Raw genomic sequence first — 56,466 nt, 5'->3', positions numbered from 1 at the left:
CGGCACCGGACCGATGACGCCCGGGTCCACGTCCAGCTCGAAACGGCGCGCCAGCACGGCCAGGATCAGCACTGCCTCCACCATCGCGAACCGGGTGCCCAGGCAGACCCGGGGGCCGCCACCGAACGGGAACCAGGCGTACTCCGCGATGTCGTCGCCCGTCTCCGGATCCCAGCGCTCGGGGCGGAACTCCTCCGGCTCGGGGAACCATCGCGCGTCGCGTTGGGTCACCCATTGGCTGGTCCACACCCGGGTGCCCTCCGGCATCGGCACACCGCCGATCCGCGCACCCTCCTTCGCTACACCGGTGACCAGCCAGATCGTCGGGTAGAGGCGCAGGGTCTCCTTGACCACGGACTGGGTGTACGTCAGCCGCGCGTAGTCGTCGAACTCCGGCTCCCGGTCACCGAGCACCCGCTCCAGTTCCTCGGTGAGCGCGGTACGCACCCGCGGATTGCGGGACAGCAGATACCAGGCCCACACCAGCGTGGAACTGGTCGTCTCGTGCCCGCCGATGTACAGCGTGACCGTCTCGTCGCGTATCTCCTGGTCGGTGAGGTGTGCGCCCGTCTCGTCGACCGCGGTCAACAGCCGGCTCAGCAGGTCGGGGCGCTCGTCCCCGCCATCGCGATGACGGGCGACGACCCGGCCCACCTCGGCGTCGATGACCGCCGCGGCCTTCTTGATCCTGGCCCGGCCGGGAGTCGGCACCCAGTCCGGCAACAGCGCGCCGATACCGGCGAACTCCTTGCCGATCTCCTGCTGCGCCACATCCATCGCCCGGCCCATCGCCTCCGCGTCGGCCGCCGTGTCGACGCCGAAGATGGTGCGCACGGCGATCCGCTGCGTCAGCGCCGCCATCTCCCGTTTGACGTCGATGCGTTCACCGCCCGACCAGGTGTCCGCCAGCTCCACCGTGCTGCTCGCCATCGTCGCCGCGTACGACCGCACCTGCTTGGGCCGTACGGAGGGCTGCACCAGTGACCGCTTCCGTCGCCAGTCCGTGCCGCGGGCGACAACCACGCCGTTGCCCATCACGGTCCGGAAGGCGATGCCCAGTGCCGGTTGGTCGAAGGAGCGTTCCGTCTCGGTGAGCAGCTCGCCTATGCAGTCCGGATCGGCTATGTACACACAGGAGTTGGGGCCGAATCGCCAGCCCACCATGTCCCCGTGGGAGCGCAGCCGCTCGAAGAAGGCGAGAGGGTTCTTCCCGAACTGCGGCAGGCTCCCGAGGAACGGCAGCCCCTTCGGTCCCGGCACGATCCTGTGGCTCCGCGGCTCGGCATCGACGGCCTGGCCGGTCTCCGTGGACATGAAAGTCTCCGCTCCCTTGTGGCGCACCCGATTCGGTGCGCGGCGACCTGACTTCAGCGGTACCGCCCGCCGTGGAACATGTCATCGGCCTTCTGCGGTACGTGAGTTGTCGAGGGTAGTCGCGCGATGCCGCCCCGGGAGCCGGGGCGGGCGGCAGGGTGGCGGAGAAGGAACTGTCCGCCGCCTCCGGACGGGCCCGGGACCCGGCCCGTCCGGAGGTGCGGTCCTGCGGTGTGCCGGGCCCCTGGTCGGAGCCCGTCCCGCGAGGTGCGCGGTCAGACGCCCGGCGGGACCCGGGACGGGCGGCCGCCGCCGCGGGTGAGGGAGTAGCCGAAGAGCGCTGCGAGCGACCCCAGCACCCCGCCGCCGACCGTCCACAGCCAGCGGTCGGTCCACCAGCCCGAGGCCCAGCCGTCCTCGGGCTCACTGCCGAGCGAGACCTTGGACGTCGTGTCGTCGCCCGCGTCCGTCGAGCCGTCCGAGGCCTGCTCGACGGAGGACACGCCGGGGACCAACGGCTTGGCGAGCGTGCCGTCCACATCGCCGGCACCGCCCTGGTCGGCCGCCGTGATCTCGACCTCGGTCTGCACCGGGAGGCCGAGGTCCGCCGACGGCAGATCGACGACCGTGAGGCGTACGTAGTAGCTGCCCGGCAGCGGGTCGTTGGCCCACGGCTCGGACCAGGCACGGACGGTCCGCAGCACACAGGTCAGCTCGACCGTCGACGCGTCGGCCCCGGCCTTGCCGGTCTGGCGGCCGTACATGCAGGCCTGCCGGCGCCGCAGCCCGTCGTACACATCGACCTGCCAGGTCGACGCGCCGTGCCGGGTGGCGCTCTCGGGCAGGGTGATCTTCGCCTTGACGGTGGCCCGCTGGCCCGCGTCGGCGGGGAACACCCAGTACAGGTAGTCACCCGTGGACGCCCCGGCGGTGGCGCGCTGGTTCTGCTGGACGGCCGTCGCCGTACGGAAGGTGGTGCCGGCCTCGGTGGGGCCGGACCCGTCCCCGGAGGCGCTCGGGCTAGGGCTCGCCGACGGGTCGTCGGCCGCCGCGGCGCCCGCCGAAGTGAGCAGGGCGAGCCCGGCGAGCAGCGCGCCCGCGAGTACACGTGTCGTACGCATCATCAGTTGGTCCTCCAGACGGCGACGCGCCAGCGCGAGATCCAGCCGAAGAGCAGTCCCGCGACCAGTCCGGTGAGGACCAGCACGCCCAGCAGCCACCAGCCGCGGCCGAGACCGAACGCGGCGGCATCGGCGGCGTCGTCCGGGCTGTCCACCAGGTCCACGGTCAGCTCGACCGGCATGCCGGGCGAGGTCTTCACCGAGGCGGGGGCCGAGAAGGAGTTGGCGACCTGGAGGCACACGGTCTCGGCGGCCGGCTTGTCGTCGCTGTCCGAGCCGTCCACCTCGGCCTTCGGGTAGCGCAGGCCGGAGGAGATCGCGTCCGTACGGCCGGTGCCCGACTCCGAGCCCCGCACGATCTCCCGGCCGTGCACGGTCAGCGCCCGCAGCAGCACGCCGTAGTCGTTGTTCACGGCACGGTCGGCGAAGACGCTGACCGAGGCGCGCAGTTCCTGACCGGGCAGCACATCGACGCGGTACCAGCGGTGCTCGCCGAACTTCTCGCGGTCGGTGTACAGGCCGGCCTTGAGCTGCGGTGCGGCGGAGCAGCTGTCCGCGCCCTCGGTCGCCACGGGGGTGACCACGGGCTCGGCGGCCCGGTCGACCAACTGCTTGACGCGGCCGGAGAGTTCATCGGTGTGCTGGACCGCTGTGTAGGTGCCGCCGGTGGCCTCCGCGATACAGGTCAGCTGTTCACGGATCTTCGCGTTGGGCACCAGGCCCAGGGTGTCGATGACGAGGTGGATGCCGCGGGCCGCGATGTCACGTGCCACCTCGCACGGGTCGAGCGGGCCGCAGGTGTCCTCGCCGTCACTGATCAGTACGATCCGGCGGGTGGAGTCTCCGCCCTTGAGGTCGTCGGCGGCGCCCAGCAGGGCCGGGCCGATCGGGGTCCAGCCGGTGGGGGCCAGGGTGGCGACCGCGGTCTTCGCCTCGGTGCGGTCCAGCGGGCCGACCGGGTAGAGCTGCTTGGTGTCCTTGCAGCCGACCTTGCGGTCGTTGCCCGGGTAGTCGGCGCCGAGCGTCCGGATGCCGAGCTCCACCTGCTCGGGCACCGCGTCCAGGACCTCGTTGAACGCCTGCTTGGCGGCTGTCATCCGGGACTGGCCGTCGATGTCACGGGTCCGCATGGAGCCGCTGACGTCGAGCACCAGCTCGACCTTGGGGGAGGCTTTGGCGGGGGCTTCGTCGGCGGCGGCGGGGAGCGCCGAACCGAGCCCGGCGGTCAGGGTGGCGAGCAGGATGCCCACCCCGACCGTCAGCCTTTTTCTTATGATCATCGCCGGATAGTAGTGAAGATCGCTTCGCTTCCCCAAACCGGTCCGGGGGCGGCCGTGGAACCGTCAGAAACCGCCGAGCAGTGGGCCGGAGGCTCGCTCCAGCACCGAACCGACCCGTTCCCAGGTGGCCGAGTCCCGCTGGACGGGCGGCAGTTGGGCGCCCTCGCCGGTGCCCCAGTCCGCGGCGATGGCGACCGGGTCGGCGCCGGTGGCCGCAGCCGCGGCCAGGGCGGCGGCGCCCAGAGCCACCGGCTCGCCGCTGCCGGGCACGATCACGGGACGGCCGGAGAGCCGTCGTACCGTCTCCACCCAGGTCCGCCCCTGCGCACCGCCGCCGATCAGGCGCAGCGGCCGGGCGGCCACCTCGGGGGCGGCCGGGTCGAGGCCGCAGGCCCGCAGCAGTTCGTCGAGGGCGCGCAGTACGGTGACGACGGCGCCCTCGTAGGCGGCGCCGAGGAGTTGCCGGGGCGTGGTGTCGTGCCGGAGACCGGTGAGGAGTCCGGAGGCGGTGGGCAGATCGGGGGTGCGTTCGCCGTCGAGGTAAGGGAGGAGCACCGTCTCGCCGCCGGGGGACGTGTCGTCGCGGTCCAGGCCGAGCAGTGCGGCGACCTTGTCCACGGCGAGCGTGCAGTTGAGGGTGCACGCCAGCGGGAGATACGTACCGTCCGCCGCGGCGAAACCGGAGAGCGCCGGTGACGCGGGCCGGGTCCGGGAGGCTGCGAAGACCGTGCCCGAGGTGCCGAGACTGAGGACGGGGTGGTCGAGGAGTCCGGCGCCACCCAGTCCGAGGCCGACGGCGGCGCTCATGTTGTCCCCGGTGCCCGCGGCCACGGCGATCGTGGCGGGCAGGCCGAGCGCGTCGGCCGCTTCGGCGGTCAGCGAGCCGACGCGGGTCGCGCCGGTCCCGGCCACCTCGGGCAGCAACGCGGCGTCCAGGCCGAGGAGTTCGAGGAGCACGGGGTCGTAGGCGCCGGTCGCGGTGGAGTACCAGCCGGTGCCCGAGGCGTCGCCGGGGTCGGTGGCGGCGGTGCCCGCGAGCCGTTCGGTCAGGAAGTCGTGGGGGAGGCGCACGGCCGCGGTCGCGGCGGCGTTGTCCGGCTCGTACTCCCGCAGCCAGCGCCATTTCGACGCGGTGACGGCGGCCACCGGCACCGATCCGGTCCGCGCGGTCCAGGCGTCCGGGCCGCCGAGCGCCTCGCTGAGCGCGGCGGCCTGTGGGGCGGAGCGGGTGTCGTTCCACAGCATCGCGGGGCGCAGCGGGCGGCCCGACCGGTCGAGGACGACCAGTCCGTGCTGCTGCCCGGCGATCGCGATGCCGGTCACGGCCGAGGCGGCGGCTCCGGACTCCTTCAGCCCGGCGGTGACGGCGGCGCGCAGCGCCTGCCACCACACCTCCGGGTCGCTCTCGCGGGCCCCCGCCGTACCGCTGACGACATGCGGTGCGCGGCCGACGGCGAGCAGCCGGCCGCTCGCGGCGTCGACGAAGGCCGCCTTGGTGGACTGGGTGGAACTGTCCACGCCGATGACGACGGTACGCGGTTGCATGGCGCCCTCATTCCTGTGCTGCATGCGGTGCGGGATTTGATCGTGCGCAGAACAAATTACGTCACCGGGTGCCCGCCCGACAGCGGCCCGTGGCGAGGGGTTACGTGCCGGACGCGGTCCGTGCATCATTAGTCATGTCACTGAACAAATAAGGCCCGGGTGCCTCGATCGGTCCTGGGCCCGACGGCACCGAAGGCGGCCAGACGATGACGGAACGCTTCACGCCCACCCCCGACGACAGGTTCACCTTCGGACTCTGGACGGTGGGCTGGCAGGGGCGCGACCCGTTCGGCGACGCGACCCGCGCGCCGATCGACCCGGCCGACTCCGTGCGGCGGCTCGCGGAGCTGGGCGCGTACGGTGTGACCTTCCACGACGACGATCTGATTCCGTTCGGCTCGACGGACACCGAGCGCGAAGGGATCGTGAAGCGGTTCCGGCAGGCGCTGGACGCGGCCGGCCTTGTCGTCCCCATGGCGACGACGAACCTGTTCACCCACCCGGTGTTCAAGGACGGCGCGTTCACCGCCAACGACCGTGACGTACGCCGCTACGCGCTGCGCAAGACCCTCCGCAACATCGACCTCGCCGTCGAGCTGGGCGCCACCACCTACGTCGCCTGGGGCGGCCGCGAGGGCTCCGAGTCCGGCGCCGCCAAGGACATCCGGGTCGCCCTCGACCGCATGAAGGAAGCCTTCGACCTGCTGGGCGACTACGTCACCGAGCAGGGCTACGACCTGAGGTTCGCCATCGAGCCCAAGCCGAACGAGCCGCGCGGCGACATCCTGCTGCCGACCATCGGCCACGCCCTCGCCTTCATCGAGCGCCTGGAACGACCGGAACTGGTCGGCGTCAACCCGGAGACCGGGCACGAGCAGATGGCCGGGCTGAACTTCCCGCACGGCATCGCGCAGGCGCTGTGGGCGGGCAAGCTCTTCCACATCGATCTGAACGGTCAGTCGGGCATCAAGTACGACCAGGACCTGCGCTTCGGCGCGGGCGATCTGCGCCAGGCGTTCTGGCTCGTCGACCTGTTGGAGACGGCCGGCTACGCGGGCCCGCGGCACTTCGACTTCAAGCCGCCGCGGACCGAGGACCACGACGGTGTCTGGGCATCGGCCGCGGGCTGCATGCGCAACTATCTGATCCTCAAGGAGCGCGCCGCCGCGTTCCGCGCCGACCCCGCCGTGCGGGAGGCGCTGCGCGCGTCCCGGCTCGATCAGCTGGCCCGCCCCACCGCCGAGGACGGAGTGGCGGGGCTGCTGGCCGACCCGTCGGCGTTCGAGGAGTTCGACGTGGACGCGGCGGCGGAACGGGGGATGGCGTTCGAAGCCCTGGACCAGCTGGCGATGGACCACCTGCTCGGGGTCCGCTGAGCCCGGGGCACAGGCCCGCGGGGCCACGGCGCCACGGGCCTGTGCGACGGGGCGGCCGGATGTCCGGCCGCCCCGTACCCGTTCACCCGGCCGAACCGGTCGGGTGGCCCGCGTACGCCACCGGGTCGGCCAGCACCTGGGTCAACACCAGCGCCGCGGCGCCCCGTGCCGCGTCACCCGCGACGGACGAGGCGCGCAGCCGCCCGCCCCCCGGGGACCAGAGACCCGACACCACACGGCCGGTCAGCTCCTCGTCGGCGGACGGCGAGAGCCACGGCATCAGGTTCCGGTAGATCCCGCCGAGCACCACGGCATCCGGGTCGAGCAGATTCACCGCCCCGGACAGCACCCGTCCCAGCATCCGGCCTGCCTCCGCGACGGCGGCCACCGCCCGTTCGTCCCCCGCACGGGCGCGCCGTTCCAGCTCGGCCACGCCGGCACCGCCGCCCGACTCCTCGATCCCGGCGGCCCGCAGGAGCGCCGCCTGTCCCGCGTACCGCTCCAGACAACCGCGCGAGCCGCACCGGCACTCCGGCCCTTCGGCGTCCACCACCACGTGCCCGATCTCGCCGGCGAAGCCGTGCGCCCCGCGCAGTAGTTCACCGTCGATGACCAGGGCCCCGCCGACACCGATCTCGCCCGTGAGGTACAGGAAGCTGCGGACCGCGTCGAGCCCGCCGAACCACAGCTCGGCCAGCGCCGCCAGATTGGCCTCGTTCTCCGCACGCACCGGCAGCGCCGCACCGTCTGGACGCTCGGCGGCGAGCGCGGCGGCGAAGAGTTCATCGGCCGGAACCCGGTTCCAGCCCAGGTTGGGCGCCTGGCGCACCGTACCGCCGGAAACCAGGCCGGGCAGCGCGAGTGCCACCCCGACCGGGAACAGCTCCTGCTCGCGCGCCGACTCCAGGGTGCGCGCGGCGATTCCGGCCGCCCGCGCCAGGACCTCCGCGGGCGGTGCGCCGCGGTTGTCGAGGTGCTCGGTGAGCCGCACCCGTCCGGTGCCCGCCAGGTCGACGACGCACACCGACACGTAGTCGATGTTGATCTCCACGCCGAGCCCGGCGGGCCCGGTGCGGGCTACCTTGAGCGCGGTCCCGGGACGGCCCGCCTGTCCGCTGAAGGTCTTGCCGGACTCGGTGAGGAATCCGGTGCCGAGCAACTGCTCGACGAGCGAGGACACCGCGGCCCGGGTCAGTCCCACCCGTGCGGCGACCGCGGCCCTGGTCGCCCCACCCGCCGCCTCGTCGCGGACGGCGCGCAGCACGAGGCTGAGATTGCTCCGGCGCACGGTGTCCTTGTCGGCCTTGGGCCCCAGCGGTGTGACGTTGCTCTTCATGTCGGAGCTGAGCCTATGCGATCCGGCGTACCGGACTTTCGGCCCGTGCGGGTACCGGGGCCGGTCCGGGAACGGTCCGTTCGCGGGGGAGGCGACCCGCCGCGAACGGACCGTCGGGGATTCCGGGCACGCGGTACTCAGCCCGTCGAACCGCGCTCCTTCAGCATGTCCGCCATGAGCGCGATCTCCGACTGCTGGCCCCGCACCATGCCCGCCGCCAGGTTCCTGATCGCATCCGTGTCCGCGGAGTCGGCCGCGGCCTGAGCCATCTCCGCGCCGGCTCGGTGGTGCGAGGTCATCAGCTTCAGGAACAGCACCTCGGCGTCCTTGCCCTTCGCCGCCCGCAGCGCGTCGAGCTCGGTGTCGGTCGCCATGCCGGGCATCAGCGAACCGTCGCCCCTGGGAGTGAAGGTGTGGCCCATCCACTCCATCGGAGGGGCACTGGACGACTTCGCCCGGCCCCACATCTCCAGCCAGCCGAGCATCATGCCCCGCTGATTGGCCTGCGTGTTGATGATGTCGTACGCGAGCCGGCGCACCGCCTCGTCGGACGTGCGGTCCCGGACGATGAACGACATCTCGACCGCCTGCTGATGGTGGATAGACATGTCGCGGGCGAACCCGACGTCGACCGATGTGTCCGAGGGAGCGGCCGCGGCGGAGGCGGAACCCGCGGTGGAGGCGGAGCCCGCGGTGGAGGCGGAGCCCGCGGACGAGGACGGTCGTACGAGCATGAGTACGACCAGGCCCAGCGCCAGCAGCAGCACCGCACCGCCGGCCAGCATCATCGGACGCGAGGAGCGGACCGCGGACGTCACTGGGCGACCCCACCCGTGCAGGCCGCGCCCGGCTCCGGGGTCTGCGGGCCCTGCACGTACTTGGTGAAGAACTGCCCGACGCGCGCGTCGGCGGCGCCGGTCACCGTCACCTGCTTGCCCCAGGCGCTGAGCATGACCGGGGCGGCCTGGTCCTCGACCGGGCTCATCAGCGAGTAGGGCGTCGACTCGACCCGTTCACGGAGCTTCTCCAGGTCGGCCGGCTTCGCCTTGCTCGTGTACGTGACCCAGACCGCGCCGTGCTCCAGGGAGTGGACGGCGTTCTCCTTCGGTATCGCCTTGGTGTAGATGTCGGCGTTGCAGTTCATCCAGATCGGGTTGTGATCGCCGCCGACCGGCGGGTTCATCGGGTAGGCGACCTTCTTGTCGACGTGGTTCTGGGTGAGCTTGTCCCAGGTCCGCTCGCCCTTCACCGGCGAGGCCTTGGCGTCGACCTCGGCCTTTTCCTTGTCGTCGGCGGCGGACATCAGATAGCCGCCGCCCGCGACGAGCGCGGCGACCACGGCGACGGACGCGGTGATGGTGATGATGCGGCTGCGCCGCTCGCGGGCCCGCTCCTTGCGGCGGGCCTCCTCCAGCTTGGCGCGACGTGCGGAGGCAGAGGTGTTCTGCTGCTTGGCGGATGCCATGGAGAGTCCTTGGGTTCAACAAGACCGATGGAGCTGAGGGCATGCGGAGTCCGTTCCTCGGGTGTCCCGGGGAACGGGGCGTGCCTCTAGATCCGTTGAACCTGCAGCCGGAGATGGTCGACTTCCCGCACGGCGTCGTTGGACGGGCCGCGGATCGTGGCCGCGCCGGTGAGCGGGGCGACCGGAGCGGTGGTGGTCGTACCGGGAAGGGCCGCGGGTGCGCTCTGTGCCGGCAGCACGACCGGGGTCGCGTGCTCGGAGGTTCCGTGGCAGGAACTGCCCATGCCCCGGTCCTCGGGGGCGTCGGCCACCACGATCCGCGCGAGCGCCTGGTGCGTGGGTGTCATGGTCCGGACAGCGGCCGCCGGGTGGGTGCCGGAGCCGTGCGCGGACGGGGCCGTGATCGAACAGCACGAGACCATGGCGAGCAGCACGAACAGCCAGCCGAGCACGGCCGACGCGCAGGTGCCCTGCGTCCGTCGGCGCGTCCGTTCGCTCAGCCCGTTCATCCCGTCATCGTACGCGGTGTGTGAAGTTTCAATGAGGGGTGGATGGGGTGGATGTCATGCATGTGCTCCCTCGCACGGCCTTCCGTGCGAGGGAGCACCCGGGCGTGCGGCATTCGGTGGCTACGGGGGTGCTCGGCGCGGCGGGCCGGACTCTCCGTCCCCTTCCTCAGCCAGATCGAGAACGGCCACTCCCGGCCGAGCATGGGTTCCCTCCAGCGGATCGCCGACGCGCTCGGCACGAGCGCGGTCCAGCTGCTGTCCACGGCCGAGGTGCCCCGGCCCGTCGACGTGGTGCGCCGCACCTCCGCCGCCGTACGGGAGACCGGGGCGGAGGGCGAGGGCGAGGGCCGGATGCGCCCACTGGTCCGGGGCCATCAACGGCTGCACGCCCTGGAGTTCACCGGTGCGCACGACTGGGGGTGGGAGTTCCGGCACCGCAACGACGAGATCCTGTACGTGGCCGACGGCTCGGTGGAGGTCGAGGCGGACGGCAACTTCTACCGTCTCGAACAGGGCGACGCGCTCTACTGCGCGGGCGGCCTCGTCCACCGGTGGCGGCCCATCGAACCGGACACCAGGGTCCTCGTGGTCGGCATCGCCGACCACGTCCAGGCGACCGACGAGCAGGTGGGCTGACGGACCGGTCGGCCGGCCGGACGGCGTGTGCGACCGGTGTGAAATGCGGCCCTGGGGGGTTCCGTCCCCGTGCGATGATGCGCCCATGCCGTACTTGGTGCCGCCCCACCTTCCTCCGGGTCGCCTCGCGGACTCCGCCCAACCGGCTCTTGCCGTCGCCGACGACCTGCTGCTGCGGCCGTGGCGGCAGGAGGACGCACCGACCGTCGTCGCCGCCTTCTCCGATCCGGCGATCCAGCACTGGCATCTGCGCCGGGCCGACACCGAGGACGAGGCGCGCGACTGGATCGAGCAGTGGCGGGACGCCTGGTACAGCGAGACCGCGGCCCATTGGGCCGTCGTACGCCCCGAGGGGGCCGGCGACGGGATCGGGGAAGTGCTCGGCCGGGTCTCGCTCCGCTCCCTGGTGCCGGAGATCGGTCTGGCGGAATGCGCCTACTGGGTGCTGCCGGCCGCCCGCGGACGGGGCGTGGCGCCCCGGGCCGTCTCGGCGCTCGCACACTGGGCCTTCGACGAGATCGGATTCGAGCGGCTCGAACTCGCGCACTCCGTGCTGAACGAGGCGTCCTGCCGGGTGGCGGCCAAGACGGGCTTCGCCCTGGAGGGCACCCGGCGCCACTCCCATCTGCACGCCGACGGCTGGCACGACATGCATCTCCACGCCAGGCTCCGCGGGGACGACGCGAACGGCTGACCGCCACGGCGGCGGCGCCGGCCGTTCGGCTGTCCGACAGGCGCCGCCGCTCAGTCCCGTTCGACGTCCACCTCGGTGAGCCGCGCATACCGCCCGGGGTCGGAGCGACGGATGCGCAGCGCCACCACGACCCCGGCCACGAGAACCACCGGCAGCGGCACCAGCAGCGCCACATTGACCGCACCCGTGCGCCCGGTGAGCAGATCGAAGTGGAGCGTCGCGAGCACCGACAGGACGGCGAGACCCACGAAGGCGATCAGCGGTGCGACCGCGACCCGCCAGACCGACATGCCGCACCGGTCGCGGCGGAAGAAGAAGCAGACGGCGAGCGCGGCCAGCGCCTGCATGATCATGATGCCGAGCACGCCGGTGCTGTTGGTCCACAGGAAGATCTCGGAATACGGATCGGCACCGATCAGCGCACCGCCCCCCACGATCACCAGGCCGAAGGCGGTCTGTACCACGACCGCCGTCACCGGTGAGCCCTGCCGGGGCGAGACCCGGCCCAGACGGCGCGGCAGCAGACCCTCGCGGCCCAGGGCGTAGAGGTAGCGGGCCGCGGCGTTGTGGAAGGCGAGGGTGGCGGCGAACGCGCTGACCACGATCAGTACATGCATGGAGTCGGCGAGCCACGGGCCGACGAACCGGTCGGCCGCGTGGAACGTCAGCTGCGGGCCGTCCGACGACCGGGCCATCGCGACCGACTCGTCCGTGCCGAAGCTCCCCATCAGGATCCACACCCCGACGGCGTAGAACAGCGCCAGGAATCCGATCGCGACAAAGGTGGCGCGGGGCACCGTACGGTCCGGGTCGCGTGCCTCCTCGGCGTAGATCGCGGTCGCCTCGAAGCCCGTGAACGCGCCGATGACCAGGACGAACATCCCCGCCATACCGCCGGAGGAGGCCAGCACGGACGGGTCGAAGGACGTGATGTCCAGGGCGTCGGTACCCCGGGCCGCCAGCACCCCGACGTCCATCACCAGCAGCACCAGGACCTCCAGGACCAGTGCCACCCCCAGCACCTTCGCGCTCAGTGTGACCCGCAGCCAGCCCAGTACGCCGGTGCCCAGCACGCAGAGGGTCGACAGCGGCCACCAGGGCAGCTCCGCACCGGTGAGATCGCTCACGGTCGTCGAGGCGAAGTAGCCGAAGCCGGCCGCGACACCAGGGGCGACGAGGTTGTACGAGAGCGTCGCCAGATAGGCCGTGGCGACGCCGAGCGTGCGGCCGAGGCCCCGGGCGACGTACGCGTAGAAGGCTCCGGCATTGCGTACGTAGCGGCTCATTGCGGTGAACCCGGCGGCGAACAGCACCAGCAGCGCACCGGAGACCAGATAGCCGAGCGGGGTGCCCGGACCGCCGATGCCGATGGCGAACGGCGCGACACCGGCCAGCACGGTCAGTGGCGCGGCCGCGGCCACGACGAAGAAGACCAGATCGAAGGTGCCGATCTGCCCCTTGGCGAGGCTCCCCGCCGGACCGCCGGACGGTGGGGCGGCATTCGGCAGGCCGGGGGAGGAGGGGGAGGGAGAGGCGGGCGGCGGGACGGCCGTCGAGGGTTGTGTCATCGGTGGTTCCTCAGGTGCGAACGGGCGGCTGGACGCCGAAGCCGATGCCTGCTCCAGGCATGGGTCAGCGGAAAAGACCAGTTCAGGGCGCATCGATTGGGCGCGGCGCTCAAGCTATCTGGTATACCGAATACCAAGCAAGGGTCTACGGGAGCTTTCCGGAATCTGCGATGATCGCGGCACGGGAGCCGGAAGAGACCGGCTCCGACGGGCAGGAAGCGAGTCCATGAGCAGCAGCCGAACCGCCGGCCTCACCGCCACCGGCACGATCGGTGCGGCACATCAGTCGCTGCGCGACCAGGTCTATGTGGAATTGCGCGAGAGGATCATCGACGGCCGCTACCCCTCCGGGCACCGCGTCGTCGAACGGGAACTCGCGGACGAGCTGGGGGTGTCCCGCATCCCCGTACGGGAGGCCATCCAGCGACTGGAGACCGAGGGATTCATCGCGGCTCAGGCACGAAAGGGCGCGTTCGTCGCCCCGCTCGGCCCGGTCGAGGCCGCGGACTTCTTCGACATCCGGGAACACCTGGAGGCGCTGGCGGCCTCGCTGGCCGCCCGGCGCGCGGACCGGGACGGCCTGCGCACCCTGGAGCGGCTCCTGGACCGCGCCCGCCGCGCCGCGGACTCCTCCCGCCGGACCCGCGAACTGGGCTCGGTCCATGCCGACTTCCATCAGCAGATCGTCGTCATGTCCGGCAATCCGCTGCTCCAGGGCCTGATGGCGCCGCTGGACGGCCGGCTGCGCCGGCTCTTCAGTCTCACCTCCGAGCCGGGCGACGGTCCCGTGATGTGCGGCGAGCACGAACTGCTCTACGAGGCGATCAGGAGCGGCGACGCGGAGGCGGCGGAACGGATCGCCCGCCGTCATGTGGCCGGAACGCGCGAGACCGCGATGCAGATGCTCGCCGCAGCCGCCACCACCGCTGACACCACCACCGCCGCACCGGCGGATCCAGGTCCCCGGCTCCGGCCCTGACCAGCACGCCCCCCGCGCACGACGTCGCGCACCACCGAAGGAGACCCCGCCCCATGGCGACGCCCGCCCCCGCCCGCCCCCATGTCCTGTTCACCGCCGTCCTTTCCCCCGATGGGCGTACCCGTGACCTGCTGGTCTCCGACGGCCGGATCGCCGCGTACGACCCGGCGGAGCTGCCCGACGGCTGCCTGACCGTGGACGCCGCGGGAGCCCTCGCCCTGCCCTCGCCCGTCGACGCGCACATCCACCCCGACAAGTCGACCTGGGGCGGGCCCTGGCTGAGCCGCGAACCCGCCGGGACGCTCCGTGACCTGATCGAGGGCGATGTACGGGCCAGGACCGCCTTCACGACCCCGGTGGAGGAGCGGGTCGGGGCGCTCATGGACCGGGCCGTCGCCCGTGGCGCCCGCGCCATGCGGGCCCATGTGGATGTCGCCCCCGTCCACGGCCTCTCCGGGGTGCACGGGGTGCGGGCGGCGGCCGATGCCCGCAAGGACCTCCTCGACGTCCAGATCGTCGCCTTCCCCCAGCTCGGCCTGTTGAGCGAGCCCGGCACCGCGGAACTCATGGAGCAGGCCCTGTCCGAGGGCGCCGACATCGTCGGCGGTCTCGACCCGATCGGCATCGACGACGACATGGAGGGCCAGCTGGACTTCGTGTTCGGGCTGGCCGCCCGCAAGGGCGTACCGGTCGACATCCATCTGCACGACGGCGGGCCCGTCGGGCTGCGCCAGGTCACCGAGATCGCCCGGCGTACCGTCGCCGCCGGGATGCAGGGACGCGTCGCCATCGGCCACGCCTTCGCCGTTGCCGAGCTCGGGGGCGACGAACGCGACGCCGTCGCGGCGCGGTTGGCCGACGCCGGTGTCTCCCTGGTCACCTGTGCCCTGGGCGGCGACCCGGTCCTGGATCCCGCACGGCTCACCCCGCACGGCGTGCGGGTCGCCGTCGGCTCGGACGGCGTGCGCGATGCCTGGACGGCGTTCGGTGACGGCGACATGCTCGGCCGGGCCCATCTGCTGGCCTACCGCACGGATGCCCGCACCGATGCCGAACTCGCCGCCTGCTACGAGGCGGTGGCCCAGGGCGGCGCCTCCTTGCTCGGACTGCCCGCCTCCCGGCTGGAGACCGGGGACCCGGCCGACTTCGTCCTGGTGGCCGCCGGTTCGCTGCCCGAGGCCGTCGTGGACCGCCCGATCCCGTCCCTGGTCGTACGCGCCGGCCGGGTCATCGCCCGCGAGGGCCGGCTGATCTGAGGCGCACCGGACCGGTCAGCCGCGGTCGAGCGCGCGATCGGTGAGGGAGCCCGCGCATCCGGTGTACCGGGCGGGGTCGGTCAGTTCGCCCAGGTCGAGACCGGCGAGTTCGGGTTCCTCGTCGAGCACATCGGCGAGGACGTCGGCCAGGTCCGTGGTCTCCGCACGGGCCCGGTGGGCGGCGCCCACCAGCACCTCCCTGGCGCGCGTGCGGCCGATTCGTTCGGCGAACACGGCGGCCAGCCGCTCCGAGACGATCAGCCCGTCGGTGAGCTGGAGGTTCTCCCGCATGGCGTACGGGACGACGCGCAGTGTGCCGGTGAGCTCGGCGGCGCGGTGCGCGGCCCCGCCGACGAGCCGCAGCAGTTCGCGCAGCGGCTCCCACTCGGCGTGCCAGGCCCCGGCCGGACGCTCGTCCTCGGCGGCGAGCGAGCCGTACAGCGTCGCCGCCAGACCGGGGGCGCGACGGGCCGCCGCCGCGATCAGTGTGGCGTGCACCGGATCGGTCTTGTGCGTCATGGCGGACGATTCATCGCCCTGCCCCTCGGTGAGCTCGCCGATCTCGGTGCGGGACAGGTTGAGCACATCGGCCGCCATCTTGCCGAGCGCACCGGCCGTGAAGGCGAGCGCGCCCGCCAGGTCGGCGATCGGGGTACGCAGGGTGTGCCACGGCAACAGAGGTTCGGCGAGACCGAGTTCGCTCGCGAACGCCTGGATCAGGGGCAGCCCCGGATCGATCCCGTCGATGTCCTCGGTGGGCGCGTACGCCTCGAAGGCGGCCAACGTGCCTGCCGCGCCGCCGAGTTGTGCGGGCAGCGATTCCCGTACGGCCGAGAGCCGGTCCCGGGCGTCCAGGATCAGCGCCCGCCACCCTGCCGCCTTGAGTCCGAAAGTGGTCGGTACGGCGTGCTGGGTGAGCGTCCGGCCGGCCATCGGGGTGTTGCGATGCGCGGCGGCGAGCCGTGCCACCGCGTCCGCGGTCCGCGCCAGATCGTCGAGCAGCGGAGCCAGGGTCCGCGCGGCGACGAGCATGGCGGCGGTGTCGAGGATGTCCTGGCTGGTCGCGCCCCGGTGCACGTACGGCCGGACCTCCTGCTCCACCGCGGCGAGGAGGTCCATGACCAGCGGGACGACCGGATCGCCGTCCGCGCGTGCGCGCAGCGCCAGGTCCCGTACGTCGAACCGGCCCGCGTCGGCCGCCGCCGAGGTCACCGCCCGCCCGGCCTCCGCGGGGGCGAGCCCGCAGCCGGACTGGGCACGGGTGAGCGCCGCCTCGGCGTCGAGCATCGCCTGCAGAAAGGCGCTGTCGCCCGTGGTCGTCTCGGCGGGGGAGCCGGCCCACCCGGGGGCGAGCAGTCCGGCATCGCTCTCGTACATCGGCTGAACTCCAGGGGACCATGGGGCCTTTCGTTCGGATCGGACCGGATCCGAACGAAAGACTCTAACCTTCGTTGCCTGCCCGGTGGATGCCGAACACCGCACCCTGCGGGTCCCGTACGACCGCGATCCGCGGCCCGTCCGGAATGTCGGTCGGCGGCATCAGCAGTTCACCACCGGCTCCCTGCGCCGTCGCGGCCGTCGCGTCGACATCCGTCACGGCGAAGTACGGCAGCCAGTTCGGCGGCTCCTCCGGCGGGAACCTGTCGTCCATGATCAGCATCCCGCCGAAGTCCTCACCGGCCACGCCCCACTGCGTGTAGCGCTCCGGTGCGGCGTTCACCGTCCATCCGAAGACCGCGGGATAGAAAGCGAGCGCCGGGTCGGCCTCACGGGTGACGAGTTCGACCCAGCCGAGCGCACCGGGGTCGTTCAGCCGCTCGGCACCGGCGAAGGCGCGCGCCTGCCACAACGAGAACACCGCGCCGGACGGATCGGCGACGACCGCGAACCTGCCCTGGTCGAACACGTCCATCGGGCCCACCAGGAGCGAGCCGCCCGCCGACTTCACCTGCTCGACCGTGGCGTCCGTGTCCTCGGTGGCGAACGAGACCGTCCAGGCCGTCGGCTGACCCGGCTGGTAGATCGGGCTGAGCGCCGCCACTCGCGCGTCGCCGAGGTGCGCCATCGTGTAGCCGCCCGCCTCCTCGCGCGGATCGGTCTCGGAGCGCCAGCCGAAGAGTGCCGCGTAGAACGACTTGGCGGCCGGGATGTCGGGGGTGCTCAACTCGATCCAGCAGGGGCCGCTGGGCACGGGTTCGGTGAGCTTCATTCGGATTCCTCCGTGGGTGCGTGGGGCGCGTGGACGCGTACCTGTGCCTGCGCCTGTCCGTCCTTGCGCACTCGAACGCTATGACCTCGTGCGGGAGGCGGCCATCGGAGGGAAATGTTTTACGAGTGTAATACCTGCTAAAGTATTTGGGTGAGCGATACAACTATCCGGTCCCGGCAGCCCTCCGTCCGCAGACTCCCGCTGGCGGCTCCGCTGCGTCTCGCCCGGCCCTCGGACATGTGGTTCAAACCGGCGCTGAGCGTGGTCGTCGCCACCGCCGTACCGGATCTGGTGCTGCTCGCCGTCGACCGGCTCGACCTCGTGATGTACACGATGGCCGGTTCGCTCTGTGCGCTGTACGGCCACAACCTGCCGTACGCCCGTCGCGCGCGGGCCGTCGCCGGAGTCGTCGTCGCCATGATCATCGGCCTGGCGGCATCCCTGGTCGCGGCCTCTCTCACCGGGTCGACCGCCGTGCTGATCGCGGTGGGGGCGCTGCTCGCGGCGGGGCAGAAGACGCTCTGCGACGCCACCCGCATCGGTCCGCCCGGACCGGTGATCTTCACCTTCGTCACCTCCGCCGCGCTCTTCGCCCCACAGCGTCTCGGCCAGGTGCCGGGTCATCTCGCGCTGACCCTGGGCGCGGGCGTGATCGCCTGGCTGGTCACGGTCGGCCCCGCGCTCTTCCGCCGGGAGGGCCCGGAGCGCCGGGCGACGGCCCGCGCCCTCGACGCGGCCGCGGCGTACCTCGCCGACCCCGGCCACCGCACCCGGCACGCCGCCGCCGCTGCCGTGCACGCGGCCTGGCAGACCCTGCTCGCCGCCGGACGCCCCACTCCCGTACGCCGGGCGCTCGAACGCCTCGTCGTCCACGCCGAAGCCGCCCTCGCCGAAGGCACCCTCGACGCCTCCCCGGCCGTCCCCGCTCCCGCTCCCGACCTCGACCGGCTTCGCGCCTGGGCCCGGCAGACCCGCGCCCGCGGCCCCGTTCCCACTCCGCCGCCCGCCCCCGGCACGTCCGAGGAACTGTTCGGCATCGAGGCCGAACGGGCCGCCCGGCGCGGTGGCAGCCGCCGCGACGCCCGCCGCGCGCTGCTGCGCCGCCTCGCCCCGGGCTCCCCGCTGCTGCCCATCGGCGCCCGCGCGCTCATCGGCTGCGCCCTGGCCGGCTACGTCTCCCAGGCGGCCGGCGTCGGCCGTCCCTACTGGGCGATCGTCACCGCCGCCTCGCTGTACCAGGCAAATGTGACGTTGTCCTGGAACCGGGCCCTCCAGCGCACCCTCGGCAATCTGCTCGGCGTCCTCGTCTTCGCCGCCGTCCTCCCGGTCAGCCGCACCGGACCGCTGGCGCTCATCGGCTTCTGCCTGTTCTTCGGCTTCGCGGCGGAGGCCCTGATCACCCGCAACTACTGGCTCGGCTCCGTCGCCGTCACCCCGATGGCGCTGCTGGTCCTGGAATTCGGCGGCACCCACCCGGCCGGTGAACTCATCGGCGACCGGGTCCTGGACACCGTCATCGGCGCCGGGGTGGGCCTGCTCTCCGCCATGCTGGTGACCAACCGCCGGGCCGCCGGACGCCTGGAGAAGGCACTGGCCGCCACTGATCTGGCCCGCGCCCGCGCCGTACACGCGCTGGCCGTCCCGCAGCCCGCGCCCGCCGCGCTCGACGCCGCCCGCCGCGAACTGACCGGATCGCTCGTCGAGCTGCGCGAGGCGGACGACACCGCGGCGGGCGAATGGTGGCAGCGCGCCCTGCCCCAGGAGCAGGTCCTCGCCGCCGAGCAGGCCGGACACCGTACGCTCGCCGCGACAGCAACACGGCGGGGGTCGATCGCCCGCGCCCCGGAGAACGGAGCGGTGTGACCGACGACATCGTCGCCTCGGTGGTACGGCAGTGGCAGGCCGTCAACCCGGAGCTGGACACCGGACCGATGGAACTCATCGGCCGCATCAACCGCTGCGCGGCCCTGCTCCAGCAGGCGGAGGACGCCCCGCTGCGCGCCGCCGGTCTGACCCGCGCCGAGTTCGACCTGCTCGGTGCCGTACGCCGTACCGACCGTGAACTCACCCCCGGTGAACTGGCCAGGGAGACCTTCTCGTCCGGCGCCGCGGTCACCAAGCGCCTGCGGGTCCTCCAGGAGCGCGGTCTGGTCGACCGCCGCAGCGACGACCGCGACCGCCGCGTCAACCACGTTCGCCTCACCGAGCAGGGCCGCGAGCTGGTGGACATGCTGTTGCCCCGGCAGCTCGCGTACGAACGCACGGTGCTGTCCGGCCTCGACGAGCAGTCCCGTACCCGGCTCAGCGCCCAGCTCAGCGAGCTGCTGGTACAGCTGGAGGGGCGTATCGGCGGCGCCCGGCGCTGAACCGAGGGGAAGGCCCGCGGGGCGGTGCGAGGTCCGTGCCGACGGCGCCGGAAAATACCGCGCGGATGCCGGTACACCGCTGCTAGCGTCCACCGCATGAAGCGCGCTGCCATGACGACGACGCCGGAGAGTGTCCCGGCGCGCTGACAGCTGTGCAGTGAGAAGCCCCGGGCGAGTGCCCCGGGGCTTCGCCTTGCGGTCACCCGCCCGACGACCGCGAGGAGACCGCCATGCACGACCACCGCAAGCTCGGCCGCGAGCTGGGCCTGTTCGACACCGACCCGCTGATCGGCGCGGGACTGCCCTACTGGCTGCCCGACGGCGCCGCCGTGCGCCACACCCTGGAGGAGTACATCCGCACCGCCGAACGGCGGGCCGGCTACCGGCACGTGTACTCGCCGGTGCTCGGCAAGCGGGAGCTGTACGAGATCTCCGGGCACTGGTCGCACTACAGCGACGACATGTTCCCGCCGATGGACCTGGGCGGGGAACAGGTGGTGCTGCGGCCGAGCCTGTGTCCGCACCACGCGGTCATCTACCGTTCCCGCTCGCACAGCTACCGCGAACTGCCGCTGCGCATGGCCGAGCTGGGCGGCATGTACCGCTCCGAGCTCTCCGGAGTGCTCGGCGGACTGACCCGTGTGCGGTCCATCCAGCTGAACGACGCGCACATCTTCTGCACCCCGGACCAGGTGGCCGAGGAGGCGCGGGCCGCTCTGGAGCTGATCGGCGCGGCGTACCGGGCGCTGGGCATCAGCGCTGCCCGCTACCGTCTCTCCCTCCCGGGCGCGGGAGGCAAGTACGTCGACGACCCGGCGATGTGGCAGCGGTCCACCGCTCTGCTGACCGAGGTCCTCGACCGCTCGGGAGTGCCCTACGAGGCGGCCGAGGGAGAAGCCGCGTTCTACGGCCCCAAGATCGATGTGCAGGTCGCCGACGGCGCGGGCCGCGAGTCGACCCTGTCCACCGTGCAGATCGACTTCCATCAGCCGGTCCGGTTCGACCTGCACTACATCGGCGCCGACGGCGCGAAACACCGGCCGGTCATGGTCCACCGCAGCATCATCGGCAGTGTGGAGCGGGCCGTCGCCCATCTGATCGAGGCGCATGGCGGCGCCCTCCCCGCCTGGCTCGCCCCCACCCAGGTGGCGATCCTCCCGATCTCCGGCGCCGAACTGCCGGCCGCCGAGGCGCTCGCCCGGCAATGCGCCGACCTGGGACTGCGGGCCGAGACCGCCGGACCGGAGCGCGGTACCCTGGGCGCCCGCATCCGGGAAGCCCGCCTGGCGCCCTGCCAGGCGGTCATCGGGGCCAGGGAAGCGGCCGAAGGACACGTGGCCCTGCGCCTGCGCGACGGAACCCGGCTGGAGCCGCAGCCCGCGGACGAGGTTCTCGCCCGGATCGCCGCCCTGGTGGACGCGCACAGCATCGAACTCCGGGCGTAGGGACCCCGGCCGGCCCGGAAGTCGGAGCAGGCCGCCGGAGCGGACCACCGTGTTCGGGTGGTCCGCTCCGGCGCGCGCTCCGCCCCGGCTGCACGGCAGGGATCACTCAGACCGTGCCCAACAGCGCGGCGGACACGTGGAGTTCCTCGGCGCGACGGGCGAGCGCCGCGTCGTCGCCGCGGTCGGCGGGTGCCGATGCCATCAGGGCGAGCCGGTCGCGCCAGCTCGATCCCGCCAGCGGTACGGCCACGGTGTTCATGCCCTGGACCGACTCCCCGCGGCTGAGCGCGTATCCGCGGGAGCGGATCTCCTCCAGCTCGGCGAGCAGCGCGGAGCGCGAAGTGACGGTGCTCGGCGTGCTTGCCGCGGGCAGCTCCTCCCGCGGATAGAGGGCGCAGACCTGTTCCGTCGTCATCCGGGAGAGCAGCATCTTGCCGCCCGACGTGGCGTGGGCGGGGTGCGTACCGCCGACCCCCGGCATCACCCGCACCGGATGCGGGGACTCGCGGCCGTCGGTGACGACGATCCGGTCGCCGATCAGCGCCGCACTCTGCACCGTCTCGCCGGTGCGCCGCAGCGCGTCCTCCAGTACCGCTCCCAGCCGTTCGCGGACGGCCGTGCCGAATCCCGCCGGGCGGCCGAGCCGGACCAGCTCCGGACCGGCCGAGTAACCGCGGCCGGAGAAGTCCCGGATCGCGAAGCCGCGTCCCTCCAGGGTGCTGAGCACCCGGTGCGCGGTGGACCGGCCCACGGAGAGCAGCCCGGCGGCCTCGGAGACGGTGAGCGTGTCATGGGTGAGGAAGAGCTGCATCAGCCGGAGCCCGGTGTCCAGCGACTCGATGGTGTAGCCCCGATCGGGCCCCATGGTGTGTCCGTTCCCCTTCGGTTCCGGTGTCAGTTCGGTGACCCGGCCGTCCACCCGCCCATGAGTCATGAATGTGCTCCTTTCGATCCGGTTCGATCACATGTACGTCTATCCCGCGCTGCGGGACAGGATGGAGTGGCAGGCCGGGGGTGAGTCGCTCAACTGCCGCCGCTGCCACCGTACGTGCTCGGCAGGGTGGCCTGGCCGGGCACGTCGGTCGGCTCGGACGCTGTCCCGTTCTCCGGTACGTACGACTCCCTTCCTCGCCGGATCGCACCGGGCGTCACTCCTTGTGTGCGTGTGACGGCGGTGCGTGCAAAAACTCGTGAGTGTATTACCGCTGGAGCGCCCGCGCAGGGGGTTGGGTGAATGTGCCGAAGCACTGATTCGATCTGACTAAGCTCACGCGCAGTGAAGTCGAGTTGATATGAATTCGAGCGCTTGTTCATGACTGTCCTGCAAGCGTGCATACGTCCCGAATCAACCGCCAGAGGTCTTAGATGGTTCGTGTTGAATCACCGCCGATCGACCGGGAAACCCCAGTCGCTCGTGCCGTGTTGCTGCCCGTGCTCCTGATGGGCGGCGCCACCGCCGCCGCGGTGGCACTGGTTTCCGCGGCCGCGCGGATACCAGTCGTGTGGTGCGGCACCGTCGCCACCGTCGTGGCCGTCGCGTTGAGCGTCCAACTCGCCCGCCGGGCGCGCGATCTGCGTGCTCAGCGCGCGGTGTACGAACGGCGTTTCGCCGATCTGGAGCGGCGCATCGCCACCCATGACGACGAGACCGTGCGGATCAGCAAGGAACTCCTGCCGGCCGCCATCCACCGGCTGCGCGTGGGCAACTCGCCCGAGGAAGTGCTCCGCGACGTCGTCGACGCGGACGAGTTGTACCGCGACCTGCCGGACGCCCAACGCACCCTCGTCTACACGGTGCTGAACATCATCGACAACGAAGAGGCGATGCGTGACTCCGCGCAGCGCGCCTTCGTCAACGTCGCCCGGCGCGTCCAGGCGATCGTCCACCGCCAGGCGAGCGAACTGCGCGAGATGGAGGAGCACCACGGGCGCAACCCCGACGTCTTCGACGACCTGCTCCGCATCGACCACGGCACCGCACTGATCGGCCGCCTCGCCGACTCCATCGCGGTGCTCGGCGGCGCCCGGCCCAGCCGCCAGTGGCCCAAGCCCGTACCGCTGTTCAGCGTGTTGCGCGGCGCCATGTCGCGGATCCTGGAATACCCCCGCGTCGATCTGCACTCGATCGCCAAGGTCGCCATCATCGGCACCGCCGTCGAGCCGCTCATCCACGCCTGCGCAGAACTCCTGGACAACGCCACCCGCTACTCGCCCCCGCAGACCCGGGTGCACGTCACCGCCGTCGAGGTGCAGACCGGCATCGCCATCGAGATCGAGGACGGCGGCGTCTCGCTCAGCGAGGAGGCCCGCTCGCGGGCCGAGAACATGCTCGCCAGGGCCCAGGCCGGCTCCAACATGAACGACCTCGGTGAGTCCCCGCGGCTCGGCATGGCCGTCGTCGGCCGGCTCTCGCGGATGTACGACCTCCAGGTCTCGCTGCGGCAGTCCGCGTACGGCGGTGTCCGCGCCGTGCTCATCGTGCCCCGCGCGATGATCACCACCGGACCCGCTCCCGGTATCGCCCACGGCATCGGCGCCACGTCGAGGCCCACCAGCGACATCGACCAGGAGGCGATGAAGCACGTCGTGCCGGCCCGCCGCAAGCCCCGTACCCCCGTGGCCCAGCGACCCGCCACCGGGCCGGTCGCGCCGGTCACCCGGCCGGTCGTTCCTGCGGCCGCCATGGAGGACGACGTCCCCGTGGTGACCGAGTGGACCGCGGGCGGGCTCCCGCAACGCCGCAGTCGCGGCCGGGCGCCCCTGGGCTCGCACAACCTCCCGGCCCAGCCCGTCGACCCCACCGCAGGCCAGCGCAACGGCTACACCAACGGCCACACGAACGGCCACACCAACGGCCACGGTCATGGGCCCGGCGGCTCCGGCGGCAAGGAGCAGCCCCCCGGGCTCTGGCTGGAGGCCTTCACCAACGCGGTCAACGGCGTGCCGCAGGAGCCGAAGACCGACGAAGACTCTGACGATGCGTGGGACAAGGGAGACCTGAAGTGATCCAGCAGCGGGGAAACATGGACTGGATGCTCAAGGAACTGGCCGACGACGTACCGGACATCCACCAGATCGTGGTGCTCTCCGCCGACGGTCTGCGCATCGCCCGGCACGGCGGCGACCCCGACGTCGCCGACCGCCTCGCGGCGGCCTGTGCCGGACTGCAGAGCCTGGCCGCCGCCGTCGCCTCCGAAATCCCGTACAGCGACGGTCTCATGCGACTGGTCGTCATCGAAGTGACCGGTGGCTTCTTCTACCTGATGGCCGCCGGAACGGGCGCGTACCTCGCCGTCCTCGCCGGTGAGACGGTCGATGCGGGACTCGTCGGATCGCGGATGCGCGACATGGTCGTCAGGATCGGTGCCCACCTGACGAGTCCGCCGCGCCACGACGGGCAGGCCGGATGAATTCTCCCCGAAGAGAACGCCGAAAAGCCGATCCGGCACTGAGCGACCCGGAACGGCTGTACGTGATCACCGGCGATCCCGACGGCAGCGAGCGGGCACAGCTAGATCTGGTCACGATGATCGTCGCGCAGGCACAGCCGACGCCGACGGTCCAGCCCGAGCAGGCCGTGATCCTGCGGCTCTGCCAGGCACCGTTATCCGTCGCCGAGATCTCGGCATACCTCGGTCTGCCCTTCAGCGTGGTGACATCGCTCCTCACCGAACTCCTCGCTGCCGGATTCATCGAATCGCGCGCACCCATCGTCCGCGCCACCCTCCCGGACAGGTCCCTTCTCGAAGCGGTGATGCATGGACTTCAGAAGCTCTGACACGATCACCGGCCCCCGGCACGAGGACGTCCTTCCCACCACGGCGACAGCCGCGGTGAAGGTCGTGATCGTCGGCGGGTTCGGGGTCGGCAAGACGACCATGGTCGGTTCCGTCAGCGAGATCCGGCCGCTGACCACCGAGGAGACCATGACCCAGGCCGGTGTCGGCGTGGACGACAACTTCGGGGTGGAGAGCAAGACCGCCACCACCGTCGCCATGGACTTCGGCCGGATCTCCATCAGTGAGGAGCTGATCCTCTATCTGTTCGGCACCCCGGGCCAGGAACGATTCTGGTTCCTGTGGAACGGCCTGTTCGAAGGTGCCCTCGGCGCGGTGGTCCTCATCGACACCCGACGGCTCGAAGTCAGCTTCGACGTCATCGGGAGACTGGAGGAGCGCGGCGTGCCGTTCGTCGTCGCCATCAACACCTTCCCCGACGCCCCGAAACACCCCGTAGAGGCGCTGCGGAGCGCCCTGGACCTCTCCGAAGAGGTCCCGATGATCGACTGCGACGCCCGACTGCGCGGTTCCAGCCGCGACGTGCTGATGACCCTGATGCGTTATCTGCACAGCCTGGCCCTCCCGCTCGCCTGACCGCAGTACCAACCCCCGCGCGCATCCCCCATCGTCCGGTACTTGGAAGCCTGATCCCTGGAGCGATCGTGACAACCCCATTCCACTACGAGCCCGGAGCGGCCCAGGGGCCGGTTCCGCCCCCCGAGTGCCCGGCCCACGGCCTCGGCGTCGGTCCCGGCGGACTGCGCCGGTTCTACGGCCCGGAGGCCGAGCGGGACCCCCACGGGCTCTACGACAAACTGCGCGCCGAACACGGCACCGTGGCCCCCGTGCTGCTGCACGGAGACGTACCCGCCTGGCTGGTCCTCGGGCACAGCGAGAACCTGCATATGACCCGTACGCCCTCGCAGTTCTCCCGCGACTCCCGGCGGTGGCGGGCCCTGCAGGACGGCAGCGTCGCCCCGGACCACCCGCTGGCCCCGATCTTCACCTGGCAGCCGATGTGCGTGTTCGCCGACGGTGCCACCCATGAACGCCTGCGCGGCGCGGTCACCGACAGCATGGGCCGGATCGACACCCGCGGCGTCCGCCGCCACGTCAACCGCTACAGCAACCGGCTCGTCAACGACTTCTGCCAGCAGGGCCGTGTCGACCTGGTCAGCCAGTTCGCCGAGCGGCTGCCGATGATGGTGATGTGCGCGATCATCGGCATGCCCGAGGAGTACAACGACCGGATGGTCCAGGCCGCCCGCGACATGACCCGGGGCACGGCGACCGCCGTCGCGAGCAACGCCTATGTTCTCGACGCGCTGACCCGGCTCGTCCAGCGTCGCCGGCGCGAGCCCGCGGACGACTTCGCCACCTGGCTCGTCGAGCACCCCGCAGGGCTGAACGACCAGGAGGTCAGCGAGCATCTCCGGCTTGTCCTCATCGCCTCCTACGAGGCGACCGCCAACCTGATCGCCAACGTCCTGCGCATGGTGCTCACCGACCCGCGATTCCGGGCCAGGCTCAGCGGTGGTCACATGACGGTGCCCGAGGCGGTCGAGCAGACGCTGTGGGACGAGCCGCCGTTCACCGCGGTCTTCGGCCGCTGGGCGGTCGGTGACACCGAGCTCGGCGGCAAGCAGATCAAGGCGGGCGACGCATTGATCGTCGGCATCGCACCGGCCAACACCGACCCCGTGGTCCGGCCCGATCCGGGCGCCGACATGGCGGGCAACCGCGCCCATCTCGCGTTCAGCGGCGGCCCGCATGAATGCCCCGGGCAGGACATCGGACGAGCCGTCGCGGATGTCGGTGTCGACGCCCTGCTGATGCGGCTGCCCGACCTCGAACTCGCCGTCGAGGAGAGCGAGCTGAGCTGGATCGGGAACATCATGGGCCGGCACCTGGTGGAGCTTCCGGCGGACTTCGCCGCGCGCCCGCCGCAGGACGACAAGGAACCGCCGTCCATGGGGAGGCCCAACCCGCAGAGCCAGGACTGGGAGGTGCAGTCGACGGTCCGGCACACCGCCCCCACACCCGGTCGCGCCCCGGCCGTCGCGCCCACGGGTACGACGGTCACGGCCACTGTCACGGCCGCGGTCAGGGCCGCCGGCGAATCGGGGAACACGGCCTCCGGACCGTCCGCCGTCGGCCGGATCCCGCAGCAGCGCGGCGAATCCGCACCGGTGAGGCTGTGGCGGGTCGTTTCGCGCTGGTGGAGCGGCAGCTGACCCGACACGCCCCTCGGGGCGAAGGCATGACCGGCATCCGGCCCGGCGGCCGCGGCCCCTCGGCCGCCGGGCCGGGCGCCGTCCTCGGGCCCCCGTTCTCGGGTGACGGGCCCGGTGGCGTCCTCGACCGTCAGGTGAGAACTGCCGTACGGAGTCGCTCGACCCCGGTCCGGTCCGGCCCCCGTACCATGCGGAAGCGTGAAGCTGACAATTCTGGGCGGCGGCGGATTCCGGGTTCCTCTCGTGTACGGGGCGCTGCTCGCCGACCACGCCGAAGGCCGCGTATCGGCGGTCACCCTCCACGACACCGACGCGGACCGGCTCACCGCCGTGGCCCGGGTGCTCGGCGAACAGGCCGCCGGCATCCCGGACGCGCCCACCGTCACCGCCACCACCGAACTCGACGAAGCACTGCGCGGCGCCGACTTCGTCTTCTCGGCGATCCGTGTCGGCGGCCTCGAAGGCCGGGCGGCCGACGAACGGGTGGCCCTCGACGAAGGCGTACTCGGCCAGGAGACGGTCGGCGCGGGCGGCATCGCGTACGGCCTGCGCACCGTGCCGGTAGCCGTGGACCTCGCACGGCGCATCGCGCGGCTCGCCCCCGAGGCCTGGGTCATCAACTTCACCAACCCGGCTGGCCTGGTCACCGAGGCCATGTCCCGGCCTCTGGGCGACCGGGTCATCGGCATCTGCGACTCCCCGGTGGGCCTCGGCCGCCGCATCGCCCGGGTACTCGGCGCCGACCCCGACCGGGCCCGGATCGACTACATCGGGCTCAACCATCTTGGCTGGGTCCGCGGACTGCACGTCGACGGCCGGGACGAACTCCCGAGGCTGTTCGCGGACCCGGAGCTCCTCGGCTCCTTCGAGGAGGGCCGGCTCTTCGGCACCGACTGGCTGCGTTCGCTGGGCGCCGTCCCCAACGAATACCTGCACTACTACTACTTCAACCGGGAAGCGGTACGCGCCTACCAGGACGCCGAGCAGACCCGCGGCGCCTTCCTCCGCGAGCAGCAGGAAGGCTTCTACGCCCGGATGAAGGACCCCGCCACCCCCGCCCTGTCCGCCTGGGACCGCACTCGCGCCGAGCGCGAAGCCACCTACATGTCGGAGAACAGAGAGGTCGCCGGGGTCGGCGAGCGGGACGAGAGCGATCTGGAGTCCGGCGGCTACGAGAAGGTGGCGCTCGCCCTCATGCGGGCCGTCGCCCGCAACGAACGGACCTCGCTCATCCTCAACGTCCGCAACCGCACCACGCTTTCGGTGCTCGACGCGGACGCCGTCATCGAGGCGCCGTGCCTGGTCGACGCCAACGGCGCGCATCCCGTCGCCGCCGACCCGCTTCCGTACCACGCCGTAGGGCTGGTCACCGCGGTCAAGGCCGTCGAGCGCGCGGTACTGGACGCTGCGGAGAGCGGCTCCCGCACCGCCGCCGTGAAGGCCTTCGCGCTGCACCCGCTGGTCGACTCGGTGACCGTGGCCCGACGCCTCGTCGACGGGTACACCAAGGTCCATCCCGGCCTCGCCTACCTGAACCGGCCGTAGCGGGACTGGGGTCTTCAGCCTGTTCCGGAAGCTGTTCCGGAAGCCGTCCCGGAAGAGCGGAGTTCGCTGCTGACCAGGAGGTGGAGCTGAGCGTCCAGCCACGCTCCGGAACGGGTGGCGAGGGCCCCCTCGTTCGGCCCGGCCCCGTCGTCCAGTGTCGCGACGAAGGCGCGCAGCAGCGCCGCGGCACGGGTCAGGCCGGTGCGGGACAGCGCGGTCGCCGCTTCGTCGATCCGGGCGCGGGCGGGGACGTTCAGATGACGCAGCCCGCTGTGCGGCACCGCCGACATGGCGGATATCGCCTCGTCCAGCGCCGCCGTCAGCGGATCGGACGGCCGTCGCCCCACCGCTGCCAGCGCCGTGGAGCCGTCACCGGAGGCGAGATCGGGCACGACCGTCCCCGCCGGGGTGAGCACCCCGAGCGGATCGATCCGGACTCCGCCGCCGGACCGGTGCAGCGAACCGCTGATGTGCGTGGCGCCGCTCCCCAGCGCGTCGGCCAGGGCGTCCAGCGCACCCGGGCACTCCGGCCGGTACTCCGACGCCACCAGCGCCCGGGTCCCCGCGGCATCGCGCACAACGGCTTCCAGGCGCTGCTCGGCGGGGTCGTAACCGACGCTCTCCACCTCCGACAGCGCGACGACATGGACCGCCTCCGCCTCGACCCGCGGCCGGATCAGCCGGGGCGGCCTGCCGTCCCAGCCTGCCGTCAGGGCGGCCAGGTCCCGTACGAGCAGCGGTTCGGGAAGCTCCGTCCAGGCGCCGCCGACCGGGGTGATGGTCGTCGTGCCGAGCCGGCCCCGGGCGATCGTCAGCGCGCGGCTCGGAGTGCGCCGGACGCTCTCGCTGACCAGGCTTCCGCCGGCCAGCGAGCCCAGCGGGGTGGCGAGGACACGACGGGTGGCCAGCTGGTGGGCGGAGAGCTCCTTGCCCTCGGGGGCCGTCCAGGTCTTGCGCAGTACGAGGACGGTGCCCGCGCCGGGGTGGGCGAAGTACACCTCGGAGACCAGGGACTGCGCGCTGCCGTGCACCCGGCAGCCGAGCGAGACGAGCCGGACCCGGCGCAGCGGGGTGTCCCCGGCCTCGCGGGTGCCGAGCACGCCGGGGTGTGCGGCGGCCCGCCGCCGGGCGTGCAACTCGGTGAGCAGGGCGGCGACCGACTCCGGGCGGTACTGGGCGTTGCGGTCGGCGTACGCCGTGAGCTGGTCCGTCAACTCGGCGAGCGCGCCCGCGGGCCAGTGCATCGATGCGGCGGTCAGCGCGGCACCGGCACGCGCCAGGGCTCCGCCGTGCACGGGGCCGACATGGGCCACGCCCTCCGCCAGCAGCTCGTCCGCCAGTCCGACGGCCGCGTCCAGCACGGACAGGGCCGTGGCCGGTGCGGTGGCGCGGCCACCGACCTGCACAGGCACGGAACGCTCGTCGGTGCCCGCGGTGTCGGCGGTCCGGAACGCCCACACCGCGAGCGCCACCATCTCGCCGCGCAGTGCGGCGGTCGCGTCCGTCAACGCGTACGCGATCTCGTCGGGTACCGGGAAACGCACCGTGCAGGTGGGGAGCTCGACCCGGGGCTCGGGGTGATCGGGGGACGGGCGGTGGACGACGGCGGCATAGCCCCGCTCGAAAATGCGTCGGGCCGCGGTGACCGGGCGGGTGCCGACGGCCTCGGTGAGAGCCGCGTCGTCGGCGCTGCCGGGGGACCAGGCGGCGAACGTGGCGGGGGCGCTGTCCGGATCGGCCTCGGCGCTGCGCCGATGGGCCAGCACCAGGGCGATGAGATGGCGGCACACGCCCGGTGCGGCGCAGCTGCAGCTGCCCTCGTCCAGACCGGTGCCGGGCGGCAGCGCCGTGGTGGTGCCGTCGTCGAACCGGGCGCGCACCGTGGTGTCCGGATCGGTCGTGAGAGCGGGCACCGTTCCCGCGTCCAGCTCCTTCGTGGCGCGTTTGACCAGGCCGCGGTTGGCCAGTGCCGCGAGTGTCTCCGGAGTGAGGGCGAGCAGATCGGGGCGCACGGCGGCGCCGGTACCCGGTTCGGTCATCGGCCCAGCCTCTCGGCGACGAACTCGGCGAGACGGCCCGGTGTCATCGCCCCGACGTGCGCCCCGGCCGCGGCGAGTTTTCCGGCCGTCAGGCGGTCGTAATCCGGATCGGCGTTCTCGTCGAGCGCGGCCAGCCCCAGCACGGTCGAGCCCTGCTCCGCCAGCCTCCGCACCGCCCGCACCAGCCGGTAGGGGTCGCCGCCCTCGTAGAAGTCGGTGACCAGCGCGACGATCGCGCGCCGCGGGTTCTCCACGAGACCCGCGCCGTACTCCACGGCCCGTGCGATGTCGGTGCCGCCACCCAGCTGGACCCGCATCAGCAGCTCCACCGGATCGGTCACGTCGGAGGTCAGGTCCACCACCTGGGTGTCGAAGGCGACCAGGTGCGTCTTGAGGCCGGGCAGACCCCACAGACACGCGGCGGTCACCGCGGAGTGGATGACCGATCCGGCCATCGAGCCCGACTGGTCGACCAGCAGGATCAGCTGCCACTGCGTCACATGGCGCCGGGTACGGGAGTGGAAGTGGGCGCGCTCGATGAGAAGGCGCCGCTCGGCCGGCTGGTAGTGGGCGAGATTGGCCTTCACCGTCTGCCGGAAGTCGAAGTCCCTCGCCAGAGCGACCCGGCTCGGCCTGCGGGAGCGGGTGCCGTGGAACGCCCGGCGGATCTCCAGCTGGAGCCTGGCCAGGAGCTGCTTCACCACCGACTCGACGATGCGCCGGGCCAGCCGCAGCACCTGCGGGTTCATCAGATGCTTGGTGCGCAGCACGGCACGCAGCAGGGTCTGGCTCGGCTCGACCCGCTCCAGCACCGCGGGGTCGGTGACGATCTCCTGGATCCCGTACTTCTCGACGGCGTCCCGCTCCAGGCGCTCGATGGTCTCCTTCGGGAAGAGCCGGTGGATGTCGTCGAGCCAGTCGATCGCGGTCACCGCGGACGGGCCGTCGCCGCCCTCCCGAGGGGCGGCACCGGAACGGCGCACCCCCCGTCGGGCGAGGTCGGGGTCGCGGCCGTAGAGCCAGTCGAGGGCGGCGTCCCGGCCGGCGTTGCCCGGCCCCAGCGGTCCGGTGTGCCGTTCGGCGGCGGAGCCGAGGATCAGCCGCCAGCGCTCCAGCCCCGCGTCGGGAGACGTACCGGGACCTTCCTCGGGCACGGGTGCCCGGCCCGGTGCTTGTTCGGGCGTGGTCATGGGGTGGCTTCCAGTTCGTAGCGGGCCAGCAGTCGGGACACGGACTCCTCCAGAGCGCGGGCTCGGGCGATCAGCAGGGGGTCCGCGGTGGTCCGCAGCAGGGAACGCGACGAGCCGCGTACCCCGCGCCGCTCCAGCAGACGGCCGGCGATCCGGTCCCGTTCCCGCGGCGGGAAGAACGCGAAGGCCTGACGCAGCGCGGGCAGCCCGGACAGGAACTCGTCGTCGGGCAGCGCACGGACCAGTCCGTCCAGCACATCGATCAGCGACTCGGCCCCGCCGCCGGTCCCGTTGCCGTCGTCATTCCCCACCGCGCCCGTCACCTCGTCGCGGGCGAGCGCGAACAGCCCGGCCAGCCAGTCGCCGAGCACATCCGTGCCGGCCCTCGCCACCGTACGCACCGCCTCGGCCGGATCCCCGGCCGTGCCCGGGACCTGCCCGAGGGAGCTGTGCAGCCCGAACGCGGCCCCGCGCAGATCGATCGGCGCCTCGGGATCGCCGGCGATCCGCCAGGCGATGGCGGCCGCGGTCTCCCGGGTGACGGAGAGCAACTCCGGTGCGTGCAGCACCGTGTCGCGCACCGCGACCACGGCCCGAAGCCGGGAGAAGTCCACGCCCGACGAGCCACGCGCACCCTCCAGGAGCCACAGCAGCCGCTCCGTCGCCCCGTCGATCACGGTGCCGAGCAGCGGACCGCGCGCCATGCCGAACACCCGGTCGTGCCGCCACAGCCCAAGAGCCGTGGCAAGTACGTCACCGAGCGGGCCGACCATGCTCAACTCACCTACGCAGGAGGAGAGTTCGCCGAGCAACTGGTCCGAGAACCCGTCCATCCCGCAGAGCACGGCGTCGAACAGTGCCCCCGCCAGACGATCGGCCTCCGCCGCGGCAGCCCGCGTCCGTTCGGTGAGCGCGACGGCCGCCGCCTCGGCCAGAGTCGCTCCGTACGCCCCCGCCTCCACCAGCGCGGCCTCGCGCCCCACGGCGGGCTGCGCCTCCCAGCGTTCGGTGAACACCGGGTCCACGCCGTGCGCGGGACCGGCGGTCCGTGCCCGGCCGGGAATCCCCAGCACCCGCAGCCGGTGGAGCACCCGGCTGCGTTCCAGGTCTGCGGCGTCCGTGAGATCGAGGCGGTACGTGGCCTCCGGGCCGCCGTCCAGCGCCAGCCCGGCCAACTGCGCCGCGACGTCGTGCACCAGGGGCGGCGCCGGAGTGCCGGGATGGAGCCGCCCGGTGCGGTCGCCACCACAGGCCGCGACCATCTCGACGACCGCGGGGTGGGCCCCCGCCGTCAGCGTGCCGCGGCCCGTCCACGGCAGCGGGCGATCAAGGTCGTCCGTGATCAGGGCGCCCGCCAGGCCGTCCAGCACATCGATCCTGGCGGGGCGCGGATGGCCGCGCAGCGCCGTGAGCCCCTGGGCCAGACTCCGGGCGGCGATCAGATCGGCGGTGGACACCGGGAACTTCCGCGCCCGCAGCCGCTCGACGACCATCCGCAGCAAGCCGTCCGCCGCGGCCTCGGGGCCCGTCTCCCACACCTGCTGGTAGTAGCCGGGCGACGGCATCCCCGACTGGTACCCGGCGAACGCGTCCAACTGACGGAAGGAGTACGGCACGAGGAAACTCCCGGCCATGGCGCCGTCCGGCGGGGCGGGCACCAGAGGCCACCCGTCCGCGCCCCGCTCCCAGCCGTCGCCCGCGCCGCCCCGTTCGCCGGATCCGGTGAGCGCACGGAGCGCGGGCTGGTGGAAGCCACCGGTCACCACCAGAACCGGCCGGTCTCCGGCGGCGTCCACCGCCGCGTGTACCCACGCGGCCATGTACGACTCGCGCGCCCGGTCGCCCGCGTCGGCCTCCGCGTCACCGCGGACCAGCTCGAAGTAGGCATCGAGCCGCTCGGCGAGACCGTTGTCCGGCTCGACCTCGAACAGGCGGTCCCACAGGGCGTCGGAGGAGTCGACCGCGAAATGCCGGCACAGCCGCTCCGTCGCCTCCTCGTAGCGGGCCTCCGCGTCGGCATAGCGGTTGGCGCGCTCGGCGAACGCCGGATGCCAGGCCGGCAGATCGATGAAGCGGACCTCCGCCCCGGCCGCCCGCCCCGCCCGCAGCGCGACCCACTCCGGTGAGTAGTCGCACAGGGGGGCCCAGGAGGTCGCCGCCCGCTGCCCGTCGCGGTAGTGGCTGAACACCGCGACCGGCAGCTCGTGCCCGAGCAGCAGCTCGTCCAGCCGTTCGTTCATCTCGGCAGGACCCTCGACCAGCACCTGGGCGGGCCGCAGCTCCTCGATGGTCCGCTCGACCAGTCGTGCGCAGGCAGGGGAGTGGTGACGCACCCCCAGGAACACCGCGGACATCAGTCGGCCAGCAGATGGCGTGCGTCGTGCAGGGCCTTCCAGTGCGGGCCGCGACGGCGCGGCACCTGCTGCTCCAGATAACGTCGCAACCGGGCCAGGTCCTCCGGGCTGTCCTTCGCCGCCGTACCCGCCAGACACGCCACCACATCGGCGGCACTGCCCGGCTCGCCGCGCAGGAACCAGCCGCGCACCCCCACCGCATGGGCGACGGACACGGCCTCCGCCGTACTCATCACCGCCGAGGGGCGGTCCGCTCCGGCGCCGGAACCGCCCTTCTCACCGGCCCCCGCGCGCAGCTCCCGGAACGTACCGACCAGGACCTCCAGCACATCCCGGTCCGGCGGCGGCTCCACCCCGGAACGCCGCAGCAGCGTCGTCACCTCGGCCTCCACCAGGGCCAGTTCGGTGTCCAGGTCGGGGATCGGGAAGACCGTCTCGAAGTTGAACCGACGCTTGAGCGCCGCGCTCATTTCGTTGACGCCCCGGTCCCGGGTGTTGGCCGTGGCGATGACATTGAAGCCCTGCCGGGCGAAGACCATGCCGTCGGGCCCGGTCAGCTCGGGGATGGCCACCACCCGCTCGGAGAGCAGCGACAGCAGCGAGTCCTGCACCTCCAGCGGACAGCGGGTGATCTCCTCGAACCGGACGAGCCTGCCCTCCGCCATGCCGCGCAGCATCGGGGCCGGGACGAGCGACCGGGTGGAGGGCCCCTCGGCGACCAGCAGCGCGTAGTTCCAGCCGTACTTGATCTGGTCCTCGGTGGTGGCCGCACCGCCCTGCACCGTGAGCGTCGAGTCCCCGCTGACCGCGGCCGCGATCAGTTCGGAGAGCAGCGACTTGGCGGTGCCCGGCTCTCCGACCAGCATCAGCCCACGGCTCGTCGCCAGCGTCACCAGAGCCCGGTCCACCAGCGAAGGGTTGCCGACGAACTTCCGGCTGATGCCCGTCTCCGCGTCACCGATGACGAACCGGCGCGCCGCACGCAGGCTCAGCTCCCAACCGGGCGGGCGCGGATCACGGTCCTCAGCCCGCAGTGCCGCCAGCTCCTCGGCGTACCGCACTTCGGCAGGGGGCCGCTGCACCGGTGCCGCACCGCCGTCCGATGCCTCGGTACGGGTCTCGTCCCTCTTGGTCACGGTGCCACGCCCTCGGTGAGTTCGGCCAGGTCGACGAGCAGCTCGGACACGGTCACCGCGTCCATCCCGGTGAAGCGGAGCGAGTGGCTGCGACGCGTCCAGTGATCATCGGGCCGGTCATCGAGCCAGACCGTTTCCAGGGTCTGCTCGGGGAACATGTCGACCACACCGACCGCGATGCCGGGGTCCAGTGCGATCACGAGACAGCAGTCGTCGCTCAGCCGCTTGGAGATCCAGCGCTCCACCCCGGCATCCTGCGGCGCCCCGCGCCGCCAGCCGCGCCGTTCCAGACCGAGCACCTTCCCGATCGGCACCTTGAGGCCCTCGAACCGGGCCAGCCGGTATCCGGCGGCCTCCTCCTCGGGCAGCGTGAGCACGGTGCGCCCGAGCTGCGGGAACGGCTGCAGGATCTCGTAGTCGGCGAACACCTCGGACCAGTCGGTCAGTTCGTCGCCGAGGTGCAGCGGGTGCGCGAGCCGCACGGTCGTGTCGTCCGGCAGGGCGAAGACATCGTCCTCGGCGTCGGCGAACGTACGGTCCTCCGCGACCCGGAACGCGGTGCGCGCCGCACCGTCCGTCTCGCTCAGCCAGACCAGCCGGCGAACCAGGTGCCGGAGCAGCGGATGACCGACGAACAGCTCCGCGAACTCCTGGGCGGTCCAGGACCGTCCGGTCACCATCGCGGCCTCCAGACGCCTCACCTGGTCCGAGGAGATCGTCCGGACGTCCTTCTTGAGCGCCATGAACCGCTTGCGTTCCGAGGGGGCGAGCTCCGCGTCGTCCCGGGCGCCCGGCTTCGGGAGGTCCTTGAGGCGCTTGCCGTCACCGTCCAGCACGTACGGCCGCAGCTGCTCGTCGAAGCCGACCGTGAACGAACGGGTGCCGTAGTCGACGACGGTCGAGCCGTCCGCGTCCAGGCCGAAGTCCGGAACCAGACGGTCGGAGAGCTGCTCCCCGGTCAGCCCCAGCCCTGCGGCGACCTCGGAGATCTTCTCCTGGGCCCGCACCTTGAGCGCCTTGAACTTCACCCGCTGCGAGATGCCGTGCAGATGCAGGAGCGCCACATCGCTGCCGATGGACGCCAGCACATCGAGTCCTTCCACGGCCCGGTGGTGTGCCCCCTCACCGGGCCAGGAACGGAGGATCGGCGTGAGCCGGCGGACCGTCTCGTCGTCACCCAGCAGCGCCAGCGCGTGCAGGGCCCACGACTCCTTCGCGGGCATGTTCGCCAGCCGCCACTGCTCGAACAGGGTCCAGGCGAACTCGGCCAGCGAATCGGCAGTGGCCGTTTCGGTCAGCGAGGCGATTCCCGGATACACCTCACCGGGCTTCGACAGCGCCAGCATCATCAGGGCGTGGCGCGTCGCCGCCACCGGCAGCGCGCCGCCGGACCGGACCACGATCTGCGGCAGCACCGAGGGCTCCGCCCACCCCGGTAGTACCGGCATCTTGGCGGGCAGCGCCCGCTCCAGCGGGTCCGCGGCCAGCAACCCGTCCACCGAGGCCGCCGCCTCCGCGCCGTACGTCCGGGCGGCCTCGCGCACCACGTCGTCGCCGTGCACCGTGGCGATCAGCGTCAGCGCCTGCTCGGCGGAGCGCCGCGCGGCGCCCGCCTTGCCCACGGCGTCCGGCACCAGGAGCGGCGCGGCCGCGACGCCGTGCCGGGCGAACCAGGAACGGGCGGTCGTCGCAGTGGACTTGAGCCGGACCGCCCAGTTCGCCATGGACCGGGCGACGTCCACATCGACGTACGGGAGCAGCAGCGGGGCGAGCGAACCCGGCTGCCGGGGCACGACGCGCAACAGCAACGGCAGCGCGGCCAGGCCGAAGCGTGCGGCGATCGGCTTGAGCGTGTCCTCGCCGTCCCACAGATCGGTCGGATCCCAGGAGGCGAGCAGCGGGGCGACCACTTCCTCGTCGCCGTGGACGAACACCCACGCCGGACGCAGCCCTTCCGAGGCCGCGCCGTGGCGCAGGACGTCGATGTGCTCGTTCAAGTCGCCGTTGTTCCGCTTGGTGGTGTACCAGGAGGAGGTGGCCGCCCAGGCGGCCTGTTCCTCGGGCAGCCACTCCAGGGAGGGCTCGGACACCGCGGTCAGCCCCATCACGGCCTTGGCCTTGACGGTGGTGCGGGGCCCGGACCACGGCGGAGCCGTCAGCACGGCCGGCAAGGCGTCCGCCGGCGCGTCGGCGATCAGGTCCGCCGGATTGAGCAGCGGGTCGACGATCTCCACGACCTCGGGGCCGAGACCGTCGAGCACCGGCGTCAGCAGCTCACGATGGGCGCCGACATGACTCCGGAGCAGCTGCAACGACCGGGACGCCGCAGCCGAACGACCGCCCGCCTCGGCGGCCAGCAGGCGCACCGCACGCACCGGATAGCGGCGCATCGCTTCCAGGAGCGAGGGGCGGACATGCTTGGAGTCCGCATGCGCCAGCAGGCCGAGAAAGGCCTCGTCGGTGGGCAGCTCGGCCAGGGCGTCGGCGGCGAGCTTCACGCTGTCCGAGTAGTAGTGGTTGCCGTCGAGCGTGTCGGCCAGCGACTGGGAGACGGCCGGCCCGATGCCCTCCGCCACCGTGGCGATGACCGCGACACCGAGAGTGAAATCAGGGCGGTAGGGGAGCAGCGCCAGCTGGTCGGCCGAGTACAGCGAGCTGAACACCATGGCACGCAGGGTGCGGTCCTGCTCCGCGCTCACCGCGGGATCCGCGCAGAGCTCGTCCACCCAACCGGTCTCGCTCGGCACCAGGTAGGAGACGATGATCTTGCGCAAGGTGTCGGTGCGGCACTCGGCCAGTGCCTCGACCGCGGCCCGGTAGGTCTCTTCGTCGGCCGCGGCGAGCAGCGCGCGGACCCGGTCGATCGGCGCCCGGTGATGCCAGGACCAGTACGCGTGGCGGGGGGCCGGGAGCGCCATCAGCCGGGGCGCGCCCCGCTTGAGGCCGCTCTGCTGCCAGTCGGCGTCGACCGAGAACACCTCGGTCGCGGTCCGTGCGGCGAACGGCAGGCCGTAGCGCTCGGACCAGAAGTCCGCCCACCCCGGAGCATCGACGATCGCGGTCAGCGCGGCCGCACCGACCGGTGAGGGGTCTGTGCCGAGGTGTGCGCGCAGCGACTCGGCCAACGCGGCGTCCGAACGCGGCGAGTCCGCGAACTCCTGGATCCAGGCGGCATTCTCCGCGAGCCTGGCCTCGATCGTGTCGAACGCCTCCCGCCGCACCTTGACCGGCCCGCGGCGCACTCCGCCGCGCCGAGGGTGGAGCACCCGCTTCCAGCCGGCGGGCAGGGTGAAGGTGTCCTCGTCGGGGAGAGCGGGCGCGCCTTCGTCCGGAACCTCACCGGGGGCGGTCGCGGGCGCCGGGGCACCGGGGGCCGAAGCCGACGCCCCGACCTCTCGGTACCCCTTCTTCTCCTTCTCCGCGATCGTTCTGACGACCTGTGCCGCCGCGGCCTCGGCCGACGTGTACTCCTTGGTCTGCGTACGTCCGTCGCTTCCGCACCGCCCATAGCGCACCGTCACCACGGCGCCCTCGGCCTCGGTCTCCCAGAACTTCGACGCAGTGCCCTCGACATATTCCCAGCGGCGCACAGCTCCGCCCCCTTCCCGCCCGCAGCCCGCTCCGCCGCGGGCTTTTCGATCAGTGGTGCCACAGTAGAACGGGCCACTGACAACGCAGCGTGACCGGGGTGTCCGGCGGGTGGATCAGCAGGTCAGGGGGCGGATACGGCCCGCGCGCCGCCGGACGGCGCCCACGACGGCGTCACACCGGTGACCTGGCACACCATCAGGAAGAGCGGGATCGGCGGGGTGTACGGCGTGCGGTTGTCCGGCTGGTGGATGAGCCGGGGCCGGACCGCGGGGACGAACGCCCCCTTCGCGTACGCTGCCTGCGCGGGCCAGTCCAGATCGAGGTCGGAGCCCGAGGGCACGATCCACCACCAGCGGTCGGCGTCGGCGAAGACGCAGCCGGTGCGCGGCAGATGGGACATCAGCCGGAAGCCGTACCGGGCCGGTACCCCCACCGCGTCGCAGCCCAGGCTCGCCGACAGCGCCGGCGGCAGCGGCAACCGCACCGTGCCCGCCGTGCCGGCGGGCGGCCGGGGCTCACGGGTGCGTCGCGTGCCGAGCAGATGGGACATGGCGTTCTTCAGCATGGGTGCTCCGAGCCGTGCGGCAGTTCCGCCCAGACGATGCGCCCCGAGCCGTTGCCCGCGTCGCGGGAGCCCCAGGAACTGCACATCGCGTCGACGAGCAGCAGGCCGCGTCCGTGCTCGTCGTCGGTGGTCCGCCGCAGCTGCGGCCCGCCGGGCTGGTGTCCTTGGTCCTGCACGGCTATGCGCAGCCGACTGTCGAGGCGGCGCAGCTCGCACACGACGCGAGAGCTCATGGTGTGCACCACCGCGTTGGTGACCAGTTCCGAAACGATCAGGAGCGCCGAGTCATGGGCGTCCGCGTCGAGCTGCCACTTGTCGAGCCGGGCCCGGGTCAGTCTCCGCGCACCGGCCACGGACTCGGGGTGCGCGGGCAGGGCGAAGCAGTACCGGAGCGCCTCCGTCCCGGGACTGAGATCCATGAGCCGGGGGATGAGCGCACTGCCAGGTGCCACAACCGATTCCTCACAGTGGGGGCTGCGTCACGCTCCGCATTCCCACGTGAATGAGGGCGGGCGAGACTTCGTGAACTGGTTCACTCACCAACTCTCCCCCTGTCGTGAACACTTGGCAAGGGGCACTCTGAAATTTTCAGAGTGGCTGTGTTCTGGTCGGCCCGCGCATGGCACACTGCTCGCAAACAGCGCATGGGGAGGTCTGAAGTGAGCGAACCGCGGTCCGCCCCGACCGTGGGTCAGGTCGTTCTCGGCAAGCGCCTGCAGGATCTGCGGGAGCGCGTCGGCCTGAGCCGTGACCAGGCTGCCAAGGTGCTGCGGGTCGCACCTGCGACGATACGCAGGATGGAGACCGCCGAGGTCGCTCTCAAGATCCCCTATGTACAGATGCTGCTGAAGGCGTACGGGGTCGCCGACGACGAGACCGAAGCCTTCGTGGAGCTCGCCGAGGAGGCCAATAAACCCGGCTGGTGGCAGCGGTTCCACGACGTGCTGCCCGACTGGTTCAGCATGTACGTCAGCCTGGAGGGCGCCGCGAGCCTCCTGCGCATGTACGAGCCGCACTTCGTTCCCGGACTGCTGCAGACCGAGGACTACGCGCGCTCGGTGATGCGCACCGGAGCCGTCGGCCAGACCAGACCCGAGGACATCGAGCGCCATGTGGCGCTGCGGATGCAGCGCCAGTCCCTGCTCACCCGGCCGGACGCCCCGAAGCTGTGGGTGGTGATGGACGAGACGGTCCTGCGCCGCCCCGTCGGCAGCGTCGAAGCGATGCGGGAGCAGATCGACCAGCTGCTCGAAGCGACCGAGATGCCGCATGTGACGCTGCAGATCGCGGAATTCTCGACAGGACACCATCCGGGCACCTACGGCCCGTTCGTCCTCTTCCGTTTCGGTGTCCCCGAACTCCCCGACATGGTCTACAGCGAGTACCTGACCGGAGCCGTCTACTTCGACGCGCGCCCCGAGGTGGCCTCCTACCTCGAAGTCATGGACCGCATGGCGGCTCAGGCCGCAACTGCACAACGCACGAAGGAAATCCTCCGGGACTTCCGCAAGGAGCTGTGATGGATCCCATATACAACGGCATGCCGGCCGCCGAACTCGGCTCCGAGGGCTGGCACAAGCCGTGGAGCGGTGGGAACGGAGGCAATTGTGTCGAGGCGATGAAGCTGTCCGACGGCAGAATCGCCGTACGTCAGTCCGCCGATCCCGACGGTCCGGCTCTGATCTACACCCCCCGTGAGATCGCGGCATTCATCCAGGGTGCCAAGTCCGGTCAGGCGGACTTCCTGCTCACCTGATGTCGAGGTCCTCCCGCCGGGAGCGGCCTTCTTGCCCGAATCCGCAGCGCCGGAGCGGCCCCGGCCCCACACTCTTGTTGTTCGCCGACCTATGGACCCATGGAGCGCGCTATGACCGGGCACGACCCCCAAGGCATCGAGATCGACACCACCAAGCCCCATCCTGCCCGGATGTACGACTGGTTCCTCGGTGGCAAGGACAACTACCCGGTCGACGAAGAGATGGCCCGGCAGCTGCTCGCCCTCGACGCGCGGGGGCGGGACATGGCCCGGGTGAACCGTGCCTTCATGCACCGGGCCACCCGATGGCTGGCCGAGAACGGCATCCGTCAGTTCCTCGACATCGGCACCGGCATACCGACCGAGCCGAATCTCCACCAGATCGCCCAGCGGACCGCCCCGGACGCCCGCATCGTCTACTGCGACAACGACCCCATCGTCCTCGCACACGCCGCGGCCCTGCTGCGCTCCACTCCGCAGGGCGCCACCGAGTACATCCAGGCCGACGCTCGCAAGCCGGAAGCCATCCTCGAAGCGGCCGGCGAGATTCTCGACTTCGGCAAGCCGATCGCCCTGTCGCTGCTCGCCCTGCTGCACTTCCTGGACGACGAGGACGGCGCGGCCGAACTCGTCGACCGTCTCGTCGAGCGGCTCCCGTCCGGCAGCTACCTGGTGCTCTCGCACACCACCGGGGACTTCGACCCCGAGGGCGCGGCGCAGGCCTCCGCCATGTACCGGGCCCGGGGGATGACGCTGCGCCTGCGCTCCCACGCCGAGGTCACCACGTTCTTCGACGGGCTCGAACTCGTCGGGCCCGGGGTCTCGCTCTCCGCGGACTGGCACCCGGAGCTCGGCGAGGTCATCGAGGTCCCCGGCGACGAGCCGATCCCGGGCTACGCGGGCGTGGCCCGCAAGGTCTGACCGCGCCCCGCCGTCACCGGCCGGCCGGGTGATCGGCAGCAGCACCCCGGCGCCCCGGTCCGGCCGCACCGCGGGTCACAATGGACGCATGTCACGACGCACCACACGACCGGGGCGGCCCGCCGCCGCCGGAGCACGGACCCCCGCGGTCACCGCGGAATCGCCGTGCCCGTGCGGCCTGCCCGCCACCTACGCGCAGTGCTGCGGCCGCCTGCACGCCGGGACCGCCGCCGCGCCGACCTGCGAGTCGCTGATGCGCTCCCGGTACGCCGCCTTCGCCGTCCGGGACGAGGCGTACCTGCTGCGCAGCTGGCACCCCGACACCCGGCCGCCCGCCGTCGACTTCGACCCCGCGATGCGATGGCTGCGCCTGGAGGTGCTGGAGACGACGGACGGCAGCCCGTTCCACACCACGGGCACGGTCACCTTCCGTGCGCACTACACGGACAGCGGGCGGCCGGGTTCGCTCCACGAGAAGAGCCGCTTCGTCCGTCATGAGGGCGCCTGGGTGTACTCGGCCGCGGTCTTCGCCGACTGACGCGCGGGCGCGGCGGCCGGCCCCCTTCAGCCCGCCGTGCCCACCAGGGCCTTGTCCGGCGCCAGCTCCTGCGCCAGGTCCTCCGCCAGCAGCCGTTTGGCGATCACGTCCACCGCCGCCCTCAGCTGCCGGTCGTCCGGTCGTGCTCCGTGCTCGTCCAGGCGCTCGTTGAGCCATCGCGCCCACGCGTCGGTGATCGCCGCGGCCTCCCGGCTCCCGGCGGCGGTGTGCGTGAACAGTTGACCGTCGCCGGTGAGATAGCCCTCCTCGATCATCCGGTCGAAGACCGGCACCAGCACCTCGTGCGGCAGCCGGTGCCGGGTCGCGATCAGCCGCAGACCCGCATGGCCCACCATGCGCGTGAACAGCTCGACCTGCATCACCGCCCAGGCGCCCGCCATGTCCAGCCGGGTGTCCGAGCCCGCGATGATCCGCCGGGCCGTGTCCGGACCGACTCCGTGCAGGATCTTGGCCACGGCGAATTCGAGGAGCTTGGCCGAGTCGCCGGTGCCGGGCTGCGCGAAGCCCTCGCCCATGTCCGTGGAGCCGACCCGAGCCGTGTCCCGCAGCTTCACCTGTTTCAGGAAGAGCGCCACGAAGAACCCCAGGACCGCGACCGGCACCGTCCACAGGAACACGGTGTGCAGCGTGTCCGCGTACGCCTGGGCCAATGGCGCCGACTGCGCGGGAGGGAGACCGTGCAGCCCCGCCGGGCTCTGCGCGGCCTTCGCCAGCGTCGCGGGGTCGCCGCCGGCCCGCGTCGCCGCGGCGACGCCGTCGGCCAGATTGGGCTTCAGGGCGTTGGCGTAGATCGTGCCGAAGACCGCCGTGCCGAAGGAGCTGCCGAGCGTACGGAAGAACGTCACACCCGACGTCGCCGTACCCAGGTCCGCGTAGTCGACCGTGTTCTGCACGGCGATCGTCAGCACCTGCATGGCCAGCCCGATACCGACCCCGAGCACCAGCATGTACAGCGACTCCAGCCACACCCCGGTGCCGGGACCCATCCGGGAGAGCAGATACAGCCCCACAGCCATGATCAGCGAGCCCACGATGGGGAACACCCGGTACTGGCCCGTCTTGGACACGACATTGCCGCTGAAGATCGAGGCGACGAGCAGCCCGAGGACCAGCGGCAGCGTCCGTACGCCCGACAGGGTCGCCGAGTCCCCGTCCACGTACTGCAGATACGTCGGCAGGAAGATCATCGCGCCGAGCATCGCGAAGCCCACGATGAAGCTCAGGACCGAGCAGACGGTGAACACCGGGTTCCGGAATAGCCGCATGGGCAGCATCGGCTCCGCTGCGCGGAACTCCACCATGCAGAAGAGCGCCAGTGCGACGAGGCCGCCCGCGAAGAGTCCGAGGATGACGGGCGAGCCCCACGCGTACTCGTTGCCGCCCCAGCTCGTCGCCAGGATCAGCGCGCTCGCGCCGATCGTGACCATCGCGATGCCCAGATAGTCGATGACGGGCCGGCCGGCGGCCTTGACGGACGGGATCGTCCGGGCCGCGGCGATGACCACCACGATGGCGATCGGCACATTGACGTAGAACGCCCAGCGCCAGCTCAGATGGTCGGTGAAGAGCCCGCCGAGCAGCGGCCCGATCACCGTCGACACCCCGAAGACCGCACCGATCGCGCCCTGGTACTTGCCGCGCTCGCGCAACGGGATCACATCGGCGATCAGCGCCATCGAGGTGACCATCAGCCCGCCGGCCCCGATGCCCTGCAACCCGCGCCAGACGATCAGCAGCGTCATGTTGGTCGCGAGACCGCAGAGGAACGACCCGGTGATGAAGATGATCGCGGACAGCTGGAAGATGATCTTCCGGCCGAACAGGTCGCCGAACTTGCCCACCAGGACCGTCGCCACCGTCTCCGCGAGCAGATAGGCGGTGACCACCCAGGACATATGGGCGGCGCCACCGAGATCCGAGACGATCGTCGGCAGCGCGGTGCCGACGATCGTCTGGTCCAGGGCGGCCAGCAGGATTCCCAGCACGATCGTCGCGAAGACGATGTTCCGGCGGCGCGGATCGAGTACGGGCGGCGCGGCGGCACTCTGCGCGGCGGGGGCGGTCTCGCTGGCAGTGGTCACGCTTGCACCATCACACCGGCCCGTGCTTCCCGCATGTGGGGGACGGCCGGACGTGTCGTCAGGCCAGCAGATCCCGCACGGAAGTCTTCATCCGGGTCACGAACGCCTCCCGTACGGGCTCCGCCACCCGGTCCAGCGAGAGGTACGGATTGAGGTCCTCCAACTCGACGAGCAGCAGCTCTCCCTGCGCGGTCCGGCAGGCGTCGACCCGCTGGATGCCGTGGTCGAGACTGTTCCATTCCACGAAGCCGCGGGCGAACGCCAGATCCGCCGCGTCCGGCGCGTACGGCTCCAGCACCCACCGCCGCTCCGGGTCCGGCGCGTACAGCGCGTACTGGAAATCGTGGTCGACGAAGTAGAAGGACACCTCGTAGCGGAAGTCGATCCGGGGCTGGACGAGCATGGTGCCGTCCTCACTCTCCGGCAGCTCGGCCTCCCGCACGAACCGCAGCCCGGCCGAGTCCGCCCCCAGCTTCGGCTTGACCACGTACTGCGCCGCTTCGGGCAGCGAGCCCAGATCGGCCGCCCGGTCCACCGTGGGGATCACCGGATGGCCGGCCCGGCTCAGATCGACCAGATACTGCTTGCCCGCCATGTCCCCGCGGCCGTGCAACGGGTTGTAGACCCGGGTGCCCAGCTCCCGCGCCCGTGCGCGGAACGCGTCGTACGCCTCCTGGTAATGCAGCACGGGACCGCTGTTGCGGATGACGACCGTGTCGAAGCCGTCCAGCAGCGCGGCGGCGTCCCGGGGGTGGCAGAGCGCGACATCGAACTCCTCCCGCAGCCGCGAGGTCAGATGGATGTCCTCGTCGCAGTAGCGCCGTCCGCGCGCCTCGTAGGCGAGGTCGGTGACGAACAGGACGGACGGTCGCGGGCGGGCGGGCATGGCGGTCCCCCAAGGGGTGTGTCGGTGGACAACTGGTCAATAACCTTGACGGCGTTGCCCGTTCACGACCCTGGAGCGTCATGACACCTGCCCCGCACGAGCCGGTCGCATCGCAATCGCCGTCGCTGCCCGACATTCTCTCGCCCGCCTTCGCGGCCGATCCCTACGGGGCGTACCGGATCAGGCGCGAGAGCGCACCGCTGATCCGGCACGAGGCCACGAACAGTTACATCATCTCCCGGTACGAGGACGTGGAGCGGGTGTTCAAGGACCGGGCGGGGGAGTTCACCACCGACAACTACGACTGGCAGATCGAACCGGTCCACGGCAGGACGATCCTCCAGCTCAGCGGACGCGAGCACGCCGTCCGCCGGGCCCTGGTCGCACCCGCCTTCCGGGGCACGGATCTCCAGGAGAACTTCCTGCCGGTCATCGAGCGCAACGCACGCGAGCTGATCGACGCCTTCCGGCACACCGGCGAAGCCGATCTCGTCGACGCCTTCGGTCCTCGCCCAGTACCCGGGAGCGCAGCTCCCCGTGCATGACCTCGCCGAGCTGCTCGGCGGACAGGCCCTTGACGAGCCGGGCGAACTCCTCGGGGGAGACGGCCGCGAAGTCGAGCCCGGCCAGTTCGGCGGTGAGGTCGCCGCTGCTGTTGTCGGCCACGCCGGTTCCCTGCTCCGAAGTAAACTTACTTTTGAGTAAGGTAGGTGCCGTGTCCGCCCTTCGCGAGACGGGTGCGGTGCCGGGACGTCACCAGGAGCTGCCGGGGCGCACTGCCAGCCTGGGGTGGTGGGCGGCGAGGATCTTGTTGGCGCGGGCCAGTTCGGAGAGCGCCTGCTCGCGGTCGGCCCGGTCCTCGTCGCAGAGCCGCGGACCGCGGAAGCTGCGCACCTCGCGCGCGGCGCAATCGGCGTCGAATTCCGCCTGCAGGATGTGCGGCGGGATGCAGGACCCGATCAGCGCGGCGACCCGGTCCGGGATCGGCACGGGGACGAGGAGGTGTGAGGCGGTCATGGGGGGCCCTCTCGGAATGGTTGGCCAGGAGGTGGTTCCGGGTGCGGCCGCCGGGTGCGGCGGCCGGCATCTCCATATGTACGGGACGCAGTTCCAGGTTTCTCGTTGAGAACGTCTCCGTGTGGCAACCGTTTGAGAGTGACCGTCTATTTCGCCTTACCTGTAAGTAAGTTGACTCATGGTGAGGACCGTGATCCGGCCGGAAGCGGACTCAGAGCGGCGTTTCCTCGCCGCGGGCCCGCAGCTGGAGTGCCCGTAGCACGGCCTCGGTGGAGAACCGGCTCTCGGGGTCGGTCAGTTGCTCACCGAAGATGGACTCCAGATTGCGCATCCGGTAGCGAACCGTCTGCGGATGGACATCCAGTAACTCGCCCATGTGGGCCGCGGTGCCACGGGTGTCCAGCCAGATCCGCAGGGTCTCGACCAGCCGCTCCCGGCGGGTGGCGCTGATTTCCGAGATCGGCGCCAGTTCGCGCTGGGCGAGCTGGTCGACCAGCACCGGGTCGGAGAGCAGCCACAGGGTGATGAGGTGGGCCTCGCAGAGGATGACGGGCGCGTCGTCGATGATGTTCGTGTCGACGAGTTCGAGCACACGCCGGGCCCAGCGGATCGAGTCCGAGGCCAGGGCGGTGGGCACGGTCAGGCCGATCGCGGCGTGGGTGCCGAGGAGCGCCTCGTCCAGCATGTGTCTCCGGGCGTCGTCGAACGCTCCGGGGATCAGTAAGTGCGGTTGGGGGTCGCTGAGATCGGCCAGGACGTCGCGGTCCGCCACGGCCCGGTCCAGGGTGGCGGGGGAGCGGACGGCGACCAGGGTGACCTTCTCGGGGAGGGCCCATCCGGTCTGTTCGCAGAGCTCGGCGATGGCCGTACGGGGTGCGGGGCGCCCGGCGAGGATCAGGTGCAGCAGACGGCGGCGCATGGCCTCGGTCTGTTCGCCGGTCTGCGACTGCACCTCCAGGAAGCCTTCCCGGGACAGGGATTCGAGCTCGTCGATGTAGGTGAAGAGCGCGTCGGCGAAGCTGAGCATGAGGGTCGGTGAGAAGTTGTAGCTCCGGCCGACCTTCTTGGCCCGTCGAAGCGCGACCCGGGCCCCGAGCCGGTAGGCGCCCTGGAGCGTCTCCATGGTGCGCCCTTCGTACGCCTCGAAGCGCCCGAACCGACGGCACATGTCGTCGCGGAGCGAGGTCGAGGCGGACGGTTCGGCGACCAGGTCCACGAACGAGGAGAGGCTCTGCTCGACGCCGACGCGGATGGCCTGCCCGTTGGGGCCGCTGAGCAGCCGGGCGTATTCCGGATAGGCCCGGGTGACCTCGACGCCGATCTCCTTGATCAGGCTGGGCAGTTCGGGTCGCATGATGGCGGCGAATTCCTGGGGGAGCGGCCCCAGTGGATCCCCGGTGTCCGACGGCTGTATGAGTTCTGGCATGACTGTCCCCTTGCTCTCCGGCGCCCGGTGGGGGGTCAGGCGGTGGGGAAAGCGCTCCCACGAACCGACAGGTGCGTACCAAGTTCGCGATGAAGATAGACCAAGTCAGCGGTTGTGCCCACTACTTGGGCAAGATCGAAGTGCAAGGGGAACATATCTCGGCCCCGTTGTGGTGCTTCGGTGCAGGTGGGACGCCGGTGCTCACTTCAGGACAATATTTTTCGGACATCTACTCTTCCGGAGACAAGAAAGTAACCACGGGTAACTGATTTCCGTCCGGGTGATTGGTGTGGATTCGTGCGGGTGGTGTGCGTTCTGCCGCAGTACTGCGGCCTCGATCGCGACGGGCTGCGGTCATCCGCTCCGCATGCAGCGTGGTATTGGAAAGGGGGTGCATTCTTCGGCAAAGGTAAAACCCTCGGGATTCGCGGAAAACAAGAACCGGGCGGCCGGAATGGGTAATTCTTCAGCTGTTCCGGCGGGGGTGCGTTCCGTGGTCCGGGAGCGGGTTCCATGGTGCGTCGTGCGGCTCGGTGGTTCGATGGTCGCGGCGCGTCCGGGGGTCATTCGGCCGCAGGTCCGACGATCTTACCGACGGGTACGTGGCCGGTCGGCGGGCCGCCCCGTCGCCGGTGACTGCGCCGGGGATGAGTGTCCTGCGGGGTCCGGGGCGCATGACACGGCCGTAACTACTCACTTTCGTATAGAAAATCGCGGCGATCTGCTGAGTTATCGCTAAGGCGGAATACTTTTGCCGGGAGGGGTCGGGGATTTTCTGCGCCGGGTATTGCCGCGTTGGGCTACTGGCTCGTAACGTTCGATCCGCACGGAGTTCGATCACGCAGTCGAGTCCATCGACTTCTGCGTTCCACGATGTGAGCCGCCCTCGTGCCGGGCCCATTCCCAGGGCGTGGCGCGAGGTAATCGGGTACGTCCAACTCCACTTCCCGGAGGTATGTTCCGTGAGAAACACCCTCAGACGAGCATTGTTCGCAACGACCGTCGCCGCAGCCGCGCTCGGCTTCGCCGCCACGTCGGCCTCGGCCACTGCCCTCGCGCAGTGGACCGTGACCAACCCCAACGCCAACGGGTCGTTCTCGGCTCACCTCAAGGCAGGCACGACGGCCGAGCTGCTCGACAACACCACGGGTCAGGGCGTGTCCTGCTCCACGGCGGCGGCGAGCGGCACGGCGACCACCGGCGTGTACCCGAACGGTAGCGGCCTGGCCAAAATCAGCTCGGCGACCTGGGGCACTGCCTCCTCTCCCTGCGCCGGCCCGCTCGGCTCGACGTTCACCGCTTCGCTCACCAGTGGAACGATCAAGCTCAACGGTGCCAGCTATGCGGGTGGAGTCACCTCGGGCAATCTGACGGACGTCAACGTGACGATCACCGGGGACACCCTGTTCGGTGTCTGCACCGCGACGATCACCGGTTCGGCCGCCAACGCGAAGTACACGAACTCCACCGGTGTGCTGAGCATCACGAACGGCACCGGACTCACCATCGCGACGGCGAACAACTGCTCGGGCCTGATGAACGCGGGTGACACCGCCCAGTTCTCGGCCACCTATGTGCTGGACAAGGCGATCACCGTGACCTCCCCGTGAGTCACTGACCGCACATGAGGTCCCCGCGCGCCGCCTCCTCGGCAGAGGCGGCGCGAGGGGACCTGGGTGCAGTCGACCCCACCTGCCATGAGGAGATCCGTGAGTGTCATCCAGCGTTCCTTGCTGACCGCCGGCGCGGTGGCAGTTGCTTTCGGCCTGTCGGCGACGTCGGCGTCAGCCACTTCGCAGGTCCAGTGGACCGTCAGCAATCCCCACGCCGACGGGTGGTTCTCGGGCTCGCTCAAGGCAGGAACATACGCTGTGGTGCATGACGTCAGCACCGACCAGCAGCTGGAGTGTGGAGGGTCGGGTACCCGGGTGAAGGGTTCGGCGCCGAGTGGGGTGTACTCGGACGGTGCCGGACTGGCCGACGTCACGACCTTCTCGTGGGGCAACCCCGTCGACGACCTGTGCTACGCCCCTCTCGGAACGACGTTCACCGCCGAACTGGTCTCCACCACCATGGGATTCGACGGTGAGAGCTACGCCGGCGGGATCGTCACGGGGAAACTGACCGCTGTGAATCTGGCGTTCGGCGCCTACACGTGGTTGGGACACTGCACGATGACGATAGCCGGATCGTTGAGTCATGCAACGTACAGCAATTCCACCGGTGAGTTGACCGTCGCGAACGGCAATGGACTCACGATGAGCAATGTCAGTGACAACGGGGCATGCATGGGCCTGCTGAACAACGGTGACAGCGTCGAGTACTCGGCCACCTATGTGCTGGACGATCCCATCACCGTGACCTCCCCGTGAGTCACTGACCGCGAGGGCCCGCGAGTGCCTCCGCAGACGACCAGTCAGCTCCGAGACGACGGCAGGTTGCCGAGATGAGAATGAAGTCGAGCCGCCCCCGGCGAGTGGTGCAGGCCGGTGCCGTCGGTGCGATGGCTCTGTTGGCCGGGCTCATGCCGGGTACCGGCGTCGCCGGCGGGACCCACGTGGCCGAGTCCCGGTTCGGGTACTCCTGCACATCGGCATCCGGTCGGCACGAGGCGGATGTGACCGTCTCCGTCGAACTGCCGCTGAGCTCTCCGGTCGGTGCCACTGTCCAGCCGGAGCACGTACGGCTCGGTCTGGCGCTGGCGCCGGAGCTGCTGGGCGAACTGCCGGAAGGCGCACAGCCCAAGCTGTCCGGGGCGGCTCGTCTGGAGACGGCGGTGACACAGAACGGTGTGTCGGCAGATGTGATGTGGGAAGGGCTCCAGATCCCCGAGTCCACGATCACCCCGGAGCAGGACATGGCCGTCGAGGCGACCGGGGCCGTGCCCACCGTGACCCCACGATCCAGTGGTGCCATGGTCTTCACGGCGGGCAGACTGCAACTGGACCTGGTGGCTCGGCCCGCGGACGCGGGGCCGGCCGATCCCGCCGTCATCTCCGTGTCCTGCACGGCCGATGCGGATCAGTCGGCGGAGCTGGGCACCGTCGAGGTACCCGCGTCGCCCGACGGTCCGGTGACCGGGACGCCGGACCCGGACGCGGGCGGGGTGGTGTCACCGAAGGTGGAAGCCCGGAGCACGGACACCGAGGAGCAGGCGAAGACCTCGGAGGTGGAGCCGCCGGAGCTGCCCGGTTGCAAGCTCTTCTACGGCCCGATCTCCGTGCCTGCCACCGGGGCGCACGGATACATGGCCGGCTACGCCAACGTGAACAAGCAGAAGGCCGCCATGGAGTTCAGGGACCCCGCTCATCTCCGGCTCCAGCTCCAGTCGATGTTCGCCGCCTACACCTGCCCCACCGGTGGGCTCACCTGGATCCACTCCGAAGGCACGATGGACTACAACGGCAAGCCCCAGATGCCGCCTGCCCGGTCGACGTTTCTGACGTTCGGCTTCATGCCGACGACCGCCACCGTGGAGATGTCGATCACGGACCCCATCAACATCGAGACGGTCTACCAGTCGGTGCAGGACCCGGTGACCAAGCGCAGAGCTGAAACCACGACATCGACGGCGCATGTGAGTGTGCGGCTGTACGACGTGAAGGTGAACGGCACGCCGCTCGATGTGGGTCCGAACTGCCGAACGGTGCGGCCGATGGAACTCGTACTCACGGGCAAGGGCTCCACCGGTCTGAACGTTCCGGACGAGGGGTACACCGTCAAGTCCGGCGGGCCGCTCACCGGTTACTCCGATGTGCCCCCGTTCAGTGGCTGCGGGGCGACGGAGGACCTGGACAACGTGTTCACCGCGTCGGTGTCCGGAACGGGGAACTACACCAAGATGATGCAGGGCCCACTCTGCGTGAACAACGTGCCTCTGCACTGTCCTGAGCCCCCGAAGCCCAAGCCCGAACGCTGAACTCACGCGCATCTTCGTACCACCTCCCTCAGAAAGGCTGGACGATCAATGAGTGCTGTCCCGAAGCGAGTCAGACCTGCCTTTGTCGGCGCACTGCTGGCGGTCGCCGTCGGAATTCCGCTGAGCACCTCGCCGGCGAGCGCCGCCTCCGCCCAGGAGATGAACGGCAACTGGGCGCCCTTCACCCGGTGTCCGGTCGACGACCCGGCCATGCTGGCCGCGGACGGTCAGACGGACATCGCGATCTGCGTGGCCTCGCACTCCGAGAGCGGCTCCATCAAGCTCGGCAACACCCTGGCGACGACCGGTGCCAACGACCTCCAGTTCGGCGTCGTACGCAACACGGCGACGGGCGAGTCAAGGATCGTGCCGCCCGCGGGCGGGGCGATCGTCGGGGCCCCGACGGAGATTCCCGGCGGTCTGCTCGGCCTCATGTGCCCGAGCGGGATTCCGGTGATCTCGGGCATCTGCGAGCAGTTGACGAACAACAGCCTCAACCGGGTCGTCGCCACCGTGCAGTCGGCGGGCACACCCAGGAACTTCGACCTGGTCGCCGGGATGCAGAGCGGGAAGACGATCGTCGACATTCCGGTCCGGATCCATCTGGAGAACCCCTTCCTGGGGTCGAAGTGCTACATCGGCACCACCTCCGAACCGGTCCTGCTGCGTCCGCAGAATCTCACCCGGCCGGCCCTGGCCAGCCGCCGCTTCGACGCCAACGGCACGACGAACACCGGGGGCTCGCTGAACAGGGTCGAGCTGACCGGAAACGCCCAGGGCGACGCAGGCTTCGCCGTCCCCGGGGTGAGCGGCTGCGGACCCCTGACCCTCGGTGAGCTGAACTGGGCGGTCAACCTGAAGACGGCGCTCCCGTCGGCGGCCGGGAACAACAACCTGGTACTCAATGACGCCGCCACGTACACGGGGGGCCTGGCGTCCCCCGGCGCGGCGGTGCCCAACGCCGGCCGGCTGCTTTCGGAGAGCTGGCACGCAGGAGTGGCACGGTAGGTACTCTTCGGTACCTCATTCCGCGGAGTACGGAAATCAGTGACGCCGCCCGCCCCGCCCGGCGCATTCTGCCGGGTGCGGCGGGCGTTTGCGCACCGGGGTGCCGGAGGACTCACTTACCGACAAGTGCAAGGTGTGCATTACTCACCCGCTCACAAAAACAAAAAAGGCCGTGAAGTGCCGTGCAAAAAGATGGCGAACCAGTATTGCAAAGCCAGGTTACCGGGCCGTAGCGTCCCGGTTGAGCAGCGGGGAAACGTATCCGTGGCTGCTCGTTCGGTACCTCCGGAGCCCTGGCGGATCCGGTCCGCCGGTCGCGGGGCCCCGGTCCGCACGCCGGAGACCTTGCGCAGATTCCGACAAAGCCGCCGCAGGGCTTTGTCACTCGGTGACAAGTGATCCTCGCCGAGCATCAGATTCGTCGATTTCCGCTGTTCAACGGCTTGTCCTGGCGGTTTCGACGGACATAGCGTGCGCCTCCTGGTGCATGTGTGACGAGCCGCCATTGGATTTCTCAGAGCCGGAGCGCTGACAGATGACTTCGTTCACCACAACTTCGAAGGAGGGCCGATGGGAATCGAAGTAGTCGTCGAAGGCCTCACGAAGTCCTTCGGCAAGCAGAACATCTGGCAGGACGTCACTCTCACACTGCCCGCCGGTGAAGTGAGCGTCATGCTCGGACCTTCCGGCACCGGAAAGACCGTCTTCCTGAAATCCATCATCGGTCTGCTGAAGCCCGAGCACGGACGCGTCCTCATCAACGGCGTCGACATGGTGAACAGTCCGGAACGCGAGATCATGGAGACCCGCAAGCTCTTCGGGCTCATGTTCCAGGACGGTGCCCTCTTCGGGTCGATGTCGCTCTTCGACAACATCGCCTTCCCCTTGCGTGAACACACCCGCAAGAAGGAATCGGAAATCCGCCGCATTGTCATGGAACGGATCGACATCGTCGGTCTCCTCGGTGCCGAGGACAAACTGCCGGGCGAGATCTCCGGCGGGATGCGTAAGCGGGCCGGGCTGGCCCGTGCCCTCGTCCTGGACCCGCAGATCATCCTCTGCGACGAACCGGACTCCGGACTCGACCCGGTCCGCACCGCCTACATCTCCCAGCTGCTCATCGACCTCAACGCGCAGATCGACGCGACGATGCTCATCGTCACCCACAACCTCGACATCGCGGCCACCGTCCCGGACAACATGGGGATGCTCTTCTGCCGCAACCTCGTCACCTTCGGACCGCGCGAGGTGCTGCTCACCAGCGACATGCCGGTCGTCTCCCAGTTCCTCGCGGGGCGCCGCGAGGGGCCCATCGGGATGGCCGAGGAGAAGGACGCCGCCACCCTCGCCGCCGAGGAGGTGAACGGCTACGGAGTCGGCATCAGCTCCGCCAACGGGCCGCGCACCGTCGTACCGCAGCTGGAGCCCTCGCCCGGCATGCCCGTACGGCAGGCCGCGCTGCGCCGCCGGGAACGGGTCCTGTCGCTGATGGGCCAGCTGCCCGAGGCCGCCCGCACGGCCATCATGAAGAGCTACACCCCGGCCGCGGGCGGTGAACGCCCGTGACGGCCCCCATGCCGGTGCTGCCCCCCGAGCCGCCCCCGCCCGGTGTGGCCGACGCGACGCCGCCGAGGACGCCGGAGCACAAGCCGCCGAGCCGGCTGCTCGCCCCGCTGCGCGAGACCGGGAAGCTGTTCTCCCTCGCCGCGACCGTGAGCCGGGAGGTGTTCCGACGTCCCTTCCAGGTACGGGAGTTCATCGAGCAGTTCTGGTTCGTCGCCAGCGTCACCATCCTGCCCGCCGCACTCGTCTCGATCCCGTTCGGCGCCGTCATCGCCCTCCAGGTCGGCTCGCTGACCCAGCAGCTCGGCGCCCAGTCGTTCACCGGCGGAGCCAGCGTCCTCGCCGTCATCCAGCAGGCCAGCCCGATCATCGTGGCCCTGCTGATCTCCGGCGCCGCCGGCTCGGCCATCTGCGCCGACCTCGGCTCGCGGAAGATCCGCGAGGAACTCGACGCGATGGAGGTCATGGGCGTCTCGCCCATCCAGCGCCTCGTCGTCCCCCGCGTCCTGGCCACCATGCTGGTCGCCGTACTGCTGAACGGTCTGGTCTCCGTCGTCGGCACGCTGGGCGGCTATTTCTTCAACGTGATCCTCCAGCACGGCACCCCCGGTGCCTACCTGGCCAGCTTCTCCGCCCTCGCCCAGCTCCCCGACCTGTACATCAGCGAGGTCAAGGCGCTGATCTTCGGCTTCATCGCGGGCATCGTCGCCGCCTACCGCGGACTCAACCCGCGCGGCGGCCCCAAGGGTGTCGGCGACGCGGTGAACCAGTCCGTCGTCATCACCTTCATGCTGCTGTTCTTCGTGAACACGGTCCTCACGGCGATCTACCTCCAGATCGTCCCCGCGAAGGGGAGCTGACCGATGTCGATGCTCAGCTGGCTCGACCGATCCGGCGAACAACTCACCTTCTACGTGCGCGCGTTGATCTGGGTGCCGCGGACCCTGCGCCGCTACCTGCGCGAGGTCCAGCGGCTGCTGGCCGAAGTGGCCTTCGGCAGCGGCGGTCTCGGTGTCATCGGCGGCACCATCGGCGTGATGGTCGCGATGACCCTCTTCACCGGCACCGTCGTCGGCCTCCAGGGGTACGCGGCCCTCAACCAGATCGGCACCTCCGCCTTCACCGGTTTCATCTCCGCCTACTTCAACACCCGCGAGATCGCCCCGCTCGTCGCCGGACTCGCGCTCTCCGCGACCGTCGGCGCGGGCTTCACCGCCCAGCTCGGCGCGATGCGGATCAACGAGGAGGTCGACGCCCTGGAGGCGATGGGGGTGCGGTCCATGCCGTACCTCGTCTCCACCCGGATCATCGCCGGGGTCGTCGCGATCATCCCGCTGTACGCGATCGGGCTGCTCTCCTCCTACCTCGCGTCCCGCTACATCACGGTCCTGTTCAACGGGCAGTCCGCAGGCACGTACGACCACTACTTCAATCTCTTCCTCTCCCCGGACGACGTGCTGCTGTCGGTGCTCAAGGTGCTGATCTTCAGCGTGATGGTGATCCTCGCCCACTGCTACTACGGCTTCCACGCCACCGGCGGGCCCGCCGGTGTGGGGGTCGCGGTCGGGCGGTCGGTGCGCAACGCCATCGTGCTCATCAGCGTCACCGACTTCTTCCTCTCCCTCGCCATCTGGGGCGCCACCACGACGGTGAAGGTGGCCGGCTGATGAACTCCCACCGCACGCAGACCGTCCGCCGCAGACTCGCCGGAGTCGCCTTCCTCCTCGTGCCAGCCGTGCTCGTATGGGTCTCGGTCTCGGTGTACCGGAAGGACTTCACCGACGACGCCACCGTGACC

Annotated in this window: 49 protein-coding genes and 2 pseudogenes (2 of these 51 only partly in view); 28 read left to right on the top strand and 23 right to left on the bottom strand. The window is 71.0% G+C overall.

Features of this window, described 5'->3' with window-relative positions:
- The 4 genes from ACFVX4_RS14455 to xylB all read right to left on the bottom strand — a co-directional run.
- Positions 1–1,314, bottom strand: partial view of a cytochrome P450 gene (locus ACFVX4_RS14455; protein WP_389976128.1) — the 5' portion only. 54 nt of this gene lie to the left of the window's left edge; the window shows 1,314 of its 1,368 coding nt (coding positions 1–1,314); it begins with the start codon at positions 1,312–1,314; the stop codon falls past the left edge of the window.
- 275 nt (positions 1,315–1,589) lie between these two features.
- A complete protein-coding gene (locus ACFVX4_RS14450; RefSeq protein ID WP_389976473.1) occupies positions 1,590–2,435 on the bottom strand; it encodes a hypothetical protein in 846 nt (281 codons plus the stop codon).
- A 2-nt stretch (positions 2,436–2,437) separates the two neighbouring features.
- Positions 2,438–3,715, bottom strand: coding sequence for a VWA domain-containing protein (locus tag ACFVX4_RS14445; RefSeq protein ID WP_385333174.1), 1,278 nt, complete (start codon positions 3,713–3,715; stop codon positions 2,438–2,440).
- A 63-nt stretch (positions 3,716–3,778) separates the two neighbouring features.
- Positions 3,779–5,260, bottom strand: a complete 1,482-nt coding sequence (gene xylB, locus ACFVX4_RS14440) for a xylulokinase (protein WP_389976125.1) — start codon at positions 5,258–5,260, stop codon at positions 3,779–3,781.
- A 206-nt stretch (positions 5,261–5,466) separates the two neighbouring features.
- Between xylB and xylA the strand changes: the two genes are divergently transcribed.
- Positions 5,467–6,636, top strand: a complete 1,170-nt coding sequence (gene xylA, locus ACFVX4_RS14435) for a xylose isomerase (protein WP_389976122.1) — start codon at positions 5,467–5,469, stop codon at positions 6,634–6,636.
- Positions 6,637–6,718: 82 nt separating this feature from the next.
- Here xylA and ACFVX4_RS14430 read toward each other — a convergent pair whose 3' ends face one another.
- The 4 genes from ACFVX4_RS14430 to ACFVX4_RS14415 form a co-directional block, all read right to left on the bottom strand.
- Positions 6,719–7,972 (bottom strand): ROK family protein, encoded by a 1,254-nt coding sequence (locus tag ACFVX4_RS14430; protein ID WP_389976120.1) that lies wholly within the window; start codon positions 7,970–7,972, stop codon positions 6,719–6,721.
- A 137-nt stretch (positions 7,973–8,109) separates the two neighbouring features.
- A complete protein-coding gene (locus ACFVX4_RS14425; protein WP_389976117.1) occupies positions 8,110–8,790 on the bottom strand; it encodes a DUF305 domain-containing protein in 681 nt (226 codons plus the stop codon).
- Positions 8,787–9,437, bottom strand: a complete 651-nt coding sequence (locus tag ACFVX4_RS14420) for a DUF3105 domain-containing protein (protein WP_389976114.1) — start codon at positions 9,435–9,437, stop codon at positions 8,787–8,789. Before ACFVX4_RS14420 ends, ACFVX4_RS14425 begins: the two co-directional genes overlap by 4 nt.
- Before the next feature lie 86 nt (positions 9,438–9,523).
- Positions 9,524–9,946, bottom strand: coding sequence for a hypothetical protein (locus ACFVX4_RS14415; protein ID WP_389976112.1), 423 nt, complete (start codon positions 9,944–9,946; stop codon positions 9,524–9,526).
- A 42-nt stretch (positions 9,947–9,988) separates the two neighbouring features.
- On the opposite strand from ACFVX4_RS14415, the gene ACFVX4_RS14410 reads away from it, so the two are divergent.
- Both ACFVX4_RS14410 and ACFVX4_RS14405 read left to right on the top strand, forming a co-directional pair.
- Complete coding sequence (locus tag ACFVX4_RS14410; protein ID WP_389976109.1) at positions 9,989–10,582, top strand: helix-turn-helix domain-containing protein; 594 nt, start codon at positions 9,989–9,991, stop codon at positions 10,580–10,582.
- Positions 10,583–10,667: 85 nt separating this feature from the next.
- The gene (locus ACFVX4_RS14405) at positions 10,668–11,276 is read left to right on the top strand and encodes a GNAT family N-acetyltransferase (RefSeq protein ID WP_385552188.1); all 609 of its coding nucleotides are present in this window, start codon (positions 10,668–10,670) and stop codon (positions 11,274–11,276) included.
- A 50-nt stretch (positions 11,277–11,326) separates the two neighbouring features.
- On the opposite strand, the gene ACFVX4_RS14400 is transcribed toward ACFVX4_RS14405, so the two are convergent.
- Positions 11,327–12,844, bottom strand: coding sequence for an APC family permease (locus ACFVX4_RS14400; protein ID WP_389976106.1), 1,518 nt, complete (start codon positions 12,842–12,844; stop codon positions 11,327–11,329).
- A 226-nt stretch (positions 12,845–13,070) separates the two neighbouring features.
- On the opposite strand from ACFVX4_RS14400, the gene ACFVX4_RS14395 reads away from it, so the two are divergent.
- A complete protein-coding gene (locus ACFVX4_RS14395; RefSeq protein WP_389976103.1) occupies positions 13,071–13,823 on the top strand; it encodes a GntR family transcriptional regulator in 753 nt (250 codons plus the stop codon).
- Between the two features lie 53 nt (positions 13,824–13,876).
- The gene (locus tag ACFVX4_RS14390; RefSeq protein ID WP_389976101.1) at positions 13,877–15,079 is read left to right on the top strand and encodes an amidohydrolase; all 1,203 of its coding nucleotides are present in this window, start codon (positions 13,877–13,879) and stop codon (positions 15,077–15,079) included.
- A gap of 15 nt (positions 15,080–15,094) precedes the next feature.
- Here the strand turns inward: ACFVX4_RS14390 and pcaB are convergent, their stop codons facing one another.
- Entirely contained in the window at positions 15,095–16,456 is a 1,362-nt protein-coding gene (gene pcaB / locus ACFVX4_RS14385; RefSeq protein WP_389976098.1) for a 3-carboxy-cis,cis-muconate cycloisomerase, read from the bottom strand.
- A 64-nt stretch (positions 16,457–16,520) separates the two neighbouring features.
- Positions 16,521–17,288 carry a VOC family protein gene (locus tag ACFVX4_RS14380; RefSeq protein WP_389976095.1) on the bottom strand — a complete coding sequence of 256 codons (768 nt, stop codon included), beginning with the start codon at positions 17,286–17,288 and terminating at the stop codon, positions 16,521–16,523.
- A 150-nt stretch (positions 17,289–17,438) separates the two neighbouring features.
- Between ACFVX4_RS14380 and ACFVX4_RS14375 the strand changes: the two genes are divergently transcribed.
- From ACFVX4_RS14375 to thrS, 3 genes and pseudogenes are all read left to right on the top strand, one after another.
- Complete coding sequence (locus ACFVX4_RS14375; protein WP_389976092.1) at positions 17,439–19,151, top strand: FUSC family protein; 1,713 nt, start codon at positions 17,439–17,441, stop codon at positions 19,149–19,151.
- Positions 19,148–19,654 carry a MarR family winged helix-turn-helix transcriptional regulator gene (locus tag ACFVX4_RS14370; RefSeq protein ID WP_389976089.1) on the top strand — a complete coding sequence of 169 codons (507 nt, stop codon included), beginning with the start codon at positions 19,148–19,150 and terminating at the stop codon, positions 19,652–19,654. The genes ACFVX4_RS14375 and ACFVX4_RS14370 overlap by 4 nt, the downstream gene beginning before the upstream one ends.
- Before the next feature lie 224 nt (positions 19,655–19,878).
- Positions 19,879–21,099, top strand: a pseudogene (gene thrS / locus ACFVX4_RS14365) (threonine--tRNA ligase); the annotation flags it as partial.
- Positions 21,100–21,205: 106 nt separating this feature from the next.
- Here the strand turns inward: thrS and ACFVX4_RS14360 are convergent.
- Complete coding sequence (locus tag ACFVX4_RS14360; protein WP_389976087.1) at positions 21,206–22,033, bottom strand: IclR family transcriptional regulator; 828 nt, start codon at positions 22,031–22,033, stop codon at positions 21,206–21,208.
- A gap of 431 nt (positions 22,034–22,464) precedes the next feature.
- Here ACFVX4_RS14360 and ACFVX4_RS14355 point away from each other — a divergent pair, with 431 nt between their 5' ends.
- The 6 genes from ACFVX4_RS14355 to ACFVX4_RS14330 all read left to right on the top strand — a co-directional run bounded on the left by ACFVX4_RS14355 (position 22,465) and on the right by ACFVX4_RS14330 (position 28,657).
- Positions 22,465–24,105 carry a sensor histidine kinase gene (locus ACFVX4_RS14355; protein ID WP_389976084.1) on the top strand — a complete coding sequence of 547 codons (1,641 nt, stop codon included), beginning with the start codon at positions 22,465–22,467 and terminating at the stop codon, positions 24,103–24,105.
- Complete coding sequence (locus tag ACFVX4_RS14350; RefSeq protein WP_093896207.1) at positions 24,102–24,509, top strand: roadblock/LC7 domain-containing protein; 408 nt, start codon at positions 24,102–24,104, stop codon at positions 24,507–24,509. Before ACFVX4_RS14355 ends, ACFVX4_RS14350 begins: the two co-directional genes overlap by 4 nt.
- Positions 24,506–24,877 (top strand): DUF742 domain-containing protein, encoded by a 372-nt coding sequence (locus tag ACFVX4_RS14345; RefSeq protein ID WP_389976081.1) that lies wholly within the window; start codon positions 24,506–24,508, stop codon positions 24,875–24,877. The genes ACFVX4_RS14350 and ACFVX4_RS14345 overlap by 4 nt, the downstream gene beginning before the upstream one ends.
- On the top strand, positions 24,858–25,472 hold the full coding sequence (locus ACFVX4_RS14340; RefSeq protein WP_389976078.1) for an ATP/GTP-binding protein: 615 nt from the start codon (positions 24,858–24,860) through the stop codon (positions 25,470–25,472). The genes ACFVX4_RS14345 and ACFVX4_RS14340 overlap by 20 nt, the downstream gene beginning before the upstream one ends.
- 68 nt (positions 25,473–25,540) lie before the next feature.
- Positions 25,541–27,112 (top strand): cytochrome P450, encoded by a 1,572-nt coding sequence (locus ACFVX4_RS14335; protein ID WP_389976075.1) that lies wholly within the window; start codon positions 25,541–25,543, stop codon positions 27,110–27,112.
- Positions 27,113–27,310: 198 nt separating this feature from the next.
- Complete coding sequence (locus ACFVX4_RS14330; protein WP_389976072.1) at positions 27,311–28,657, top strand: 6-phospho-beta-glucosidase; 1,347 nt, start codon at positions 27,311–27,313, stop codon at positions 28,655–28,657.
- A 14-nt stretch (positions 28,658–28,671) separates the two neighbouring features.
- On the opposite strand, the gene ACFVX4_RS14325 is transcribed toward ACFVX4_RS14330, so the two are convergent.
- The 7 genes from ACFVX4_RS14325 to ACFVX4_RS14295 all read right to left on the bottom strand — a co-directional run bounded on the left by ACFVX4_RS14325 (position 28,672) and on the right by ACFVX4_RS14295 (position 39,984).
- On the bottom strand, positions 28,672–30,696 hold the full coding sequence (locus tag ACFVX4_RS14325; RefSeq protein ID WP_389976069.1) for a hypothetical protein: 2,025 nt from the start codon (positions 30,694–30,696) through the stop codon (positions 28,672–28,674).
- Entirely contained in the window at positions 30,693–31,886 is a 1,194-nt protein-coding gene (locus ACFVX4_RS14320; RefSeq protein WP_389976066.1) for a VWA domain-containing protein, read from the bottom strand. Before ACFVX4_RS14320 ends, ACFVX4_RS14325 begins: the two co-directional genes overlap by 4 nt.
- Complete coding sequence (locus ACFVX4_RS14315; RefSeq protein WP_389976063.1) at positions 31,883–34,240, bottom strand: DUF5682 family protein; 2,358 nt, start codon at positions 34,238–34,240, stop codon at positions 31,883–31,885. The genes ACFVX4_RS14320 and ACFVX4_RS14315 overlap by 4 nt, the downstream gene beginning before the upstream one ends.
- Positions 34,240–35,376: an AAA family ATPase gene (locus ACFVX4_RS14310; protein WP_389976060.1), complete on the bottom strand. Its 1,137-nt coding sequence runs from the start codon at positions 35,374–35,376 to the stop codon at positions 34,240–34,242. Before ACFVX4_RS14310 ends, ACFVX4_RS14315 begins: the two co-directional genes overlap by 1 nt.
- Positions 35,373–38,966, bottom strand: coding sequence for a WGR and DUF4132 domain-containing protein (locus ACFVX4_RS14305; RefSeq protein WP_389976057.1), 3,594 nt, complete (start codon positions 38,964–38,966; stop codon positions 35,373–35,375). The genes ACFVX4_RS14310 and ACFVX4_RS14305 overlap by 4 nt, the downstream gene beginning before the upstream one ends.
- A 122-nt stretch (positions 38,967–39,088) precedes the next feature.
- Positions 39,089–39,532 carry a hypothetical protein gene (locus ACFVX4_RS14300; protein ID WP_389976055.1) on the bottom strand — a complete coding sequence of 148 codons (444 nt, stop codon included), beginning with the start codon at positions 39,530–39,532 and terminating at the stop codon, positions 39,089–39,091.
- The gene (locus ACFVX4_RS14295; RefSeq protein ID WP_389976052.1) at positions 39,526–39,984 is read right to left on the bottom strand and encodes an ATP-binding protein; all 459 of its coding nucleotides are present in this window, start codon (positions 39,982–39,984) and stop codon (positions 39,526–39,528) included. Before ACFVX4_RS14295 ends, ACFVX4_RS14300 begins: the two co-directional genes overlap by 7 nt.
- 207 nt (positions 39,985–40,191) lie before the next feature.
- On the opposite strand from ACFVX4_RS14295, the gene ACFVX4_RS14290 reads away from it, so the two are divergent.
- From ACFVX4_RS14290 to ACFVX4_RS14275, 4 genes are all read left to right on the top strand, one after another.
- On the top strand, positions 40,192–41,052 hold the full coding sequence (locus ACFVX4_RS14290; RefSeq protein ID WP_385332314.1) for a helix-turn-helix domain-containing protein: 861 nt from the start codon (positions 40,192–40,194) through the stop codon (positions 41,050–41,052).
- Positions 41,052–41,288, top strand: a complete 237-nt coding sequence (locus ACFVX4_RS14285; protein WP_072485026.1) for a DUF397 domain-containing protein — start codon at positions 41,052–41,054, stop codon at positions 41,286–41,288. Before ACFVX4_RS14290 ends, ACFVX4_RS14285 begins: the two co-directional genes overlap by 1 nt.
- A 111-nt stretch (positions 41,289–41,399) precedes the next feature.
- A complete protein-coding gene (locus tag ACFVX4_RS14280; protein ID WP_389976049.1) occupies positions 41,400–42,209 on the top strand; it encodes an SAM-dependent methyltransferase in 810 nt (269 codons plus the stop codon).
- An 88-nt stretch (positions 42,210–42,297) separates the two neighbouring features.
- Positions 42,298–42,747 (top strand): YchJ family protein, encoded by a 450-nt coding sequence (locus ACFVX4_RS14275; protein ID WP_389976047.1) that lies wholly within the window; start codon positions 42,298–42,300, stop codon positions 42,745–42,747.
- 26 nt (positions 42,748–42,773) lie between these two features.
- Here ACFVX4_RS14275 and ACFVX4_RS14270 read toward each other — a convergent pair whose 3' ends face one another.
- Complete coding sequence (locus tag ACFVX4_RS14270; RefSeq protein ID WP_389976044.1) at positions 42,774–44,849, bottom strand: MDR family MFS transporter; 2,076 nt, start codon at positions 44,847–44,849, stop codon at positions 42,774–42,776.
- Between the two features lie 58 nt (positions 44,850–44,907).
- Positions 44,908–45,735: a hypothetical protein gene (locus ACFVX4_RS14265; protein WP_389976041.1), complete on the bottom strand. Its 828-nt coding sequence runs from the start codon at positions 45,733–45,735 to the stop codon at positions 44,908–44,910.
- 80 nt (positions 45,736–45,815) lie between these two features.
- On the opposite strand from ACFVX4_RS14265, the pseudogene ACFVX4_RS14260 reads away from it, so the two are divergent.
- A pseudogene (locus ACFVX4_RS14260) lies at positions 45,816–46,247 on the top strand (cytochrome P450); the annotation flags it as partial.
- Between the two features lie 25 nt (positions 46,248–46,272).
- Positions 46,273–46,440: a hypothetical protein gene (locus tag ACFVX4_RS14255; RefSeq protein ID WP_389976038.1), complete on the top strand. Its 168-nt coding sequence runs from the start codon at positions 46,273–46,275 to the stop codon at positions 46,438–46,440.
- 48 nt (positions 46,441–46,488) lie between these two features.
- Here ACFVX4_RS14255 and ACFVX4_RS14250 read toward each other — a convergent pair whose 3' ends face one another.
- Both ACFVX4_RS14250 and ACFVX4_RS14245 read right to left on the bottom strand, forming a co-directional pair.
- The gene (locus ACFVX4_RS14250; protein WP_389976035.1) at positions 46,489–46,752 is read right to left on the bottom strand and encodes a hypothetical protein; all 264 of its coding nucleotides are present in this window, start codon (positions 46,750–46,752) and stop codon (positions 46,489–46,491) included.
- Between the two features lie 211 nt (positions 46,753–46,963).
- Entirely contained in the window at positions 46,964–48,178 is a 1,215-nt protein-coding gene (locus ACFVX4_RS14245; protein ID WP_389976032.1) for a helix-turn-helix domain-containing protein, read from the bottom strand.
- Positions 48,179–49,164: 986 nt separating this feature from the next.
- Between ACFVX4_RS14245 and ACFVX4_RS14240 the strand changes: the two genes are divergently transcribed.
- The 8 genes from ACFVX4_RS14240 to ACFVX4_RS14205 form a co-directional block, all read left to right on the top strand.
- Positions 49,165–49,788 (top strand): hypothetical protein, encoded by a 624-nt coding sequence (locus ACFVX4_RS14240; protein ID WP_389976029.1) that lies wholly within the window; start codon positions 49,165–49,167, stop codon positions 49,786–49,788.
- A gap of 99 nt (positions 49,789–49,887) precedes the next feature.
- A complete protein-coding gene (locus tag ACFVX4_RS14235) occupies positions 49,888–50,550 on the top strand; it encodes a hypothetical protein (RefSeq protein WP_389976026.1) in 663 nt (220 codons plus the stop codon).
- Positions 50,551–50,624: 74 nt separating this feature from the next.
- Positions 50,625–52,097, top strand: coding sequence for a DUF6801 domain-containing protein (locus ACFVX4_RS14230; protein WP_389976022.1), 1,473 nt, complete (start codon positions 50,625–50,627; stop codon positions 52,095–52,097).
- A gap of 48 nt (positions 52,098–52,145) precedes the next feature.
- Complete coding sequence (locus ACFVX4_RS14225) at positions 52,146–53,105, top strand: hypothetical protein (RefSeq protein WP_389976019.1); 960 nt, start codon at positions 52,146–52,148, stop codon at positions 53,103–53,105.
- Between the two features lie 570 nt (positions 53,106–53,675).
- On the top strand, positions 53,676–54,671 hold the full coding sequence (locus tag ACFVX4_RS14220; RefSeq protein ID WP_389976016.1) for an ABC transporter ATP-binding protein: 996 nt from the start codon (positions 53,676–53,678) through the stop codon (positions 54,669–54,671).
- Entirely contained in the window at positions 54,668–55,528 is an 861-nt protein-coding gene (locus ACFVX4_RS14215; RefSeq protein ID WP_389976013.1) for an MlaE family ABC transporter permease, read from the top strand. Before ACFVX4_RS14220 ends, ACFVX4_RS14215 begins: the two co-directional genes overlap by 4 nt.
- Positions 55,529–55,531: 3 nt before the next feature.
- The gene (locus tag ACFVX4_RS14210; protein WP_072485014.1) at positions 55,532–56,335 is read left to right on the top strand and encodes an ABC transporter permease; all 804 of its coding nucleotides are present in this window, start codon (positions 55,532–55,534) and stop codon (positions 56,333–56,335) included.
- A protein-coding gene (locus ACFVX4_RS14205; protein WP_389976010.1) for an MCE family protein crosses the window boundary here: on the top strand, positions 56,335–56,466 show its 5' portion. Its footprint extends 1,182 nt past the window's final position; the window shows 132 of its 1,314 coding nt (coding positions 1–132); its start codon is at positions 56,335–56,337; its stop codon lies off the right edge, out of view. The genes ACFVX4_RS14210 and ACFVX4_RS14205 overlap by 1 nt, the downstream gene beginning before the upstream one ends.

This window comes from Streptomyces sp. NPDC058240 (genome assembly GCF_042882135.1).
Lineage (GTDB): Bacteria > Actinomycetota > Actinomycetes > Streptomycetales > Streptomycetaceae > Streptomyces.
Note: the sequence above shows the minus strand (reverse complement) of the source record. Positions and strands in the feature narration are given on the sequence as shown.

What these genes read in the sequence shown, in the direction of transcription:
- ACFVX4_RS14430 (WP_389976120.1), bottom strand. Translation starts at nt 7,972, where the DNA reads ATGAAGAGCAACGTCACACCGCTGGGGCCCAAGGCCGACAAGGACACC.
- ACFVX4_RS14225 (WP_389976019.1), top strand. Translation starts at nt 52,146, where the DNA reads ATGAGTGCTGTCCCGAAGCGAGTCAGACCTGCCTTTGTCGGCGCACTG.
- ACFVX4_RS14275 (WP_389976047.1), top strand. Translation starts at nt 42,298, where the DNA reads ATGTCACGACGCACCACACGACCGGGGCGGCCCGCCGCCGCCGGAGCA.
- ACFVX4_RS14360 (WP_389976087.1), bottom strand. Translation starts at nt 22,033, where the DNA reads ATGACTCATGGGCGGGTGGACGGCCGGGTCACCGAACTGACACCGGAA.
- ACFVX4_RS14320 (WP_389976066.1), bottom strand. Translation starts at nt 31,886, where the DNA reads ATGACCACGCCCGAACAAGCACCGGGCCGGGCACCCGTGCCCGAGGAA.
- ACFVX4_RS14315 (WP_389976063.1), bottom strand. Translation starts at nt 34,240, where the DNA reads ATGTCCGCGGTGTTCCTGGGGGTGCGTCACCACTCCCCTGCCTGCGCA.
- ACFVX4_RS14345 (WP_389976081.1), top strand. Translation starts at nt 24,506, where the DNA reads ATGAATTCTCCCCGAAGAGAACGCCGAAAAGCCGATCCGGCACTGAGC.
- xylA (WP_389976122.1), top strand. Translation starts at nt 5,467, where the DNA reads ATGACGGAACGCTTCACGCCCACCCCCGACGACAGGTTCACCTTCGGA.
- ACFVX4_RS14340 (WP_389976078.1), top strand. Translation starts at nt 24,858, where the DNA reads ATGGACTTCAGAAGCTCTGACACGATCACCGGCCCCCGGCACGAGGAC.
- ACFVX4_RS14420 (WP_389976114.1), bottom strand. Translation starts at nt 9,437, where the DNA reads ATGGCATCCGCCAAGCAGCAGAACACCTCTGCCTCCGCACGTCGCGCC.
- ACFVX4_RS14285 (WP_072485026.1), top strand. Translation starts at nt 41,052, where the DNA reads ATGGATCCCATATACAACGGCATGCCGGCCGCCGAACTCGGCTCCGAG.
- ACFVX4_RS14410 (WP_389976109.1), top strand. Translation starts at nt 9,989, where the DNA reads ATGGGGTGGATGTCATGCATGTGCTCCCTCGCACGGCCTTCCGTGCGA.
- ACFVX4_RS14445 (WP_385333174.1), bottom strand. Translation starts at nt 3,715, where the DNA reads ATGATCATAAGAAAAAGGCTGACGGTCGGGGTGGGCATCCTGCTCGCC.
- ACFVX4_RS14380 (WP_389976095.1), bottom strand. Translation starts at nt 17,288, where the DNA reads ATGAAGCTCACCGAACCCGTGCCCAGCGGCCCCTGCTGGATCGAGTTG.
- ACFVX4_RS14250 (WP_389976035.1), bottom strand. Translation starts at nt 46,752, where the DNA reads ATGACCGCCTCACACCTCCTCGTCCCCGTGCCGATCCCGGACCGGGTC.
- ACFVX4_RS14230 (WP_389976022.1), top strand. Translation starts at nt 50,625, where the DNA reads ATGAGAATGAAGTCGAGCCGCCCCCGGCGAGTGGTGCAGGCCGGTGCC.
- ACFVX4_RS14300 (WP_389976055.1), bottom strand. Translation starts at nt 39,532, where the DNA reads ATGCTGAAGAACGCCATGTCCCATCTGCTCGGCACGCGACGCACCCGT.
- ACFVX4_RS14280 (WP_389976049.1), top strand. Translation starts at nt 41,400, where the DNA reads ATGACCGGGCACGACCCCCAAGGCATCGAGATCGACACCACCAAGCCC.
- ACFVX4_RS14390 (WP_389976101.1), top strand. Translation starts at nt 13,877, where the DNA reads ATGGCGACGCCCGCCCCCGCCCGCCCCCATGTCCTGTTCACCGCCGTC.
- ACFVX4_RS14405 (WP_385552188.1), top strand. Translation starts at nt 10,668, where the DNA reads ATGCCGTACTTGGTGCCGCCCCACCTTCCTCCGGGTCGCCTCGCGGAC.
- xylB (WP_389976125.1), bottom strand. Translation starts at nt 5,260, where the DNA reads ATGCAACCGCGTACCGTCGTCATCGGCGTGGACAGTTCCACCCAGTCC.
- ACFVX4_RS14220 (WP_389976016.1), top strand. Translation starts at nt 53,676, where the DNA reads ATGGGAATCGAAGTAGTCGTCGAAGGCCTCACGAAGTCCTTCGGCAAG.
- ACFVX4_RS14400 (WP_389976106.1), bottom strand. Translation starts at nt 12,844, where the DNA reads ATGACACAACCCTCGACGGCCGTCCCGCCGCCCGCCTCTCCCTCCCCC.
- ACFVX4_RS14415 (WP_389976112.1), bottom strand. Translation starts at nt 9,946, where the DNA reads ATGAACGGGCTGAGCGAACGGACGCGCCGACGGACGCAGGGCACCTGC.
- ACFVX4_RS14355 (WP_389976084.1), top strand. Translation starts at nt 22,465, where the DNA reads ATGGTTCGTGTTGAATCACCGCCGATCGACCGGGAAACCCCAGTCGCT.
- ACFVX4_RS14450 (WP_389976473.1), bottom strand. Translation starts at nt 2,435, where the DNA reads ATGCGTACGACACGTGTACTCGCGGGCGCGCTGCTCGCCGGGCTCGCC.
- ACFVX4_RS14395 (WP_389976103.1), top strand. Translation starts at nt 13,071, where the DNA reads ATGAGCAGCAGCCGAACCGCCGGCCTCACCGCCACCGGCACGATCGGT.
- ACFVX4_RS14265 (WP_389976041.1), bottom strand. Translation starts at nt 45,735, where the DNA reads ATGCCCGCCCGCCCGCGACCGTCCGTCCTGTTCGTCACCGACCTCGCC.
- pcaB (WP_389976098.1), bottom strand. Translation starts at nt 16,456, where the DNA reads ATGTACGAGAGCGATGCCGGACTGCTCGCCCCCGGGTGGGCCGGCTCC.
- ACFVX4_RS14245 (WP_389976032.1), bottom strand. Translation starts at nt 48,178, where the DNA reads ATGCCAGAACTCATACAGCCGTCGGACACCGGGGATCCACTGGGGCCG.
- ACFVX4_RS14210 (WP_072485014.1), top strand. Translation starts at nt 55,532, where the DNA reads ATGTCGATGCTCAGCTGGCTCGACCGATCCGGCGAACAACTCACCTTC.
- ACFVX4_RS14325 (WP_389976069.1), bottom strand. Translation starts at nt 30,696, where the DNA reads ATGACCGAACCGGGTACCGGCGCCGCCGTGCGCCCCGATCTGCTCGCC.